59 protein-coding genes, 1 tRNA gene and 1 pseudogene (1 of these 61 only partly in view) are annotated in these 55221 nt (G+C 68.7%); 43 read left to right on the forward strand and 18 right to left on the reverse strand.

From position 1 onward, the window contains the following. Positions 1 to 1840: 1840 nt before the first annotated feature. On the forward strand, positions 1841 to 2704 hold the full coding sequence (locus ABD287_RS06690) for a nucleotidyl cyclase domain-containing protein (RefSeq protein WP_344169912.1): 864 nt from the start codon (positions 1841 to 1843) through the stop codon (positions 2702 to 2704). Here ABD287_RS06690 and ABD287_RS06695 read toward each other — a convergent pair. From ABD287_RS06695 to ABD287_RS06710, 4 genes are all read right to left on the reverse strand, one after another. Beyond that, positions 2685 to 2996, reverse strand: a complete 312-nt coding sequence (locus ABD287_RS06695; protein WP_344169916.1) for a hypothetical protein — start codon at positions 2994 to 2996, stop codon at positions 2685 to 2687. The genes ABD287_RS06690 and ABD287_RS06695 overlap by 20 nt on opposite strands. A 635-nt stretch (positions 2997 to 3631) precedes the next feature. Beyond that, on the reverse strand, positions 3632 to 4435 hold the full coding sequence (locus tag ABD287_RS06700) for a hypothetical protein (protein WP_344169919.1): 804 nt from the start codon (positions 4433 to 4435) through the stop codon (positions 3632 to 3634). Between the two features lie 23 nt (positions 4436 to 4458). Next, positions 4459 to 5622, reverse strand: a complete 1164-nt coding sequence (locus ABD287_RS06705) for an NsdA family TPR-like regulatory protein (protein WP_344169921.1) — start codon at positions 5620 to 5622, stop codon at positions 4459 to 4461. Between the two features lie 266 nt (positions 5623 to 5888). Then, a complete protein-coding gene (locus tag ABD287_RS06710; protein WP_344169923.1) occupies positions 5889 to 6200 on the reverse strand; it encodes a winged helix-turn-helix domain-containing protein in 312 nt (103 codons plus the stop codon). A gap of 125 nt (positions 6201 to 6325) precedes the next feature. Here ABD287_RS06710 and ABD287_RS06715 point away from each other — a divergent pair, with 125 nt between their 5' ends. The 14 genes from ABD287_RS06715 to ABD287_RS06780 all read left to right on the forward strand — a co-directional run bounded on the left by ABD287_RS06715 (position 6326) and on the right by ABD287_RS06780 (position 15743). After that, entirely contained in the window at positions 6326 to 6610 is a 285-nt protein-coding gene (locus ABD287_RS06715; RefSeq protein ID WP_344169926.1) for a helix-turn-helix domain-containing protein, read from the forward strand. A gap of 359 nt (positions 6611 to 6969) precedes the next feature. Beyond that, entirely contained in the window at positions 6970 to 7275 is a 306-nt protein-coding gene (locus ABD287_RS06720) for a DUF6284 family protein (RefSeq protein ID WP_344169929.1), read from the forward strand. Further along, the gene (locus ABD287_RS06725; RefSeq protein ID WP_344169932.1) at positions 7275 to 7526 is read left to right on the forward strand and encodes a hypothetical protein; all 252 of its coding nucleotides are present in this window, start codon (positions 7275 to 7277) and stop codon (positions 7524 to 7526) included. The genes ABD287_RS06720 and ABD287_RS06725 overlap by 1 nt, the downstream gene beginning before the upstream one ends. Beyond that, on the forward strand, positions 7526 to 7891 hold the full coding sequence (locus tag ABD287_RS06730; RefSeq protein ID WP_344169935.1) for an RRQRL motif-containing zinc-binding protein: 366 nt from the start codon (positions 7526 to 7528) through the stop codon (positions 7889 to 7891). The genes ABD287_RS06725 and ABD287_RS06730 overlap by 1 nt, the downstream gene beginning before the upstream one ends. Beyond that, positions 7891 to 8607 (forward strand): DUF4097 family beta strand repeat-containing protein, encoded by a 717-nt coding sequence (locus ABD287_RS06735; RefSeq protein ID WP_344169937.1) that lies wholly within the window; start codon positions 7891 to 7893, stop codon positions 8605 to 8607. Before ABD287_RS06730 ends, ABD287_RS06735 begins: the two co-directional genes overlap by 1 nt. 32 nt (positions 8608 to 8639) lie before the next feature. Continuing rightward, a complete protein-coding gene (locus ABD287_RS06740; RefSeq protein ID WP_344169940.1) occupies positions 8640 to 9053 on the forward strand; it encodes a hypothetical protein in 414 nt (137 codons plus the stop codon). A 58-nt stretch (positions 9054 to 9111) separates the two neighbouring features. Continuing rightward, a complete protein-coding gene (locus ABD287_RS06745; protein WP_344169943.1) occupies positions 9112 to 9825 on the forward strand; it encodes an NUDIX domain-containing protein in 714 nt (237 codons plus the stop codon). After that, the gene (locus ABD287_RS06750) at positions 9825 to 11042 is read left to right on the forward strand and encodes a hypothetical protein (RefSeq protein WP_344169946.1); all 1218 of its coding nucleotides are present in this window, start codon (positions 9825 to 9827) and stop codon (positions 11040 to 11042) included. Before ABD287_RS06745 ends, ABD287_RS06750 begins: the two co-directional genes overlap by 1 nt. A gap of 98 nt (positions 11043 to 11140) precedes the next feature. After that, positions 11141 to 11452 (forward strand): hypothetical protein, encoded by a 312-nt coding sequence (locus tag ABD287_RS06755; protein WP_344170941.1) that lies wholly within the window; start codon positions 11141 to 11143, stop codon positions 11450 to 11452. A 140-nt stretch (positions 11453 to 11592) separates the two neighbouring features. Continuing rightward, positions 11593 to 11730: a hypothetical protein gene (locus ABD287_RS06760; RefSeq protein WP_344169949.1), complete on the forward strand. Its 138-nt coding sequence runs from the start codon at positions 11593 to 11595 to the stop codon at positions 11728 to 11730. 32 nt (positions 11731 to 11762) lie between these two features. Continuing rightward, the gene (locus ABD287_RS06765) at positions 11763 to 12230 is read left to right on the forward strand and encodes a hypothetical protein (RefSeq protein ID WP_344169952.1); all 468 of its coding nucleotides are present in this window, start codon (positions 11763 to 11765) and stop codon (positions 12228 to 12230) included. Between the two features lie 121 nt (positions 12231 to 12351). Then, positions 12352 to 12816: a DUF3307 domain-containing protein gene (locus tag ABD287_RS06770; RefSeq protein ID WP_344169955.1), complete on the forward strand. Its 465-nt coding sequence runs from the start codon at positions 12352 to 12354 to the stop codon at positions 12814 to 12816. A gap of 18 nt (positions 12817 to 12834) precedes the next feature. Then, entirely contained in the window at positions 12835 to 15111 is a 2277-nt protein-coding gene (locus tag ABD287_RS06775; protein ID WP_344169958.1) for a hypothetical protein, read from the forward strand. Between the two features lie 200 nt (positions 15112 to 15311). Then, positions 15312 to 15743, forward strand: coding sequence for a hypothetical protein (locus ABD287_RS06780; protein ID WP_344169961.1), 432 nt, complete (start codon positions 15312 to 15314; stop codon positions 15741 to 15743). Here the strand turns inward: ABD287_RS06780 and ABD287_RS06785 are convergent. Continuing rightward, the gene (locus ABD287_RS06785) at positions 15717 to 15887 is read right to left on the reverse strand and encodes a hypothetical protein (RefSeq protein WP_344169964.1); all 171 of its coding nucleotides are present in this window, start codon (positions 15885 to 15887) and stop codon (positions 15717 to 15719) included. The two genes, ABD287_RS06780 and ABD287_RS06785, sit on opposite strands and share 27 nt — an antisense overlap. Before the next feature lie 28 nt (positions 15888 to 15915). On the opposite strand from ABD287_RS06785, the gene ABD287_RS06790 reads away from it, so the two are divergent. The 4 genes from ABD287_RS06790 to ABD287_RS06805 all read left to right on the forward strand — a co-directional run bounded on the left by ABD287_RS06790 (position 15916) and on the right by ABD287_RS06805 (position 20494). After that, positions 15916 to 16812, forward strand: coding sequence for a bifunctional DNA primase/polymerase (locus ABD287_RS06790; protein ID WP_344169967.1), 897 nt, complete (start codon positions 15916 to 15918; stop codon positions 16810 to 16812). Further along, positions 16809 to 18401: a hypothetical protein gene (locus tag ABD287_RS06795; RefSeq protein ID WP_344169970.1), complete on the forward strand. Its 1593-nt coding sequence runs from the start codon at positions 16809 to 16811 to the stop codon at positions 18399 to 18401. The genes ABD287_RS06790 and ABD287_RS06795 overlap by 4 nt, the downstream gene beginning before the upstream one ends. 486 nt (positions 18402 to 18887) lie before the next feature. Then, positions 18888 to 19103, forward strand: coding sequence for a helix-turn-helix transcriptional regulator (locus ABD287_RS06800; RefSeq protein WP_344169973.1), 216 nt, complete (start codon positions 18888 to 18890; stop codon positions 19101 to 19103). After that, positions 19100 to 20494, forward strand: coding sequence for a tyrosine-type recombinase/integrase (locus ABD287_RS06805; RefSeq protein ID WP_344169976.1), 1395 nt, complete (start codon positions 19100 to 19102; stop codon positions 20492 to 20494). Before ABD287_RS06800 ends, ABD287_RS06805 begins: the two co-directional genes overlap by 4 nt. A 144-nt stretch (positions 20495 to 20638) precedes the next feature. On the opposite strand, the gene ABD287_RS06810 is transcribed toward ABD287_RS06805, so the two are convergent. Further along, positions 20639 to 20728, reverse strand: a tRNA-Ser gene (locus ABD287_RS06810). A gap of 85 nt (positions 20729 to 20813) precedes the next feature. Between ABD287_RS06810 and ABD287_RS06815 the strand changes: the two genes are divergently transcribed. Then, positions 20814 to 21785 (forward strand): NAD(P)H-quinone oxidoreductase, encoded by a 972-nt coding sequence (locus ABD287_RS06815; RefSeq protein ID WP_344169979.1) that lies wholly within the window; start codon positions 20814 to 20816, stop codon positions 21783 to 21785. A 66-nt stretch (positions 21786 to 21851) separates the two neighbouring features. On the opposite strand, the gene ABD287_RS06820 is transcribed toward ABD287_RS06815, so the two are convergent. The 4 genes from ABD287_RS06820 to ABD287_RS06835 form a co-directional block, all read right to left on the reverse strand. Next, on the reverse strand, positions 21852 to 22550 hold the full coding sequence (locus ABD287_RS06820; RefSeq protein ID WP_344169982.1) for a glycosyltransferase family 2 protein: 699 nt from the start codon (positions 22548 to 22550) through the stop codon (positions 21852 to 21854). Between the two features lie 79 nt (positions 22551 to 22629). Continuing rightward, positions 22630 to 23178 carry a hypothetical protein gene (locus ABD287_RS06825; protein ID WP_344169985.1) on the reverse strand — a complete coding sequence of 183 codons (549 nt, stop codon included), beginning with the start codon at positions 23176 to 23178 and terminating at the stop codon, positions 22630 to 22632. A 100-nt stretch (positions 23179 to 23278) separates the two neighbouring features. Next, complete coding sequence (locus ABD287_RS06830) at positions 23279 to 24205, reverse strand: rhomboid family intramembrane serine protease (protein ID WP_344169988.1); 927 nt, start codon at positions 24203 to 24205, stop codon at positions 23279 to 23281. Between the two features lie 116 nt (positions 24206 to 24321). Next, entirely contained in the window at positions 24322 to 24846 is a 525-nt protein-coding gene (locus ABD287_RS06835) for a peptidylprolyl isomerase (protein WP_344169991.1), read from the reverse strand. 117 nt (positions 24847 to 24963) lie between these two features. Here ABD287_RS06835 and ABD287_RS06840 point away from each other — a divergent pair, with 117 nt between their 5' ends. Next, on the forward strand, positions 24964 to 25716 hold the full coding sequence (locus ABD287_RS06840) for a hypothetical protein (RefSeq protein ID WP_344169994.1): 753 nt from the start codon (positions 24964 to 24966) through the stop codon (positions 25714 to 25716). 94 nt (positions 25717 to 25810) lie between these two features. Here the strand turns inward: ABD287_RS06840 and ABD287_RS06845 are convergent, their stop codons facing one another. The 4 genes from ABD287_RS06845 to ABD287_RS06860 all read right to left on the reverse strand — a co-directional run bounded on the left by ABD287_RS06845 (position 25811) and on the right by ABD287_RS06860 (position 29922). Next, a complete protein-coding gene (locus tag ABD287_RS06845; protein ID WP_344169997.1) occupies positions 25811 to 26794 on the reverse strand; it encodes a magnesium and cobalt transport protein CorA in 984 nt (327 codons plus the stop codon). A gap of 4 nt (positions 26795 to 26798) precedes the next feature. Further along, a complete protein-coding gene (locus tag ABD287_RS06850) occupies positions 26799 to 27899 on the reverse strand; it encodes an aminotransferase-like domain-containing protein (RefSeq protein WP_344170000.1) in 1101 nt (366 codons plus the stop codon). Between the two features lie 84 nt (positions 27900 to 27983). Further along, a complete protein-coding gene (locus ABD287_RS06855) occupies positions 27984 to 29453 on the reverse strand; it encodes a catalase (protein ID WP_344170003.1) in 1470 nt (489 codons plus the stop codon). 16 nt (positions 29454 to 29469) lie between these two features. Beyond that, positions 29470 to 29922, reverse strand: a complete 453-nt coding sequence (locus ABD287_RS06860; protein ID WP_344170006.1) for a Fur family transcriptional regulator — start codon at positions 29920 to 29922, stop codon at positions 29470 to 29472. A 167-nt stretch (positions 29923 to 30089) separates the two neighbouring features. Here ABD287_RS06860 and ABD287_RS06865 point away from each other — a divergent pair, with 167 nt between their 5' ends. From ABD287_RS06865 to ABD287_RS06875, 3 genes are read left to right on the forward strand one after another with little or no spacing between them, the layout of a single operon-like run. Next, positions 30090 to 30944, forward strand: a complete 855-nt coding sequence (locus ABD287_RS06865) for a 3'(2'),5'-bisphosphate nucleotidase CysQ (protein ID WP_344170009.1) — start codon at positions 30090 to 30092, stop codon at positions 30942 to 30944. Next, positions 30941 to 31858 carry a sulfate adenylyltransferase subunit CysD gene (gene cysD, locus ABD287_RS06870; RefSeq protein WP_344170011.1) on the forward strand — a complete coding sequence of 306 codons (918 nt, stop codon included), beginning with the start codon at positions 30941 to 30943 and terminating at the stop codon, positions 31856 to 31858. Before ABD287_RS06865 ends, cysD begins: the two co-directional genes overlap by 4 nt. A gap of 2 nt (positions 31859 to 31860) precedes the next feature. Next, positions 31861 to 33111 carry a sulfate adenylyltransferase subunit 1 gene (locus ABD287_RS06875; RefSeq protein ID WP_344170944.1) on the forward strand — a complete coding sequence of 417 codons (1251 nt, stop codon included), beginning with the start codon at positions 31861 to 31863 and terminating at the stop codon, positions 33109 to 33111. Here ABD287_RS06875 and ABD287_RS06880 read toward each other — a convergent pair. After that, positions 33010 to 34158 (reverse strand): hypothetical protein, encoded by a 1149-nt coding sequence (locus tag ABD287_RS06880; RefSeq protein WP_344170013.1) that lies wholly within the window; start codon positions 34156 to 34158, stop codon positions 33010 to 33012. The two genes, ABD287_RS06875 and ABD287_RS06880, sit on opposite strands and share 102 nt — an antisense overlap. Positions 34159 to 34336: 178 nt before the next feature. Next, positions 34337 to 34726, reverse strand: a complete 390-nt coding sequence (locus tag ABD287_RS06885) for a CBS domain-containing protein (protein WP_344170015.1) — start codon at positions 34724 to 34726, stop codon at positions 34337 to 34339. A 185-nt stretch (positions 34727 to 34911) separates the two neighbouring features. Between ABD287_RS06885 and ABD287_RS06890 the strand changes: the two genes are divergently transcribed. The 5 genes from ABD287_RS06890 (at position 34912) to ABD287_RS06910 (ending at position 39938) form a co-directional block, all read left to right on the forward strand. Further along, the gene (locus ABD287_RS06890; protein WP_344170018.1) at positions 34912 to 35643 is read left to right on the forward strand and encodes a phosphocholine cytidylyltransferase family protein; all 732 of its coding nucleotides are present in this window, start codon (positions 34912 to 34914) and stop codon (positions 35641 to 35643) included. A 46-nt stretch (positions 35644 to 35689) separates the two neighbouring features. Continuing rightward, entirely contained in the window at positions 35690 to 36751 is a 1062-nt protein-coding gene (locus tag ABD287_RS06895; protein WP_344170020.1) for an iron-containing alcohol dehydrogenase family protein, read from the forward strand. After that, positions 36732 to 37448 (forward strand): CDP-alcohol phosphatidyltransferase family protein, encoded by a 717-nt coding sequence (locus ABD287_RS06900; protein ID WP_344170023.1) that lies wholly within the window; start codon positions 36732 to 36734, stop codon positions 37446 to 37448. Before ABD287_RS06895 ends, ABD287_RS06900 begins: the two co-directional genes overlap by 20 nt. Positions 37449 to 37623: 175 nt before the next feature. After that, entirely contained in the window at positions 37624 to 38925 is a 1302-nt protein-coding gene (locus tag ABD287_RS06905) for a choice-of-anchor B family protein (RefSeq protein WP_344170026.1), read from the forward strand. Between the two features lie 74 nt (positions 38926 to 38999). Further along, positions 39000 to 39938 (forward strand): hypothetical protein, encoded by a 939-nt coding sequence (locus tag ABD287_RS06910; protein WP_344170029.1) that lies wholly within the window; start codon positions 39000 to 39002, stop codon positions 39936 to 39938. 8 nt (positions 39939 to 39946) lie between these two features. Here the strand turns inward: ABD287_RS06910 and ABD287_RS06915 are convergent, their stop codons facing one another. Continuing rightward, positions 39947 to 41149 (reverse strand): glycosyltransferase family 4 protein, encoded by a 1203-nt coding sequence (locus tag ABD287_RS06915; protein ID WP_344170032.1) that lies wholly within the window; start codon positions 41147 to 41149, stop codon positions 39947 to 39949. A 102-nt stretch (positions 41150 to 41251) separates the two neighbouring features. On the opposite strand from ABD287_RS06915, the gene ABD287_RS06920 reads away from it, so the two are divergent. The 11 genes and pseudogenes from ABD287_RS06920 (at position 41252) to ABD287_RS06970 (ending at position 51640) form a co-directional block, all read left to right on the forward strand. Next, complete coding sequence (locus ABD287_RS06920; protein WP_344170035.1) at positions 41252 to 42106, forward strand: Fpg/Nei family DNA glycosylase; 855 nt, start codon at positions 41252 to 41254, stop codon at positions 42104 to 42106. Between the two features lie 193 nt (positions 42107 to 42299). Then, complete coding sequence (locus ABD287_RS06925) at positions 42300 to 43790, forward strand: sugar transferase (RefSeq protein ID WP_344170038.1); 1491 nt, start codon at positions 42300 to 42302, stop codon at positions 43788 to 43790. A gap of 54 nt (positions 43791 to 43844) precedes the next feature. Continuing rightward, a complete protein-coding gene (locus ABD287_RS06930) occupies positions 43845 to 44378 on the forward strand; it encodes a flavin reductase family protein (protein ID WP_344170041.1) in 534 nt (177 codons plus the stop codon). Positions 44379 to 44428: 50 nt separating this feature from the next. Then, positions 44429 to 45403, forward strand: coding sequence for a UDP-glucuronic acid decarboxylase family protein (locus tag ABD287_RS06935; RefSeq protein WP_344170044.1), 975 nt, complete (start codon positions 44429 to 44431; stop codon positions 45401 to 45403). Between the two features lie 104 nt (positions 45404 to 45507). Next, positions 45508 to 46731, forward strand: a complete 1224-nt coding sequence (locus ABD287_RS06940; protein ID WP_344170047.1) for an LCP family protein — start codon at positions 45508 to 45510, stop codon at positions 46729 to 46731. Positions 46732 to 46956: 225 nt separating this feature from the next. Then, positions 46957 to 48060, forward strand: coding sequence for an LCP family protein (locus ABD287_RS06945; RefSeq protein WP_344170050.1), 1104 nt, complete (start codon positions 46957 to 46959; stop codon positions 48058 to 48060). Positions 48061 to 48150: 90 nt separating this feature from the next. Next, positions 48151 to 48486 carry a rhodanese-like domain-containing protein gene (locus tag ABD287_RS06950; protein WP_344170053.1) on the forward strand — a complete coding sequence of 112 codons (336 nt, stop codon included), beginning with the start codon at positions 48151 to 48153 and terminating at the stop codon, positions 48484 to 48486. Between the two features lie 9 nt (positions 48487 to 48495). Then, positions 48496 to 49299, forward strand: a complete 804-nt coding sequence (locus ABD287_RS06955) for a glycerophosphodiester phosphodiesterase (RefSeq protein ID WP_344170056.1) — start codon at positions 48496 to 48498, stop codon at positions 49297 to 49299. Between the two features lie 136 nt (positions 49300 to 49435). Next, positions 49436 to 50152 (forward strand): annotated as a pseudogene (locus ABD287_RS06960) (sensor histidine kinase); the annotation flags it as partial. Between the two features lie 97 nt (positions 50153 to 50249). Continuing rightward, positions 50250 to 50669 (forward strand): ATP-binding protein, encoded by a 420-nt coding sequence (locus ABD287_RS06965; protein WP_344170947.1) that lies wholly within the window; start codon positions 50250 to 50252, stop codon positions 50667 to 50669. 68 nt (positions 50670 to 50737) lie between these two features. Then, positions 50738 to 51640: a DUF5926 family protein gene (locus tag ABD287_RS06970; protein ID WP_425565516.1), complete on the forward strand. Its 903-nt coding sequence runs from the start codon at positions 50738 to 50740 to the stop codon at positions 51638 to 51640. Here ABD287_RS06970 and ABD287_RS06975 read toward each other — a convergent pair. Next, the gene (locus ABD287_RS06975; RefSeq protein WP_344170059.1) at positions 51632 to 52849 is read right to left on the reverse strand and encodes an arginine deiminase; all 1218 of its coding nucleotides are present in this window, start codon (positions 52847 to 52849) and stop codon (positions 51632 to 51634) included. The genes ABD287_RS06970 and ABD287_RS06975 overlap by 9 nt on opposite strands. Positions 52850 to 53098: 249 nt before the next feature. Here ABD287_RS06975 and ABD287_RS06980 point away from each other — a divergent pair, with 249 nt between their 5' ends. The 3 genes from ABD287_RS06980 to pheA all read left to right on the forward strand — a co-directional run. Next, complete coding sequence (locus tag ABD287_RS06980; protein ID WP_425565517.1) at positions 53099 to 53803, forward strand: hypothetical protein; 705 nt, start codon at positions 53099 to 53101, stop codon at positions 53801 to 53803. A 66-nt stretch (positions 53804 to 53869) separates the two neighbouring features. Next, positions 53870 to 54514, forward strand: coding sequence for a transcriptional regulator (locus ABD287_RS06985; protein WP_344170062.1), 645 nt, complete (start codon positions 53870 to 53872; stop codon positions 54512 to 54514). 25 nt (positions 54515 to 54539) lie between these two features. After that, positions 54540 to 55221, forward strand: partial view of a prephenate dehydratase gene (gene pheA / locus ABD287_RS06990; RefSeq protein ID WP_344170065.1) — the 5' portion only. 272 nt of this gene lie beyond the right edge of the window; the window shows 682 of its 954 coding nt (coding positions 1–682); its start codon is at positions 54540 to 54542; its stop codon lies off the right edge, out of view.

The raw sequence follows: 55221 nt of genomic DNA on the forward strand, positions 1-55221 counted from the left end.
CGGCCAGCCCCCGAAACCTCGGCGACATCGTCCGCGCAGCCGTCCACCTCACCCACTTCGAATACCGGTACCTACCGAACCCTCGTTGAGATCACCTCATTGTTCACGATGAAGAACGCTCATCGAAGGTCGGTACGCGTTCGCCAAGGGTCTCGCGCGGTGGGCGACCCCCTTGCCGATGGCAGGTAAGGCCGGAACCACAGATCAAGAAAGCCTGCCGCAGAGGCGGTAAACTTCAAGGTGATCGGCCGTTCCTTCACCGACTAGTCAGCGTCTTTTGCGACTGTGGCGGCGGATCCGGCCGGCGATTGTCGGGCCATAAATTGCCACTAATCCCAGAATCCCGAGACCTAATCCACCGGCGGTTCGCCAGGGGCTAGCTCCGTCGAAGCCCTGAACGAGGCTGGCTAGACCTGTCGTCACACCGAGGGCGGCAGCTGCGTCGTTTCGTATTGCGGTATCCGCGGACGCGGGGGCCGTTGCTGCCTCGCGGTCAGCTTCAGAGCTTTGAGTTGTAGTCGTTGTGCCGGACGAAGTGGGGTCGCCAAGAGCGGCCATCTGTGGCGATGTCGCGCGTGGAGGCCCATTGGTTCCTGGCGAACGGACAGCTCTATAAAGCCCTAAACAGGCTGCTTCGATAATCAAAAAACCTAGAGTCAAGAATAGATAGGTTGCCACTAGTGCTGCTGCGGCCTCATTCGTCAGAAGGCCGTCCTGGTACGGCCCTTCGACTTCTGGCGTGCCTCCATTGACTGCACCAACACACATCGCGAAAACGATGCCCGCAACATTCGCCGAGTGAACCAACCGGCGTCCCTGGCGTCTGGAAAGCCAAAGCTCAATAAGTGCAGACGGGCCGCGTAGTAAAATTGTCACACAAAGTGCACCAGCCACCCCCGCAATTAATGAATCGCCTTCCTGTCTGGCGATACTTGGGGCAATCACCGCAGCCGAGCAAAGTCCGACTACAGCGTTTGTGACGACTAATGACCGAAGCTCGTCGTGCCCGATGGCAACCAAAGTTTCTCCCTGGAGTCGGGGCTAACCAGCGAGGTAATGCGGAACTGTGGCGTCGTCGTGTCGCTCGGTAGCGGGGTGGGAGCCGCGGGTCGTGGTTCCCGATGCACGAACGGGAGCGACTAAGTCGGCAGCGCCGAGCTTCCCCCCGCAGGGACCCCGGGCCGCGTTCGACTGGCAGCGGACAAGGAGACAGGAGTGATCTTCAGCGGCGACACGACGGCCCCTCGATCCCAATGACGAAGTCAGGGCGAAAGGGACGCGGCCTAGGGATTAGCTGAACCGACCGGGAAAACGGCTTCGAAACGGATCTTTGAGGGGTCGTCTTTCCTGTTGGGTGGGAACCGGTCCTCAACCTGCGACGCCTGGGTCACGAGCAAAGGGCACCCAGCCCTATGCGACAACCATTGCCACCTGGGTCCTCTCCGGTTCGTCGATCCTGCCCGCCTCGTAGCCGCTCGGCCATGATCGCCCAATCGGTTTCACCCGATCACGGCTGCGACCTGGCTGCATTTCGGCAGCCAGCCAGCGCGCATCCTGCTGGCAGCGCGGGCTACCCCAAGTCTCCTAGCTTGGTGAGGTTGGTGCGCACCGGCTCGGCTCGGGTCGAGTCTACAGTGGCCGGTAACGTCTACGGTGTAGGCGTGCAGTAGTTCTGCGTGTTCGTGCAGGTCACCCAGGAGGGCCCGTGGCTGGTCTCGGAATGCTTGACCCCGCTTCACAAGTTAGCCAGCCATTCTCCCCGTATCGAATAGCTGTCATAACTAGTGATGGCGTAGACGATTCCCGGATTCTCTGTGCCCTCGGAAATTCGCGAGTTAGGGTGCATTATAAGGTCGGCCCAGAGCAAGTAAGTCATTGGCTTGCCGATTGTCAAGCTGAAGCAATCATCATTGTCGTCCGCTCACTTACGCTTGGGACAACTCAGATGTTTGCCGACATTCGCAACACTGGCTCTCCTTTTCCTCCACCTATCTTGATGCTTTCCGAGGGACCAGTAAATCGCCTGGAGTGCATTACTGCCGGGATTGACCTCATCTACCCGTTAGATGACTTCAGACTTGCCCTAACGCATTTAAGCCATTTTATTCAACGCCGCGACAGCCTATTGGACTTATCTCCGTCGACCGAACTGCCCGGGACGCTAGTTTTCCCCGGCAGAGCAAGGGGCTACGTCAATCGAGGAAAAGCATTTGCAATCGCTTACGCCGATATTGATCGAATGAAGCCGTTCTCCGATACTTACGGACCAATCCGAGCAGGCGAATTGATCCGAACTCTATCCAGCACTTTCGTTGAGGCAATCCAGGCTTCCCCGGGGAAAGCAGACGCTTTTCATATCGGCGGCGATGACTTCTTGATGCTTTGCGACGCGGACGACGTTGTCACTTTATGTAGGCACGTTGTATTGGAATTTGAAATCCGTGCAGATAAGCTCTATGACCCTGTCGATGCGCGCAGGGGCTACGTCGAGTTAACAGATCAAAGGGGACGCCTACACAAAGCCGCGCTCGTAACCTTGTCGATCGGCGTGTCGCCTCATTTCCCGCAGGACCCCTGGATCTTGGATCGGGCCATTGCAGTTGCTTGCGAAATGAAAGGCGTAGCGAAAGGTCAGCCGGGTTCATATATAGCAATCGACAATCGCCATAAGCGAAGAAACTGGTTCACAAATGACTATCACTGAGACCGTGCTCTTGATTGCCGGATCTAGTGCGTTCGGCGCGCTCGTCAGCGGTGGGGTGGCCAAGTTTCAGGCAGCCTCCGACATGCGGCGTCAACGCTATGCCGATATGGTGGAACTGCTCGCAGAGTGGGTCGAATACCCATACCGGATTCGCCGACGTGTCGACGATGCGCCCGAAGTAATTTCCGCCCTGGCGGAACGAGGACATCGCATACAAGAAAAGCTCGCGCAGCATCGAGCCTGGGTCGCCACAGACAGTCGCGTGGTCGCCGAGGCTTTCGATCGTTGTCATAGAAAACTGTCCGTAGAAGTCGGCACGTCCTGTCGGGAAGCCTGGTCTTCACCGCCGATCCGATCCGCGGGAGAGATGAACCTTGGAACTTTTGGTCCTCGATCCGCCGCAGCAGCACTTACGGAAATGAACGCGGTCGTGGCACGTCGGTTTGGTCGCCGTAAGGCGAGACGGGCACGTATCGAGCTGGGTGAATAGCAATTACATCGGCGGACGACGGATTCTGTCAATGATAGTGTGCCGAAAGGGCTACAGGCCCTGCCTTCAGGCATGCGCACATCCCACTTACCACGGTATGTGAACCGACTACGCCCTCCCGACCACGGTCGTGTCGCCAGGGAGCATTGGCGAGCCGTCGGATAAGGACGGCGAACCGATGATGTCTGGCCGCGGCTACCACTGGATCGTGCTGGAGGCCCGCGGCGGGGGTTCAGCGCTTTCACCGAAGGGGCGCATATCCGCGTTGACGCGTTGAAGGACGTGCCCGCAGGTCAGGGGGCAACTGAACAGCGTTCTTCACCTACATCTCGCCCGTCTAGCCGTCGGCGCTGTAGGCGGGGCGGGGTCTGCTTTGGCCTGCGCTCCGCTCGATGGCAACCGGCCCCGACAGTTGGCGTGGCGGAGCGGCCAGAGAATCAGCCGATGAACTGTGCAATTGTTGCGTCGTCGTGGCGCTTGGTACGTGAGTAGCGGACGCCGATCGGATCGTCATTCTCAATTGCTCGAACGTGGGCGAGCAGATCAACCGGACCGACCTTGTCCAAGAGGTCGAGATACTCTGGCCAGGCATAGATCCCCATCTGATCGACCGGTCTGGTCGCACCGTCCGAGATTGCCAGCATTCGGCGCACGTCAGTCCGCGCAAAGGTCCGGGTATGCGCGTAGTCCGCAGCCGCGGGGTTCTCCGCGGCCACCCACCATCCGTCGGGTCGGTTACGGGTAGCGGTCTGACGCGCTACGAGCTGGGCAAGTGCGTCCGCATGCTCCGCAGACCCGAAGTGCATTCCACGGAGCGAGTCAGGCTCGGTGCCGTTCAGCTCTTCGATCGCGAGGTCACAGGTAATCTGTGGGCCGTCGCCTGTCTCAACCACGATGGTTACATCTGAGAGGGCGAGGGTGTCCACCGTCTCTGCGCCTATACGGAGCACGCCTACGGCGGCGCAGGGTGTCCCGGGGTTGGTGAGGTCACAGGTGTCGGCGTGCATCGCTGCCGTGTCGGCGAGTCCTTGGCGGAGTCCCTCGGTAAGCGGCATTTCCGGGGAGGTCACCAGAGCCGCGAGTGTGCGGGTGCCCAGCTGACGCGCGTACCAGGCGACGCCGTGCGAGCACCCGCCGAATGGGATTCCGGCACCGTCGACCACCACTACCAGGTCGGTGGTCGCGATCACGAAGTCTTCGTTGGGTCGTCCCGGTGCGCCATCGGTGGCGATTGCGAACACGTTCGCACCTTCCGTCGGGGGGGTTAGACCGCTGCGGTCTCTAGCCTCTCACGCAACTGCGAGACGGTCGGATATGTGGCCCATCGATCCAGGTAGCCGGCGATGCCGCGCAGATCGACTAGCGTGCGAGACGAGCCCGTGGCCAGCGCGATCGCGAGCGATTCTTCCGCATTGCCGCACGCCTCATCCGGCTGCCCGGCAAGGGCGTAGGCGTGGGCCAACCTGGCGAGGTACTGCCCTCGGTCCCGGTGGTAGTCGGCAGGCAGCGCGTTCAGAACAGCCGTGAATCCGTCGATGGCAGCGCCGGCCCTGCCTAGCTCAAGCTGGCACTTGGCCGTCGAGATGGCCAGGTAGAGAGGCATCTCACAGTAGCGGCCTGCCGACGGATCCCCTTCGTACGCTTCGCCCTCGGAGTCGACCAAGGCCGCTGCGCGCTCCAAGGCATCGTCGACGCCGTTAGGGTTGCCGGCGATGGCGTGGCCCAGGGCCTCGGTCTGCACGGCGATGGCGCGAACGCGGGTCGTTAGCGGGGAATCGCCACGTTGGGCGGCACGAGCGAGTCTTGCGGCGTAGTCACCGTCCCGCGCGCTAACGGCCTGAGCAGCCCGCCGGGTGAGCACGAACGATGCCATCCTGTCGTCGCGGCCGCACTCAGCCCATTCGAGGGCTCGGCGGTACCAGTGTGTAGCCGCGTCGAGTTCGCCAGCGTCCTGGGACAACCACCCCGCAAACTCGGCGTAACCAGCTCCGATGCCCAGGAGGTCGTCTAGCAGCTTCCCGGATGCATTCCGACGGACCTGCTCCACGGTTTCCGCGTATGCCGTGATGACTGGCAAGAGAGCGCGTGGGCCTAGCAGGTTGTCGGCCGTGTAGTGATCGCGGAGTGAGCGCCGCAGGCTCTCCACCAGCTCGGGCGTCGGTGTACGTACGCCGCCGGCGGAGACTCGCTGTCGCGGGATCAGCATCGCCTGTGGCTCGGGGACGATGAGGGTTGGGCGATTGGGCTGCGGTTCTGTCTCATCGAGGAGCTGAACAAAACGAGCGCAAGCGTTGGCATCGGTGCGTTCCAGCGCAGTGTCTAACAGCTCCTGGCTTCTCAACGCCAGCTCGGCGTCCGGTGCGGCTTCCCACTTGACTACACCGCGGCCTGACGCACCCAACATGGCCGCGAAGTCGTCGCCGCTCATCCGTAGCGCGAGCCGGAGCGCGCGGGCGCTCCGGCCACGCCATGTTGCGACGACTGGCAACTCGCACCCCCGGCAGTGATGACAGTAGATCGCAGTGTATCCGCGTGTCCCGGGTGGCCTCGGCGGTCAGAGTGCGCCGCCAGTTCGGTGCGAGTGCTTGACCGGTTCGTGGTTGAAGGGGAGCCGAGGGAGTTGACTGGTCACATCAGCGAAGAACGCCGAACGGAGGGTGCGACATGACATACGTGAGCACGTTACGGTCGGGCCTAGGCGCTGGCGCGGCCCTCCAGGACCGCGACGCGGCTTTCGAGTCGCTGGACAGTAGCCGCGAGGCGGTCCAGTCGGTCCGCGATTCCCGGTGCCGCATCACCTCGGTCGTTCGGGAGCTGCTCGACGTAGACAGCCTTGCCTGGCTGGCCGACTGCCACCCCTTCTGCCTGAAGCTCCTTGACGGCCCCGCGCGCGACGGTGATGGACACGCCGAACTCAGCCATGAGCGCGGTGGTTGACGGGAGCGTCCCTCCGATGGGGTAGGTGCCGTTTTGGATGCGTTCCCGCAGCTCATCTGCGATTCGCATGTACGCCGCCTGCCTGCTCAAGCTGACCCCCAGAGATCCGTAAGCACTATCTGCACCTAGTCCAAGTTCATCACGGAAGTTTTTCGAGGTACAGCTCTTGACAATCCATATGCACCATGAACACCATGTACATATGGAACGCCGGGACATGGAGGACCGCAGTGATTATCGGGAGAAACACCACAGACAGTGCCAGCAGAAAGCGGTTCTACGCCGTGGCTGAAGCCGCCCGACTGCTCGGGCTGTCAGAGCCGACGCTCTACCGCGCCATACGAGGCGGCCAGTTTCCTGCGATCCGGGTGCGTGGCCGTTACGTCGTCCCCGCCGCGGCCATCGATCAGATGGAAGCGGAAGCGCTTGCCCTGGGCGGCGTTGACAGCATCGGCTCGGTGAGCGGCCGCACGGCCTAGCTGCTCGGTGATCAGCCCAAACCGCCCACCGGAAGCCGGGGAAGGCGCTGCAAGACGCGGCGCGCGCCTCGCAGGTCAGGCACTTGTTTATTGAGAACTCAACAGCGTGGGGGCAGTGATCTCCCCGAGTAGCAAAAGGTCACCTTGCGGGGCTCAGGTTCCCGTTGCTCGACTTGTTGTTTGCCCTGCTCATGGGGCTGATCTGGCCCGGTGTTGGTTGCCGGGTGGCGGGCCCTGGCCGGTGTTGACGCACCGGCCGGGGTTCCCGCTGGCCACCCCCAAGTCTGGGGTGGTGGTGCGTGGGTTGGCGTTCGAGCGCCGCCCACGCCTTCTGTTTGATCATTCGAGAGGAACGATCGATGAAGCGCGTTAATCGTACGTCCCACACCCCGCCGATCCCGGTAGTGGTGCTGGTAGATGAGACACAGCAGTACCTCAACGACCCGACCCCGGCCGACCTACAGGCCATCGAGGATGAGTGGCCGCTGATCGTCGCTGAGCTGGCCGTGGTCGACGCTGAGTGCGTCATGGCCCACCGCGAACACCCGACCGAGCTGGACCGCCGCCGGCTGCGGCGCGCTACCGATCAGGTGTTGCGCGTCGCCGTGGACCAGGCGTCGCGGACCAACGTGGTGGTGTCGCTGAGCCAGACCCGGGCCGCCTGATGGCCGCCCGGACCGCCCGACCGCTGCCGCGGTCGACCTGCCTGCCCGCTGACCTGCGGATCGGCGACGAGGTACTCACGCCGTCGCGGCAGTGGGAGCGGGTTACCGACTTGCTGGCTGGTGACCGGTTCACCCGCTCCACACAGGTCATCACCGCTGAGTCCGGCCCGGGCTTTCCGTGGCTACTGACCGCTGGGCATCTGGTCATCGTCCGCCGACCGGTGAGTGTCCCGGCCCAGCGGGCGGCGTGATGGGTCGCATACGAACCCAGTTCCACGACCCGGAAGGCGTCCGGTACGGCATCCCAACCTTCTGGTGGGGAGGCGCTCCGGCTGGCTACGCCACGGTCCGGCAGTTACGCCGCGATGGTCTACGGCCGGCTGGTCAAGACGTTGCCGCTCAGATCCGCTGGCGTGGTGTCGGCGGTGAGCGGGTCGCCTACCTCTACCGGGTGGCGCTAGCCGCGCCGAAGCGAACCGCGACCCCTGCTCAGCGCCGCGCGATCGACGCCGCGCTGGCGGCCCGCCGCACCTGCCGAACCTGCGGCGTGGTGCGCGACTACTACATCCCCCGCTCACTTGGTGAGTGCCTCGACTGTGCTGAAGGAGCCCGCTAATGGCAACGAAGAAACTTCACACCAGCGTCCACGTCGGTGCGTTGACCTACGATGTTGACCTGCCCGCAGGAACGATCGCGGTGAAGGTCGACCCGGACGCCGACCGGACCACGGTGCGGGTGTCGACCATCGACGACATCGGGCAGGCCGCCGACATGGTGACCGGCGCGACGTTCACCGAGACCGCCGGTCGGCTGACGGTGCGGCTGCCGAAGCCCCCCGCCGTCACACACGTCAACGGCGGCTCAATCTCGGTAATCCAGAACCTGGGCATCGTCACAGGGTCGGTGACCGGGGTGGTGATCGACCGGTTCGGCAACGTGCAAGCCGGTGGCGGAACGGCGATCGTGGGAGCGGTAGCGCCGATCGTGGTTGAGGTCACTGTCCCGCCCGGTAGCGGGCTGGTCGCCGCCGGGCAGTCCTGCGACGTCATCGCCGTCGGCCAGCTCCACACAGCGTGGGTGAACACGATGTCCGGGAACGTTCACCTGGACGCGGTGTTCGCACCGGAGGTCAAGTCAATGTCCGGCGATATTCGGGTAGGGCACCTGACCGGGGATGGGCGGTTCTCGACCATGTCCGGCGACATCCACGTCAACGCCGCCGCCCCGGTGAATGTGCGGGCTAGTTCGATGTCGGGGGACGTGACCGTGACCGGCCCGGCCGCCACCGTCCACGCCCGGTCGATGTCCGGCCGAGTCCGCACCCGGGACTGACGGCGGTGCGGCCCCACACGGTGGACCGGCACGTGACCGGAACAACAACCGAGGTAGCCGCCCTACTACGCCGCCACGCCCAAACCGGTGACCTGGTGGCCATGACCGCCCCGAAACCCACGGCTGATGGTCGGGTGTCGTTGACCCTGCGCGCCCGCACCGCCCTGCCAGATGCCGACCCGCCCCGGTTGGCGAGGGCTGTCCCGGCACCGGTCACGAAACCGGCTGGCGGTTCGGCTGGTTGGGTGCGGCCGGCTCTGATCGCGTTCGGTGCCACCGCTGGCCTGGCCATGGTCGGGGCGTTGGTGTGGCTGCTGCACCTGGCCTACCTGTGGATCGCCACCCACCTGGCGCTGCTGATCGGGGCGCTGGTCACCGCCGTGGTGCTGATCGTGGTGGTGCTGCGGCTACTCGGCGGCGGTGGCCGGCACTGCCCCGGCTGCTAACCCACCCCCTTCTGCTTCCCTTTCCCAATTTCTTCTTCCCCTTTGTGGAGGGTGTTTCGTGCTGCCCAACAACAAGATCCCTGAGCATTTGCGGTCGTGGTCGGTGCCGTGGCCGCTGTACATGCCGACGTTCGCTACCCCGCCGGAGCTACAGCCTGGTCCGGGGTTGGATGCCTCGGTCGCGGCTGGCTGGGCTGAACCGGCGTTCTTCCCGGCAGTCAACGACTGGCCGCAACGTCAAGCCGCCGCGCTGATTCCGTTTCAGGTGGTCGGGGGCCGTCCGCGTAACCCGTCCGGCCGCACCGGATACACCGGCCGCCGGTTGGGCCGGTGGGGTGAAAACCAGGCCGCTGACCCGATCGTCACCACCGGCGCCGGAGCCGACCGGCGGGTGCTGCTGATCCGCCGCGACGACTGCGGCCAGTGGGCCATCCCCGGCGGGATGGTCGACCCGGGCGAGACCGTCCCGGCCGCGTTGGTGCGGGAGCTGCGGGAGGAAACCGGCGTTGACCTGGCCGGCTACCGCGCGCAGATCCTGACCACCACCTACGTCGATGACCCGCGCAACACCGACGAGTCGTGGGTGGTGTCGACCGTCGCCCACTACCGCCTACCCGAAACGTCGCCGGCTACCGCTGGCAGTGACGCGTTGGAGGCCCGGTGGTGGCCGTTCGCCGATCTGGACACCCTGCTGGTGGCGGTCGCTGACGGCGGGGGTCGGCTGTATGCGGCGCACCGCCGGCTGCTGGGCCTGTGTGGGGGTGGCCGGTGATGGGCACCCTGACGGGTTGGGCCGGCTGGCTGTCGGCTCACCGTGAGGGCGTTGTGTTGGCCGCCGGGGCCGCAACCGTCCTGCTGCTGGTGGTGGCAGGGGTGGTGCGGCACGCCCGTAGAGGACGCCCGGACCGGTGGGTTGATGGTGTGGCCCTGGTGCTGACGTTGGCGTGGTCGGCCGAAGGCATGTGGGAGGTGTCCACCGGCACCCTGGATTTGGGTGCCGCGTTCGCGGTGCCGGCCCTGTTCGTGTTCACGTCGCTGATGGCATCGGCGATGCTGCGCGCCCAACGCCACCAGCGTGTTCACGGGAACCCGGGCAAGCACGGCCGGTTCGCGTGGGCGGTCGCGGTAGCTGAGGCGTGCGTGGTTTCCCTAGCCGGGGACACCGCCACCGAAGGGGCGCTACGGATCGCGATCCCGCTGCTAGCGGTAGGTCAGTGGTGGCTGGGCATGACCGCCGACGGCACCACCGAGGAACTCGGTCGTACGTCGTGGCGGTGGACACCGCGACGGCTGCTGTTGGCGGTGGGCGCGATCGAGCCGGGCGAGCGGGACGCGGTGACGCTGGATCGGGACCGGTTGATCGCCCGGATGACCCGCATCGAGCACCAACGCCGACACGCCACCAAGAAAACCGCCCGCCGGCACGAACGGCGTCTGGCCCGGCTGTCGCTGACCGCCGACGACGACGTCATCGCCGAAGTCAGGCAACGCGTCGACCGGGCCACCTGGTGGCAGCACCCGGCAGAGCTGGACACCGCCACGCAGGACACCGCCGAACAGGCCGTGACCGCTCTACGCGCCGGGCTGGCCCGCGCCCGAACGTGGGTCGACACCCGTCAACACGCCACTACCGCACAGCCCACCGGACCGGGCACGGGGCAAGACACCGGTTCGGGCACGTCGGCGGGCCTGCCGGCAGATGCCGGCACCAACCCTGCCGTGCCTGCCGGCGTGGTGGCGGCGTCTTCGGTGCGGGTGCCGCCGGCACGGCGGGTCCAAACCCGGTCGGAATCGGCGCAGAAAGTGGCCCGTGCCGCCGCCAAGTTGCCGGCAGGCACCCCGGCGCAGATCGCCGCCAAAGCCGGTGTCTCCGAACGCACCGCCCGCCGCTACCTGCCTACCCCGCCGCCGGCACCAACCGACACGGCACCAGCAGAAACACCCAACAAAACGACCGCCATCGGGGAGTCGATGGAGGTCGCCGCATGACCGACACCCTGACCGCTGGTGCCGGCATTACGGTTCCGGACCGCCCATTTCGACATGAGGAGTCTGTGTTGAACGCCCACAAGAACCGGCGCGCGGTTATGGCCGAACTGTTGTTGCTGGCCAACCCGAGCGCCGTATATGTCCATACCCCTGGGGTGTCGCTGTCGGTGACCTTCGACAGCATCGGTGAGCTGAAGTCGTGGCTGGATCTGGCCGGACTCAACGACCCGGAGATGCTGACCGGGGAGCACGACGGTACGACCGACGACGGCCGCGCCTACCGGTCGATGAACGCCTACCCGACGTGGCATGGCTGGGAGTTCTACGCCAACGCCACCGACTACACCGACAACACCGCGCAGCTCGACACGGCCACCATCGAGCAACTCACCGCCCTGACGGCTGCCTGATCGCCGGCGGACCTTGGCCCCACTGCGGGTGCGACCGTTGCGGCGCGCCCGCAGTGGGCTGCCGCCGCGCCGCCTACGGCTGCCGTGGGTGGGGCGTTGAGCGACGAACCGCCGTTCTGATCTGACTGGTTGGAGAGCTGATGAAATCCAAGTTGTTCGGCCTGATCGCTGTTGTGGTGGGCGGGTTTTACCTGTTTAACAACCCCACCGGGGCCGCCGGAACCGTGAAGTCGATTGTCGAGGCGGTCGGAACGTTCCTAGGGGCGCTCACCCACTGAAACACCCCATTCTTTGACTGAGAGGACTTGTTATGTGTCGCAGTAAAGCCAATGGCGGACGTCGCTGCTCCGGGGCCGGTGGCCACAGCGCAGGCGTCACCAGCAACGACACCACCCCCGAGCCGGTGATCACCCCGGACCCGGTAACCACCCCGGACCCGGTGGCCGCACCGGACGCGGTGGCTGTGCCGGAGGGGGTGCGGGGGCCGGTGGTGGTGGACCGCAATCACGGCACGGTGATCGAACGCCTTGAGGGGACCATCCACATCGACCGCATTGGCACCCCCGCCCCCGCCAACCCGGCCGGGCAGGTTCCGTCCCAGCGTCCGGCTGGGGCCGGCAACGGGGAGAGCGTGACTGTCCGCGACGCCGACGGCAACGTGCGGATCACGGTCGGTCAAAACTTCGGTGAGGTCATCACCCACCTCGACGGCAACACGCACATGGCCACGCTCGGGAACCTGCACGGTATGACGTTCACCCCGTCGCCCGAGAACTGATTACGCCCGGCGGCGCAGCCCACCGGCTACCAACCTGTGCTGCGCCGCCGGCTCAACCCCTTATGACGGGACCTCAACCATGCGGTTGGGGTCCCGCCCCCTTTTGAGGTGAGGACTTCCCATGCTGTCAGATCCACACACTGAGCTTGCTGCCATCGGCGGGGTGTTCGCGGCGTTGTTCGCCGCCCACCAGGTCGGTGACTACTGGGTCCAGACCGACCACCAGGCCGTCACTAAGGCCCGACCGGGGTGGGTGGGCCGGTTGGCCTGCGCCACCCACGTGACCACCTACACGCTCACGGCGTGTGTGGCGTTGGTGTTCCTGGCCGCCGCGACCGGGTGGCGACCCGACGTCGATTCCGCGGTGACCGGCCTGCTGATTTCAGCGGTCAGTCACTACGTCGCCGACCGGCGCGCGGTGGTCGCGTGGTTGGTCGAGCACGCCAACCTTGCCCGTTTCTACGTGTTGGGCGCGCCGCGTCCAGACCGTGATGACAACCCCACGTTGGGGACGGGGGCGCATGCCCTGGACCAGTCCTGGCACATCGGGTGGTTGTTCCTGTCCGCCTTGTTCATCGCCGCCTGACGTTGGAGGGCAGACACTGTGAGCACCCCTGATCCGAACGCTGAGGACTTTGACTGGATCGCCGCTGAGTCTGACTTGGGCGAGGTGGTCGATCTGGAGGCCGCGCGGCAGCGCCGCGACAACGCGACTGTTGTCCCGTCTGAGGTGCCGAACGATGCGGTGCCGGGGCCTACCGGGCCGGCGGGAGATGCCGGGCAGGAGGTGTTGGAAGGCGAGGTCGTGGCTGCGAAGGTCACGGACGCGCCGCCGGAGTTGAAGCAGTGGGTATGGGCGGTCGGGTGGAAGCACAAGACCCGCCGCTTGTGGACCTACAAGTACCGGCATGCGTGGAACACGATCGTGGTGCTCGGCGCGTGGGGTGTGCGCGCGTCGGGCTGGTGGTTTCGGGGGATCGCCCGATCGGTCAACGACTTCTTCAACTACGTCGACGACCGTCAGGCCCTCACCATCGCCGACCAGACGGCCGGCGCTGTCGACGGTAAAGCGGATGTGGACGCGTGGCTCAAGGCCCGCGCTGAGCGGCATCGGGAGGTCAAGGACCGCCGCAGGGTGGTCCGTACCCGGACTATCTTGCCGCTGGCCTGTTTGGTCGGGCTGGTTGGTTTGCTGATCTGGCTCGGCCGGGGCGACATGATCCGCAGCAATCTCGGGCACGCCGCCCTGGCCGGGTGGGTGGGGTTGGGGTGCTGGCTGGTCTGGTACGGCCGGGCACGCACCGCGCCGTTCTTCCCGCAGTTCCGGGAGCCGTCCCCGTATCCGCCGGTCACCAACGACACCATCACCGGCGCGTTGCTGGCCACCGGCATCACCCAGTTCCGGGAGGTCGTGAAGGCCGGACACTCCCCGGTCGATGTCATCTTCCGCGACGACGCCGCGGGCGGGAAGATCGCCGAAACGCACCCGATCCCCGGTGTGACCACGCAGATGGTGATGGCTAAGTCCATCGTCATCGCCGGTGGTCTCAAACGCCCACCCGCGATGGTGCACCTGTCGCAGGCCCCCACCGGGGTCCCCGGACACGTCGAGATCCTGGTGTTGGACATCGACCCCGGGCAGACCAAACCCAAACGGTTCGCCTACCTCGGCAAACCGGTCAACGTCGGCGCGCCGTGCACCATCGGCTACGACCCACGCAACCGCCCCGTGCGGTGGCCGCTGCCCGGGGCGAACGGCATCACCACCGGCACCCCCGGCTCAGGCAAAACCGCCTACCTGATCGGATTGGCGTGCCTGGGCTGCGCCGACGTCGACGGCGCTCAAATAGCGATCTTCGACTTCAAGGGCATGGGCGACTACGCCGAACTAGAACCGGTCTGCTTCGCCTACGGCGCGGACGCCGACCCCACCGAAACCGCACGCATGCTGGTCGGGTTCCTCACCACCCTCAAACGGGAGATCATCCGCCGCCGTCAAGTCCTCACCGACCTGAAGAAAATCGGCTCCGAGCTGCTGGACAACAACGCCGCCGCCCTCACCGACCGGCTCGCCCGCTCCAAGAAACACAACATGCCATGGATCCTGGTCATCATCGACGAAATCCACGAAGGTCTCGGCGACCCGATCCACGGCAAAGACATCGCCGCCCTGCTCACAGACCTGATGAAGATCGGCCGGGCGTGCGGCATCCACGTCGAGATCGCCTCGCAGCGCACCGACACCGACTCCATCCCAACCTCGATCAGCTCCCTGCCGATCGTGCGAGTCGCGTTCCACCAAAACGGGCAACCCGGCAACGACATGATCCTGGGCACCGGAGCCTACAAACGCGGCGTCGACGCGACCGCGTTCCGCCGCGGCGCGGCCGGCACCGCCGCCGACGACCGAGGCTCCTGCTGGTACATCGGCTCCGAAGGCGGCGAACCCGTCCGAGTACGCACCACATTCGTGCTCCCCGACGTCAAACGGATCGTCGCGTCCGCGCTGACCGAACGCACCAAAGCGGGGACATTGATCGGGGCGGCGGCAGGCATCGTCGAGCAAACCCAAACCACACCCGCCTACAGCGCCCTCGACGACGTACGCGCGGTGTTCATCGGCGACGACATCGCCCTGCACGGCGACGTCATCTACGCCCGGGTCAACACCCGCCACCCCGGCCGGTGGAAATCACAAGCCGCCCTGATGGCCGCGGTGAAAGCCGAAGCGCCAGGCTGGAAAACACCCACCGTCGACGTTGGGCAGATCCGCCCAGCCGACGCCCCCGTCGACGCCGGGATCGAAAAGACCCGCAAAGGCATCCGCCTCAACCACCTCGAAGCCGCCATCACCGAGCGTGACAACAAACGGGGCAACTAGCACCCCACGGCCGGGCTGAGACAGGCCCGGCCGGACCCCCGCCACGACTAGATCGGACCGCGAGGCCTAGCGGGTGCCCCCGCGAGGCCTCGCGGGTCCGCTAGCCCCCACCCTCGCCCCCCAACCACACCACCACCAGCCGACTCGCTCCTAGCGCCCGGCACGACCCCGCACACCCAAAAACCGGCCCGGAGGCCCTCATGAGCACCCCCACCCACAACCCGCTATGGGCAATGTTCACCCTGCTCACCGCCCTGCTCTGGCTACCCGCCCGGACCACCCCCGGACTCACACTGATCACTGTCGGTAGCCTCGCCGGTCTCCTCGGACACCCCTGGTGGGGCCTGACCGCCGCCATCCTCGGCGCGATGGTCTACGCCCAACAGTGCTCCCGCACCCCCTACGCCCGCTGCCCGCGATGCAAAGGAACCGGCCACCACCACACCCGCCGCAACAAAGCCTGCCGCCCATGCCGAGGCAAAGGCGTGCGAATGCGATGGGGACGCGCAGTGATGAACACCTACCGCCGCGCCACCTACACCGCCCCCACCGCCCCCCGCCCCGCCCCGGCCCGGCCGTTCACCCCGAACAGCTACGCCGACGCCCTACGCGACAACGCCGATGGCAAGTGACCCAGTGATCACCACCCAGACGATGACCCGCATCACCCGGAGCGCGCCCGAGTCCGCGCCCTGGGCAACGCCGTCGTCCCCCAGGTCGCCGAAGCGATCGGCCGCCTGATCGATGACGACCACAACGCCGAACGGCACCGCCATCTACAACCTGCGCGAAAGGAGATCGATCATGGGTGACCTACTCGACGCCGCGCTGACCGCCGCCGGCCGTGGTTGGTACGTCTTCCCGCTTCGGCCTGGGGATAAGCGGCCCGCCTTTCCCGGGCACTCCGCGGCCGGGTGTGACCTGTCGGATCGGTGGTGTCGACTCCACGATGGGCACGTCGGTTGGCAGGACCGGGCCACTATCGACCCGGACCGGATTCGGCGGGCGTGGTCGGCCCGCCCGTACAACGTGGGGATTGCGTGCGGGCCGTCCGGGCTGCTGGTGGTGGACCTCGACCAGCCCAAACCAGGCGACGACGCGGCACCGGGAACCGTAGCGTTCGCGGCCGTGGCCGCGGGTCGGCCGGGGCCGGCCACGTTCACGGTGACGACCGGGCGTGGCGGCACCCACCTGTATTACCGGCAACCTGCCGGGCCGGGGCTGCGTAACAGTGCTGGGGTGCTGGCTCGGCTGGTCGACACCCGCGGCCACGGCGGGTACGTCGTCGCGGCCGGCTCGGTGGTCAACGGCAACCCCTACACCGCCACCGGGGCGGGCGACGTTGCCGAGCTGCCCGGGTGGCTGGTCGACCGGCTCCGGCCTGCGTCAACGCCGGCTTCTGGTCCGGTGCGAGTCGCTCTGGCCGCGCACGACCGGCAGAGCAGGTATGTTGCCGCCGCGGTGCGGCGGCAGCTCACCCACCTTTCTGGCGCTGCCCAAGGGCAGCGCAATCACGCCCTGTTCGTCTCGGCGGTCGCGTTGGGTCAGTTGGTCGCCGGTGGCGCACTACCGGAACACGACGCGCGGGTGCTGCTGGAAGGCGCGGCACGCGCGGTCGGGCTGGGTGAGTCGGAGACGGTTCGGACGGTCGCCTCTGGTCTGCGGGTCGGTGCCATGCGTCCCCGGGCGGTGGCCGCGTGAGCGCCCCGCGTCGGTTGGAGATCGGGTCCGGTCCCGAATCGATCCGTGTGGTGAAGAAAGCCCTGGTCGATGGCATCCTCCCGGATACCTACGTGTCGGCTGGGTCGCTGGTCCACATGGAAGAGGTGTCCGGTGGTCTGGCCAGCGTGGCGGCGGATGAGGATTCGCCGCTGCCTGTTTCAGCATCGACGGTCACCCCGCCGGTGCTGGCGGGGCTGCTGGCCGGGCACGCCTACGTGTACCGGATGCGGGCGCGTAAGAACGAGGGCGGCAGCGTCGAAACGTATGAGGAGGAGATGACCCCGCCGCGGGAAACCCTGTCGGCTGTGCTGGCCGGTAAGACGTGGCCGGGCGTGCCGCCGCTGCGGGGGGTGATCGGTGCGCCGGTGCTGCGTCGTGACGGGACGCTGTTGCAAAAGCCCGGTTACGACCCGGCCACCGGCCTGTATCTGGCCGCGAAGGTGGCGCTGCCGCCCGTGCCGGACCGGCCGACGCCTGAGCAGGTGGGCGAGGCGCGTCAGTTTCTGCTGCGCCGGTTCCTGCGCGACTTCCCTTGGTCGACACCGGCGGACCGGGCCAACTACGTGGCGTTGTTGGCTACGCCGATTCTGCGGCACTACACCCGCAGCCTGACGCCGTTCGGGGTCATCGACGCGACCATGCCCGCCTCCGGCAAAACGATCCTGACCGCAGGCCCCGGGATGCTCTACGGGCAGCGAGTGCTGCCCTGGACGTACAGCGAGGAAGAGCTACGCAAGTCCATCACCGCCGTGTTGGCCGAGCAGGTCGGGGTGGTCATCTTCGACAACCTCGCCGAAGGCACCGTCATCGACTCCGCGATCCTCGCCCAGCTCGTCACCGGCGGAGTGTGGTCCGACCGGCAACTGGGCTCATCACGCACCCTCGCCGTGGTCAACGACCGGCTGTGGATGGCCACCGGCAACAACCTGCAAGTCGGCGGGGACATGGCCTCCCGAACCGTCCGCGTCCACCTCGACCCCAACATGCCCCGACCCGAGGAACGCGACCAGTCCGGATTCGGCATCCCGCACCTCGACCAGTGGATCACCGTCCCGGCCAACCAACTCACCGTGCTGTGGCACCTGCTGGTCCTGGTCCTGGACTGGACCGGGGCGGGCGCGCCCAAGGAGATGAACCTGTCCATGCGCCAGTTCACCCCCTGGGCGCAAGCCCTCGGCGGGTTCCTCGCCCACCACAACATCAGCGGGTTCCTCACCAACACCGATGAGGTCCGCGGGGTTGACGAAGACGAAGTGCGGTGGCGGGCGTTCCTCGGCTGCTGGCACGACCGCCACGGCGACCGCCGCATGACCGCATCCGAACTACGCGTCGACGCCGAACCCGACTTCGGCGGCGGCCGGGAGATCGACCGATGGGAAGGGCAGTTCATCACCACACCCAGCGGACGACTCCCCAACGCCCTCGGACTCGGCCGGCTGCTGACCGGGCAGATCGGCCGGTGGCGAGGCCCCTACGTGCTGCGGCAGGCAAAGAACGAACGCGGCGACCGCAACGTGTTCTGGGTCGACAAACCCGCCACCGGACCAACCGCTGAAGAAAACCGCTGAACCATCTCCGCAACTCCGCAACTCCGCAAACCGCCCCTTGAGCTGCGGAAACTCTTGCGGAGATAGAAACAGTGACGATCTTCCATCTCCGCAACTCCGCACGATCTTGAACCCGAAACTGCGGAGATGCGGAGATGGAACATCATCGATCCCACCATCTCCGCACACAAAACCGCAGGTCACAGCCATGTTTGCGGAGATGCGGAGATGCGGAGATGTTTCAGCCCGTTCCCACAACGCCACGCAACACCTCCCGCAACCATCAAACGGCCCGCCCAGAAGCCCTGAGCCAGTTCCGCCTATCCAATCCCACCAACCCGCCATAGATCTTGGCTCTACGAGCCAATCAGCGGGCCATTCAGCGTTCGGCCACGCGGCTCTCCGTCGTGCCCACCAATCGAAATCCATCCGGTCCCGAAAGGCCACCACCGTGCAAATCAGGCTTGCTGGCAACGCTGCTATGTGGATCCCAGAGGAGGACGTCCGATGACTGTGAGCCCGATCCGTCGGCCCAACGATCCCAACACGCTCCTGACGGTTGCCGAGATTCTCGCGGAGCTGGACGTGCCGAAGTCGACATTTTTTCGCTGGAAGGCGATCGGCAAGGCACCCCGAACGATCAAGTACCCGAACGGGAGTCTCCGTGTTCGTCGCCGCGACCTGGATGCCTGGCTTGAGTCCCATACGGAGGCAGCCGCTTGAGCACCTATGACGTTCGTATCTGGGCAATCCGCGAGTTCAAGGGGAAGGACCCGAGGACCGGCAAGGCGCGCAGCACCTTCCGAGTGCGCTGGGAGGTCGCCGGCCGGGAGTTTGGGCGGACCTTCAAGACCAGGGCGATGGCGGAGAGCTTCCGCAGTCAGCTGATAGTGGCGCAGCGCGAAGGCACTGCGTATGACGAGGCCAGCGGCCTGCCCGGGCCGATGGCGCGAAGACTCAACGCACGCAGCTGGTACCAACTAGCAGTCGAGTTTGTGGACATGAAGTGGCCGCGGGCGGCGGCGAAGCAACGCATGAGCATCGCCGACGCTTTGACTACCGTGACGCCAGCGCTGATCGCCACGCACCGAGGAATGCCAGCGCCCGACGTCCTGCGTAAGGCGCTTTACACCTGGTCCTTCAACAAGGCACGCCGTGATGAGGGCACCCCACCATTGGACATCGCGTCTGCCGTCCGGTGGTTGGAGGCGAACACCATGTCGATGTCGGAGCTTGCCGAGCCGCCGGCGTTGCGGAAAGCGCTCGACCGGCTGACGGTGCTCATCAACGGCAGTGCAGCCGCTGCCAACACGGTCGGACGAAAGCGCGCCGTCTTCTACAGCGTGCTCAAGTACGCGGTAGAGCTGCGCTACCTGGACGCGCATCCGATGGACTTCGTCCAGTGGACTGCGCCGAAGAGCGAGGAGGAAGTAGATCCGAAGGTGGTGGTGAATCCGACCCAGGCGCGAGGGCTGCTCGCGGCTGTTAGGGAACGAGACCCGGACCTGGAGGGATTTTTTGCCTGCATGTACTTCGCAGCCCTGCGCCCGTCAGAGGTAATTCATCTACGAGACGATGAGTGTGAGCTACCGAAGGACGGTTGGGGCTGGCTGCGGCTGAGCGGCTCTACCCAGCAGGTGGGCGAGGATTGGAGCGATAGCGGGGACGGCCGCGAGGACCGGGAGCTGAAACACCGTTCAAAGTCAGCAACGCGCCAGGTGCCTGCCTGCCCCGACCTTGTGGCCATCCTTCGCCGCCACCGGGAGGAGCGGCGACGGAGCGGAAGCCCACGCATGTTCTACGCCCGCAGGGCAACCGCTGGATCCGTGACGAAGAGCAGCTACCTCCGTGCCTGGCGGCAGGCACGTGAGAGCGCGCTCACCGAGGCCCAACGAGCGACGCCACTCGCTCGCAGACCATACGACCTGCGGCACGCTGCGGTGTCGCTGTGGCTGAATGCAGGAGTTCCGGCCACTCAGGTGGCCCAGTGGGCTGGACACAGCGTCCACGTCCTTCTCAAGGTGTACGCGTCGTGCATCGACGGGCAGGACGCGGTGGCGCGCAAGCGGATCGAGAACGCTCTGAAGCCGGACGAGCCGGAGGAGCCGAAGTAGGCGGCCGGCAAACTTTGCCGCGTATTTGCCGCAACCCGTGAGATCGAGCGGGTTTCCATGGGAACAAGTGAGAACGGCTCGCGATCAGCGGAAACGCCCCCAACTGCTGTTTCAGCAGGTCAGGGGGCGTTTCCGCTGCTTGGGTGGCGGAGGGTGTGGGATTCGAACCCACGAAGAGGTTGCCCCCTTACCGGTTTTCAAGACCAGCGCCATCGGCCACTAGGCGAACCCTCCACGGCGTGAGCCGGCACCCAGTCTGCCAGACGGCCAGCGGTGGGGTCGTTTGGGTGAGTCGCCCGGCGTCCGGTAAGAGTGAGCAATGCGCGCGATCACAGTGACCAGCCCCGGTGGGGCGGAGAATCTTCGTTGGACCGAGGTTCCTGACCCCGGGACTGGCCCCGGGGAGGCGCTGGTGAGGGTGGCGGCGACTGCCGTCAACCGTGCTGACCTGCTGCAACGCCAGGGACTGTACCCGCCGCCTCCGGATGCGTCGCCGTATCTGGGCTTGGAGTGTTCGGGCACTCGCGTCGACACCGGAGAGCCGGTGTGCGCGTTGCTCGCCGGCGGCGGGTACGCCGAGCTGGTGGCCGTACCTGCGGGACAACTGCTGCCAGTTCCGCGTGGCCTCGACCTCGTTCAGGCGGCCACGCTTCCTGAAGTCGCCTGCACAGTGTGGTCCAATATGGTCGATGTGGGTCGACTTCGCGCGGGGGAGACCCTACTGGTGCATGGTGGTGGAGGCGGGATCGGGGCGTTCGCTGTCCAATTTGGTCGGGCGCTGGGAGCACGGGTGATCACGACGGCACGTACAGCCAAGCACAAGCGGCTCCGGGAGCTTGGCGCCGACGTCACGATCGACTATCGGACGGAGGACTTCGCGGGGACGGTGCGGGACCTGGGCGGCGCGGACGTCATCCTCGATGTCGTGGGCGCGTCGTACCTGCCCCGCAACATCGCCGCGCTGGCCGTTGGCGGGCGGATCGTGACGATCGGCCTACAGGGTGGGCGGCGGGCGGAGTTGGATTTCGCGGCGCTGATGGCCAAGCGCGGCTCGGTGTCGGCAACGACGCTGCGGTCCCGTCCGGTCGCGGAGAAGGCCACGATCGTCCGATCAGTTCGGGACCAGGTGTGGCCGCTGATCGAATCGGGTCAGATCACCCCGACAGTGGATAGCGTTTTCTCACTGCCCGACGCCTCGGACGCCCACCGCCGAATGCAGTCCAGCGACCATCTCGGCAAGATCGCGCTCACCGTGCCCGCCTTCCGCGTTGATCACGGTCCTCCTGCGTGAACACGTGCGGATTCACCCTGACAGGTCACAGCCGGCAGGGTGTAGGGGCCCGGTCAGAGGGGCGGGTCAGGGGCGTGGGGAGGAGCGGCGGGTGCGCTCGCGGCTGAGGATCCAGAGCGCTTCGACGCCGTCCCGCCAAGTGATCTTCTTGCCTTCGTCGCGGGTACGGGCGCGGTAGCTGATCGGCACCTCGTAGGGCCGGATCCGTTGGCGGAGCAGTTTCGCCGTCACCTCGGCCTCCATGCCGAACCCGCGCGAGCGCACGTCCAGCGAGCGGTACAGGGCCAACGGCATCAGCTTGAAGCAGGTCTCCAGGTCGCCGATGTACGAGTTGAACAGCACGTTCGCGGCGAGAGTCACCGCGCGGTTGCCCATGACGTACCAGAACGAGTACGCGCTGTGGCTGCCGAAGGTCCGGTTGCCGTAGACGACCTCGGCCCGCCCGTCGAGCACCGGCGCGAGCAGTCTGGGGATGTCCTGCGGGTCGTATTCGAGGTCCGCGTCCAGGATCACCATGTAGTCGCCGGTGGCGCTGTCGACGGCGGTGCGGATCGCCGCGCCCTTGCCGGCGTTGCGCGGGTGTGTGATCACCCGCAACCGCGCGTCGTCGAGCGCGGCGAGCGTGGCGGCGGTGCCGTCCCGGCTGCCGTCATCGACGACCACCAGTTCGATCTCGCACGGGTAGTCGACGGCCAACGCCTGCTTGAGGGCATCACCGATGCGCTCGGCCTCGTTGTACACCGGCATAAGGATCGAGAGCTTCACCGCGGGTCTCCACTGGTGGGGGGAGGCGAATTCGGCCCAGCCTACCCGGCCGGAGTCCCGGAGGTTCGGCGGCGACCGGTCAGAACCCCGCGTAGACCGGTGCGGGGGCCAGCGGCTGGCGGGCGGAGCGGGCCGGGTCCGGTCGCTGCTCAGCGTTCGGAGGCTGGTTTGCGGGGCCGTGGGATGCCTGGGTGGCGTCCGTGGCGCTGCGCGGTCGGAAGGCTTCGGTGAACAGGGTGTCGAGCCGCCAGACGTGCTTGGCGCGCGTTCCCCGGATGCAGAAGCGTTCCCGCACCCCGTCAATGGCGGTGGCGGCCAGCTCCACCTGGGAGTAGTGCGGGTCGGTGGTCCAGCTCACGTGGCGCAGATGCCGCAGGTCGCTGTTGAGGTGCAGGCGCAGCCGTCGCAGCGGCCAGGTCTCCCGGACGACCACCAGTCGGCGGTGGGTGAGCAGGAGCAGGAACTCGCCGCCGAGCCGCCGGTCGGGGCGGACGCAGCGGGCGAGGAGCGTCACCGCGTCGTCGCCGGCGACACACTGGCGCAGGATCGGCAGATGCCGGCTGACAGTGGAGCGGGCGAGCCCGCTCTCGACGGCGGCAGGGAGGAACGTGCGGGAGAAGACGTTCATGTCGGGTAAACGACAGAAAACTTGACAGTGAAACGGCCGGTGACGCAACTTCCACGCCCTGATCCGGTGAAATCAGGTTGACGACCACCGGGCCGCACGGTTAACCGGTGAGCAACGTCGCGCCGACAGCGGTCAGCGCGGTCAGCGCGATGAGCACTGCCCCGCAGCCGGCCAACTGGAATCCGTTGCGGTGGCGATGCGGCGCGTATACCAACACCGCCGCGACGACAGCGCCGGTCACCAGCCCGCCGAGATGGCCGGCGATGGCGATGCCGGGCACCGTCAGGGTGAGGACCAGATTGATCACAATGATGGGGACGACCCCGGAGGTGTCCCGCCCAAGCCGCCGCAGCGCGATGAAGAGCGCCGCGAACATGCCGAACACCGCGCCAGAGGCGCCTGCCGCCGGCGGCGCGTTGGGCGCGTGGGTGAGAAAGACCGCGACCGCGCCGCCGAGCCCCGACAGCAGGTAGAGCGCCGCGAACCGGAGCCGCCCCAGCCCGGCTTCCAACATTCCGCCGAGCACCCACAACGCCCACATGTTGAGCGCCAGGTGCAGCAGGCCGTAGTGCAGGAACATGTTCGTGAGCAGCCGGTAGAACTCTCCCTGGACGATGCCCCCGTAGACGGCGCCGTCCGGGAACAGGATCGGCACGTCTGACCGCCCGACGAGGACACCGCCCCACTCGATCACCGGGGTGATGCCGCCGAGCAGACCGCCCCAGCCGCCGCCTACCAGACCGCCGCCGCCGGCCGAGATCGCTGAGATCACCATGGCCAGGACGTTCAGGCCGATGAGCGCTTTGGTGACATGCCCGTGCTGGCCGGCGGTCGTGCCCCCGAACGCTGTGCGGGTCTGGCGCTGGGTCCGTCGACCTTCCGCTACGCAGTCCGGGCACTGGTGACCCACCGCGGCCTGACGCATACAGTCCGGGCAGATCGGCCGATCGCACCGGGTGCAACGTACCCACGTCTCCCGCGACGGATGGCGGTAGCAGGTGGGCACGGCCGGGGGCTGCTCGGTCATTCCCCCAACTTACCGGTGCGCGGCGCACGCCCCCAACGACGCCGGGCCGGCGCCGAGGCGTCCACGGACGCTCTCGGCGCCGGCCCGCGACCAGCTGCGCCGGCGGCCCTGTCGGATCAGGCGCGCTCGATCTCCACCCGCTCGATGACGACGTCCTCGCGCGGCCGGTCCATCGCCGCGGTCGACGTGGTGGCGATGGCGTCCACCACCTTCGCCGAGTCGTCGTCCGCGACCTTGCCGAAGATGGTGTGTCGGTTGTTCAGGTGCGGGGTCGGGCCCACGGTGACGAAGAACTGGGAGCCGTTCGTGCCCGGTCCGGCGTTCGCCATCGCCAGCAGGTACGGCTGGTCGAAGCGAAGATCGGGGTGGAACTCGTCGGCGAAGGTGAAGCCCGGACCGCCGCGCCCGGTGCCGGTCGGGTCACCGGCCTGGATCATGAATCCGGCGATCACCCGATGAAAGATGGTCCCGTCGTAGTAGGGGCCGCTGCCCGGAGCGCTGGTGCGCGGATCGGTGTACTCCTTGGCGCCTTCGGCGAGCTCGACAAAGTTCCGCACCGTCTTCGGAGCGTGGTTGCCGAACAGCTCGATCCGGATCGGGCCGAAGTTCGTGTGCAGGGTGGCGTAAAGAGCCTCAGCCACGGGTACTCCTCAGTCGTTGGTGAAATCCCGACGATCATCCCATGTGTCAGTTACCGCACGTCGTGGGTATCCGGCGGGGCAGGATGGAAAACAAGACGTATGCAGGAGGTGGCACTGGTGGGAATTCTTCGGCGACGTTCGCCCAAGTCGAACGCTGCGCTAGTCAAGTCTGAGCTGGGTGAGACCCTGGAGCATCTGTCCCGGGCGGCGAGTTTCGCCGCGAACGGGGTGGGCGCGTCGGTCGGGCCGGCGGTCGACGCGGCCCGGGGACGGGTGTCGCCGGCGGCGGATCGGGTCCGTGGGGCGGCGACGGCGGGCCTCGGGTCCACCGCGGCCATGTTCGCCCCGATCGCCGCGGCGGCGGCCGACGGCGCCCGCAAGGCACGTAAGTCCAACGCGAAGCTGGCGAGGCGCAAGTCCCGACGGGGCGTGCGGATCGCGGCGTTCGCGTCCGCGGGCGTGTTGCTGGGCGTCGCCGCGGCGGCGGCGGTCCGGCGGCGGCAGCAGCAGCGAGACTGGGACGAGTACGACCCGGATCGCGTAGGCGTGGGCGGCGTGGCTGACCCGCTGAACGAGCCGGTGAGGGCTGGCGGCCGGTCCGGCTCGACGGCGTCGACGGTGAGCGGCACGTCGACCTCGGCTGGCCGGGCGGGAGCGGGCGGTGGTGTTTCGGCGCCGCCGTCGAGCGGTGTCTCTTCGGGCTCGCGTCCGGGTGAGCCGCAGCCGGGCGTCACCCGGGTTGGGGGCGGGTCGACAGTGAGCGGTTCGAGTGGCGCTTCGTCGACGGTCCGGACCGCCGGCGCGCACAGCGCTCAGAGCAATGGCGCTGTCAAGCCGGGCGATCTGCGGGCCAGCACCCCAGGAAGCTGAATCTGAGACTCTGGAAACCGAACGACGCTGATGGCGCGGTCCCGTGAGGCGGCCGTGCCATCAGCGTGTCGCCGTCGCTCAGTGCCAGCGTCGCTCAGAGCCAGCCGGAGCGGCGGAGCCGCCAGTAGAGCAACAGTCCGGCGCCGATCATGACGCTCAGCGCGAACAGGTAGCCGTAGTGCCAGCCCAGCTCGGGCATGTGGCGGAAGTTCATCCCGTAGACGCCGGCGATGACGGTCTGCGTGGCGGCGATCGCCGCCCACGACGCGATCTTCCGCATGTCATTGTTCTGGTCCACTGACACCTGCGCCAGCCGGGCCTGCAGGATCGAGTTGAGCAGATCGTCGTACGAGTTGATCTGGTCGAGGGCGCGGGTGAGGTGCTCCAGGACGCCGTGCAGGTACCGGCGCACCTTGCTCGGCACATCCGCGGTAACCCCGTCGACCAGCAACGACAGTGGACGCTGCGCCGGCACGACGGCCCGCCGGAACTCGACCAGCTCCCGCTGCAGCTCATAGATGTGCGGCACGGACCCGTCGGTGACCCCTGGCGCGAACACCTGTTCCTCCAGCGTGTTGATCTCCTGCGCGAGCTGTTCGAGGACATCCAGGTAGCCGGCGACGACGTGGTCGGCGATGGCGTAGGCCAGCCCCCACCGGCCGAACGCCATCAACCGTCGGCGTTCGGTCAGCTCGACACGGACCGGGTCCAGCGCCACGGCGACGTCGCGGCCGACCGTGATCACGAAGGCCGGCCCGACGATGAGCGTCAGCGTGCCGGTGGCGACGATGTCGCCCTCGTCGTCACGTAGGGCAGGGGCCACGACCGCCACTGTGCCCAGCGTCAGCACTGACACCTCGTCCGCTACCTGGTCCAGCCGGGTGCGGCTCGACAGGTCGTGGAGGCTGTAGGCGGCACTCACGTCGGCGATGAGCGCGTCGTCCGGCTCGTGCAGGTTGAGCCAGACGAACGACCCGGGACGGCGGTGGGCCTCGGCGAGCGCCTCGACGGGCCCGACGTCCGCCGCCACCGGCCGCCCGTCGGCGTAGAGCGTGCACTGGACGGCGCCGCCGGTCATGACCTCAACCGCGGACGGCCTTGACGGACTCGGCAAGCCGGCGGACGCCCTCGGGGATCCGCTCCGTGGTGACCGCCGAGTACGCGAGCCGCAGCGCGTGCCGGCCGCCGCCGCGGATGAAGTCGCTGCCCTTGACGACGGCCACGCCGTGCTCGGCGGCCACCGCGGCGACCCGGTCGGCGTCGACGTCCTCCCCGAACTCGATCCACAGGAAGTAGCCGCCGTCGGGGGCGGTGAACCGGACGCCGGGGATCTGGGCGGTCAGCTCCTCGCCGAGGATGCGGGCCCGTTCGGCGAGCGCGGCGCTGACGGTCGCGACGGATTTGTCGAAGTCGCCGCTGACGCAGAACTGGTGCACTGTCGCCTGGGCGAACATGCCCGGGGAGATGTACAGGTTGGTGGCGGTGGTGGCGATGCTGGCCAGGAGCTGTGCGGGCCCGACGAGGTACCCCACCCGCACGCCCGGGCAGACGGTCTTGGTGAAGGAGCTGGCCCGGACGACGGTCGCGCCGGCGTCGCCGGCCATCGACAGCAGGGTGGGCAGTTCCTGGCCGCGGAACCGGATGTCGACGTACGGGTCGTCCTCAAAGATCGTGAAGCCGTACTCGGCGGCGAGGCTGAGCAGCGACCGGCGTTTGTCGACCGACAGCGTCACGCCGGCCGGGTTCTGGTAGTTCGGGATGATGTGGGCGAGCTTAGGGCGGATGCCGGACTCCAGCAGCGCCCGTAGCGCGTCCACGTCGATGCCGTCCGGGGCCAGCGGCACCGCGTGCACCTGGCAGCCGCGGTCGATGAGGCCGGCGAGCGTCCGGTCGTAGGTCGGTTCCTCGACCACGACGGCGTCGCCGCTGCTCAGCAGGGCGTCGAAGAGGAACGCGTCGGCCTGAAGCGAACCGTTGGTGACGAGCACGTGCTCGGCCGGCACGCCGTGCCGGTCGGCGATCCATCTGCGTAACGGGAGGTAGCCGACGGAGGTTCCGTAGGCGGTGGCCCCCACCGGGTCGGTTTCCAGGGCCCGGACGGCGGCGGCCTGGAGGCCGGCCACGTCGACGATGTCGAGGCTCGGGGCGCCTCGGGCGAACGAGATCAACTGCTCCGCGGTCATGCGGCTGAGCCTAGTGCCCCGGGTAGGCCACGCCGGGCGGGTGGGGTGACTCACACCCGCTCGGCGCGAAGCGGCCCAAGGCGTTCAGCCGAGGCGGGCTCGGACACCTTCCTCGACCCGCTTGCCAAGTTCGGGGTCGACGTTGTGCCAGTAGGCGAAGACCCGGCCCAACACCGGCTCGCGCACCCCGGCGCTGACGTGCCCGATGATGTTGTCGGCCAGACGCCGCCGGGCGTCGTCGTCGAGGACCTCCCGGCACAGGGTTCCGGCCTGGACGAAGTCCCCGTCGTCACGGCGCTTGAGGTACGGCGCCCGCAGTTGCCCCCCGGCCGAGTCCCAGCCTGCCGGGTTGCCGTGGGTGGCCTCGTCGGCGTGCGGCCCGCCCGACGAGTTCGGCGCGTACACCGGGACGTCGGGGGCGTTGAACTCGAAACGCATCGCACCCTCCTTGGAGTACGAGCGCACCGGGCACTTCGGCGCGTTGACCGGCAGTTGTGCGTGGTTGGCGCCGACCCGGTACCGGTGCGCGTCCGCGTAGGCGAAGATCCGGCCGAGCAGCATCTTGTCCGGCGACGGCTCGACCCCGGGCACGAAGTTGGACGGCGCGAAGGCGGCCTGCTCGATCTGGGCGAAGAAGTTGTCCGGGTTCCGGTTCAGCGTCATCGTGCCGATCTTGATCCGTGGGTATTCCTTCTGGGACCAGACCTTGGTGAGGTCGAACGGGTTGAACCGGTACGCGTCCGCCTCGGCGTATGGCATGATCTGCGCCTCCAGCGACCAGGACGGGTGCTCGCCGCGGGCGATGGCGGCGAACAGGTCCTGCCGGTGCGCGTCGGGGGCCGACCCGGCCAGCTCGTCCGCCTCGGCCTGGGTGAGGAACCGGATGCCCTGGTTGGTCTTGAAGTGGTACTTGACGAAGAAGCGTTCGCCGACGGCGTTGACCCACAGGTAGGTGTGCGAGCCGAAGCCGTCCATGTGCCGGTAGCTGGCCGGGATGCCCCGGTCGCCCATGAGCCAGGTGACCTGGTGCGCCGACTCCGGTCGCAGGGTCCAGAAGTCCCACTGCATGTGGTGGTCGCGTAGGCCCGAGTCGGGCATCCGCTTCTGGGAGCGGATGAAGTCGGGAAACTTGATCGGGTCCTGGAGGAAGAAGACCGGGGTGTTGTTGCCGACGAGGTCGTAGTTACCTTCGGCGGTGTAGAACTTCAGCGCGAAGCCGCGCGGGTCCCGCCAGGTGTCGGGACTGCCCTGCTCGCCGGCGACAGTGGAGAACCGGGCGAGCATATCGGTGCGGCGTCCCGGCTGGAGGAAGTCGGCCCTGGTGTAGGCGCTGACGTCCCCGGTGATGACCAGCTCGCCGAAGGCCCCGGCGCCCTTGGCGTGCACCACCCGCTCGGGGACCCGTTCCCGGTTGAACTGCGCGAGCTTCTCGATGAGGTAGTGGTCGTGGAGCAGGATCGGCCCCTGGGCGCCCTGGGTGAGCGAATGGTCGTCGCTGGGCGCGGGGGCGCCGGAGTCGGTGGTCGTGATCGAGGGCGCGGACTGGTCGGTCATGCGACATGCCTCCTGGTCACTCGGGGGGTGTGCTCGTGGCGCTGGGCGGCTGGGGGGGTTGGCAGTCCGGGCAGTGGCCCCAGAAGACGACCTCGGCCTCGTCGACGGCGAAGCCGGCCAGGTCGGAGGGGTCGAGGCAGGGGGCGGCGCCGATGGCGCAGGCGACGTCGACGATGCGTCCGCAGTCACGGCAGACGAGGTGGTGGTGGTTGTCCTTGACCCGGGTCTCGTAGACGGCCGCTGATCCGGCGGGTTCGATCCGGCGGACCAGACTGGCGTGCTCCAGGGCGGACAGCACGTCGTAGACGGCCTGTCGGGAGATTGTGCCCAGTTCGGCGCGGACCCGGGTGGCGACCGCGTCCGCGGTGGAGTGCGGGCGTTGGCGCAGCGCTTCCAGGACCGCGGTGCGTTGCTGGGTCACCCGCAGCCCGGCGCCGCGTAGCAGGGTTCGGTCGTCGGAGCTGGCCACGCGCCCAGCATGCGCTGTTTTCTGGACTTAGTCAAGTAATGATTCGGGCTCGGATTTGACTTGATCCGTTCCGGGCCGACACGCGCGAACCGTCGCCACGTTGTACCTCTAGAAGCACTGATCAGGTAGGCATGAATCGTGTTTGAGCTGGTGGGAGGGGGATTCGGGTGCCGAGAGACGACGCTGGACGGTCAGACCAGGAACTCGCCGAGTGGTTGGCCGGACGGGCCGGGGCGCTGCTGCTGGCCCTGCGCGCCAGCGACGAACGCGACGACCCGCCCGCGCTACGGGCGACCGGCGACCGGGCCGCGCACGAACTGCTCGTGGCCGAACTGGGCCGACGGCGGCCCGGCGACGCCGTCCTCTCCGAGGAGGACGCTGGATCGCGCGTCGCCGACGGCGCCGCCGCCCGGCTGGGCGCCGAGCGGGTCTGGATCGTCGATCCGCTCGACGGCACCCGCGAGTACGGCGAGCCCGGACGCGTCGACTGGGCGGTCCACGTCGCCCTGTGGCGCCGCGGCGAGCCGCCGCACGCCAGGCCCGGCGTGGCGGCCAGCGCGCCAGCCGGCGGAGAGCTGATCGCCGGAGCGGTCGCGCTACCGGCGCAGGAGCGGCTGCTGGGCGTCGCCGAGGTCGTCCCCGCGCCGACCAGCGGGCCGCTGCGCCTGGCCGTCAGCCGGACCCGGCCGCCGGCGTTCGTCCCCGGCCTGCTCGCCGCGGTCGGCGGCGTTCCCGTGCCGATGGGATCCGCCGGCGCGAAGGTCTGCGCCGTGGTCACCGGCGAGGTCGACGCGTACGTGCACACCGGCGGCCAGTACGAATGGGACTCCGCCGCGCCGGTCGCCGTCGCCCGCGCCGCAGGGCTGCACACCTCCCGCGTTGACGGCAGCCCGCTCCGTTACAACCAGGCTGACCCACGGCTGCCCGACCTGCTCGTGTGCCGCCGGGAGCACTCCGCCACGCTCCTGGCGGCGCTCGCCACGTTCATCGCCGCCGAAACGTCCGGAAAGGCCATGGCATGACCGACAGCGCAGTCGCCTCCTATCGGGTGTCGCATCTGGACGTTCTGGAGTCTGAGGCGGTCTTCATCTTCCGGGAGGTGGTGGCGGAGTTCGAGCGGCCGGTGCTGTTGTTCTCCGGCGGCAAGGACTCGATCGTGATGCTGCGCTTGGCGCAGAAGGCGTTCTCGCCGGGGCGGGTGCCGTTCCCGGTGTTGCATGTTGACACCGGCCACAACTTCCCGGAGGTGTTGGCGTTTCGGGATCGTCGGGTGGGCGAGCTGGGGTTGCAGTTGATCGTGGCTTCGGTTCCGGAGGCGTTGGCTGTCGGGTCGGTAGTCGAGCCGCCGGACGGGACGCGCAACCGGATCCAGACCCCGGTCCTGCTGGACGCGGTGGACAAGCACCGGTTCGACGCGTTGTTCGGGGGCGCGCGCCGGGACGAGGAGAAGGCGCGGGCCAAGGAACGGGTGTTCTCGTTCCGGGATGAGTTCGGGCAGTGGGATCCCCGGAACCAACGTCCTGAGTTGTGGTCGTTGTACAACGCCAGGATCGGGGTCGGGGAATCGATCCGGGTGTTCCCGCTGTCGAACTGGACCGAGCTGGACGTCTGGCACTACATCGCCCGCGAGCGCCTGGAGCTGCCCTCGATCTACTACGCCCATGACCGAGAGGTCGTGGAGCGTGAGGGCATGTGGTACGCGGTCAACGAGTTCTGGACCGCGCGGGCCAACGAGCGGCCCGTCGAACGCAGGGTGCGGTACCGCACCGTCGGGGACGCCTCGATGACCGCGGCGGTGCTCTCAGACGCCGACACGGTCGACAAGGTGATCGCCGAGATCGCCGCTACCCGGATCACCGAACGTGGCGCCACCCGAGGCGACGACCGGGTGTCGGAGGCCGCCATGGAGGATCGCAAGAAAGAAGGCTACTTCTGATGATGGACCTGCTCAGGTTCGCCACGGCCGGGTCAGTCGATGACGGCAAGTCAACGTTGATCGGCCGGCTGCTGTACGACACGAAGTCGCTGTTCGCCGACCAGCTGGCGGCCGTGGAGGCGGTGTCGGCGGCCCGCGGCGACGACTACACCGACCTGGCCCTGGTCACCGACGGGCTCCGCGCCGAGCGGGAGCAGGGCATCACCATCGATGTCGCCTACCGGTACTTCGCCACCCCCAGGCGCAAGTTCATCATCGCCGACACCCCCGGACACCTCCAGTACACCCGCAACATGGTCACCGGCGCCTCCACCGCCGATCTCGCGCTGATCCTCGTCGACGCCCGTAAGGGCCTGGTGGAACAGTCCCGCCGGCACGCGTTCCTGTGCTCGTTGCTTCGCGTGCCGCACCTGGTGCTGTGCGTCAACAAGATGGACCTGGTCAACTACGACCAGGCCGTCTACGAGAACATCGCCAACGAGTTCGCCGCCTTCGCCGCCAAGCTCGACGTGCCCGACCTGACCAGCATCCCTATCTCAGCGCTACGGGGCGACAATGTGGCGACCCGGTCAGCGGCGATGCCATGGCACCAGGGCCCTTCGCTGCTGCACCACCTGGAACATGTCCACATCGCCTCAGATCGGAACCTGGTCGACGCCCGCTTCCCAGTCCAGCACGTCATCCGGCCCCAATCCACCACCGTGGCCGACTACCGCGGATACGCCGGACAAGTCGCCTCCGGGATCTTCAAACCCGGCGACGAAGTCATGATCCTTCCAGCGGGGTTGAGCACCCGGATCACCGGCATCGACACCTACGACGGTCCGGTCGCGGAGGCATACCCGCCGATGTCAGTGACCATCCGACTGGCCGACGACATCGACATCGCCCGCGGCGACCTCATCAGCCGGCCTCACAACACCCCACACACCACCCAGAACATCGACGCCATGATCTGTTGGATGGACGAACGCCACCCCCTCGCGCCCGGCGGGCGATACGCCATCAAACACACCACCCGCACGACCCGAGCCGTCATCAAAAACATCAACTACCGACTCGACATCAACACCCTCCACCGCCACGAAACCGCGACCCAACTCGAACTCAACGACATCGGTCGCATCCAGCTCCGCGCTACCCAACCGCTGCTAGCCGACGAGTACCGGCGCAACCGCACGACCGGTGGATTCATTCTCATCAATGAGGCCAGCAATCGCACCGTCGCCGCCGGCATGATCATGAACACGTAGCTGTTCCGGCGTCATCTCCAATGCCACCCCGTGGGAGCCGACGATGCCTTCGAAGAAGGTTCGGTGCAGCACGAACGGGTTGCCAGAGACGTGCTGGAGGCTCAGCGACAGGCGCACCCCGGCGCAGCCGGCGAGCTTCGACTCGGCGAACCGGATCAGACTGGTGCTGTGCGCATGATGTTTGGCGCTGCTGAACGTCTGTTGGCGTTGCTCCCCCCGCCACGACCTGCCGCAGTCGGAGCCGTCGGCGTGTTTGGGCTGGGCCTCGATCCAGCTGCGGACCGTGGTTCCCGGGTTACGGGAGACGCCGCCGGCGCACCCCTTGATCGACGAGTTGGCTTTGCAGGTGGTCAGCGCCGCGTCCTGGACGACGACGATCTGGTCGGCAGCCGCCACGGTCGGCAGGAAGGTGGATCTCAACGTCACCTTCGTCTGCCCTGCCTTGACCAGCTCATTGGCGCCGCCATAGAGGCCCCAGCGTGCGGCGTTGGCGTAGACCGCCCGCGTCAGCCGCGCCCCCGCGGCCAACCTCATCGATACCTCACGGCCGTCCTTGATGATGGTCGAGTAGCTGGCCATCGAGATGCGGCACGTGTAGTCGCCGTCCTGGGGGGCGATGAACAGCCACCGCAGGACGGGCGTCAGCGCGGTCTCCGTCGGCGGCACCATGTTCGTTGCCCAGTACGAGCCCCGCACCCCGGTGTCGATCAGGCCAGGGCCGTCGCAGCGGATCCGGGCCGTGTTGCCGATGTTGTCGCCGAGACCGAGTTGGTCGACCGCGGAGATCTCCAGGCCCTCGGTCCACAGATACGATGCCGCGTCCTCGGCAGCCGTGAAGGTGATCTCGCTGCCCGGCACGTCGTGGGCCATCGCGGTGGGCCTGACGGCGTAGAGATAGTCGGGCGCGCCGCTGCTGCGTTGCGGCGTTCTGGCCGCCCGGTCCGACAGGTCGCCGAGAGCGGTGCGGGTGGTTTCGTCGCCCGGCGCGGCACCGGCCGAGGGGACCCTTGTCAGGTTGACCGTCCCGGCTACGGTCAGGAGCGCCACAGTCGCCGAAACCCACCGTGGGAAGATGCGCGTCACAAGAAACCCCGCCCGCAAATCGCCGAAAGCGTCGCAGGGCGGTCGCCCGGACGCGCGGGGACATTAACGACCCGTTCGCGCTCCGGGCAACGCAAAAGTCGGCTTTCCGACAGCCTCGGGAGGGATCTCCTGGTCGGCGTGGTTAGGCGGCGCCGACCTTCTTGGCCGTCCAGACCCGGAGAATGTCCCGGACCGAGATGACGCCGAGCACGTCGTCGTCCTGCATGACGACCAGGTGGCGGAACCCGCCCCGCACCATCGCCGCGGCCGCTTCGTGCAGGGTCCAGTCAGGGCCCGCGTAGACGACCTCCCACGTCAGGTGGTCGCCGGTGCGTGCGGTGTCGGGGTCCAGGCCGTTGCCGATCGCCTTGAGGACGTCACGTTCGGTGATGATGCCGACGCCGGCGGAGTCCGGATCGACGACGATCGCCGAGCCGACCTTGCGGGCCGCCATGGCCTTGGCCGTCTGTCGGATCGTGTGCTCCGGTCCGACGACCAGCACCTGGGAATCCATTGCATCACGTACCTGCATCAGCACCACTCCTTGTCACGCACGGTACGGATATCGTGACTGAGAAGTGGGCAACTCTTCAAGACTTGCCAATTTCGGGCGAGCCTGAACGGGCGTTTCCTCCGCACCCCGACACAGGTCGTCACGGCTGGCGCCGCGGCCCCGCGTTACGATCGCCAGGCTCTGTCCCCCTCGGAAGGAAGCACATGATCGGGCTCGTGCTCGCCGCTGGCGCCGGACGCCGCCTGCGTCCGTACACCGACACTCTGCCGAAGGCGCTCGTCCCGGTCGACGGGGACACCACGATCCTCGACATCGCGCTGCGCAACCTGGCGGCTGTCGGCCTCACCGAGGTCGTCGTGGTGGTCGGCTACCGCGCCGACGCGGTCGCGTCGCGACTTGCCGAGCTTGAGTCCGCGTACGGCGTCACGCTCACGCTCGTGCACAACGACAAAGCCGAGGAGTGGAACAACGCCTACTCGCTCTGGCTCGCCCGCGAGCACTTCGCGCGTGGCGCCCTGCTGGTCAACGGGGACACCGTCCACCCGGTGAGCGTGGAACGCACCCTGCTCGACAACCGCGGTCCGGGCATTCTGCTCGCCGTGGACACGGTCAAGAAGCTGGCCGACGAGGAGATGAAGACGGTCTTCGACGACGACGGGCAGCTTACGCGGATCACCAAGCTGATGGACCCGGCCGACGCGTACGGCGAGTACATCGGCGCCACTCTCATCGAGCCGCGCGTCGCCGGGGAACTGGCCGACGCGCTGCGGTCCACCTGGGAGCGCGACCCGAACCTGTACTATGAGGACGGCTACCAGGAGTTCGCCAACCGCGGCGGCGAGGTCCGCGCTGCGCCGATCGGCGACGTGAGCTGGGTCGAGGTCGACAACCACGACGATCTCGCTCGCGCCCGGGAGATCGCGTGCCACTACTAGCCGCGCCACAGCCGGCCGTCGGCAGGCCAGGAGCCCTGGGAACGCCGTGCCTCTCCTAGCCCGCACCGTCAACACGCCGCTGGCGATCGAGGTGCGACGGGGCGCGATCGCCGAGCTGGGCGCGCTGCTGGCCGACCGCCGCATCTCCGCCGGCGGCGATGTCGCGATCGTCGTCGGACCTGGCCAGGGCGAGAAGATCGCCGAGCTGTGCCGTCCTGGCCTGGGCGCGGCCGACGTCTTCCACATCGCCGGCGGCAGCCTGGAGTCGGCAAACGAGTTGGGCGACCTGCTCCGCCAGCGCAACTACGACGCCGTCGTCGGCATCGGCGGCGGCCGGACCATCGACACCGCCAAGTACGCCGCGGCCCGGTACGGCATCCCGATGGTCTCGGTGGCCACCAGCCTGGCCAATGACGGCATCGCCTCGCCGGTGGCGTCGTTGGAGCATCATGGGCGCAAGGGCTCCTACGGGGTGCACATCCCGATCGCCGTCGTGGTTGATCTCGACTTCGTCGAGGACGGGCCCGACCGGCAGACCCTGGCAGGCATCGGCGACGCGGTGAGCAACATCAACGCCGTCTCCGACTGGGAGCTGGCGCACCGGGTACGCGGCGAACCGATCGACGGCCTGGCGGTGACGCTGGCCCGCACCGGCGCCGAGGCGCTCATCAACCACCCGGGCACGATCAACGACGACGACTTCCTCACCACCCTCGCCGAAGCGTTGATCATGGGTGGGCTGTCGATGGCGGTCTGCGGGTCGTCCCGGCCGGCGTCCGGGGGGTGCCACGAGATCTCCCACGCCGTCGACGAGTTGTTCCCAGGCAGCGCCTCGCACGGAGCGCAGGTCGGGCTGGGGGCGCTGTTCTGCACGTTCCTACGCGAGGAGCACGGGCGCTTCGCCCAGCTCGCCGGCTGTCTGGAGCGGCACGGCCTGCCCCGGCTGCCCGCTGACATCGGCCTGACCGGGGAACAGTTCCTGGACGTGCTGATGCTGGCCCCGAGCACCCGGCCGGACCGCTATACCATCCTCGAACACCTGGCGCTGGACCGCGAGCAGGCGCGCGAGCGCCTGGCAGACTACGTCGGTGCCCTCGCCAAGCTCTGACCCCCGGTTCGCCGACTTCTACGCCGTCAACCGGGGCGGTGGTCTGTTCAGCGAGGCGCTCAGCCAACGGCTGGGCGCCGCCATCGCGCTGGTCGGCGCCCGGCTGAGGCTGACGCCACGAGCGTTGACGCTCCTCAACCTCGTCCTCGGGCTCGCGACGTCGGCCCTGGTCGTGACCAGCGCCGACGCGGTGGCCGACGGCTCCGCCGCCGCCTGGCCGGTGGGCCTGGCGGCGTTGACGGGTTGGCAGCTGGCGTACGCGTTCGACTGCGCCGACGGTCAGCTCGCCCGGGTAACTGGCAAGGCCAGCCCTGACGGCGCCCGGCTGGACATCCTCTGCGACGTCGCCGCCCAGATCGGTCTGGTCACCGCGCTGGCGGCGGTGGCGGCAGCCCATCGGCCGCAGACGCCGGCCTGGTTGGTGGCCGCGTTCGCCGGTTGCTGGATGGTCAACCTGGTCACCTCGGTGCTGGCATCCGGGCCGAACGCGGTCAGCATGCTCACCTCGGCGTCGCTGCCGGTGCGGGTCGTCAAGCTGGTTCGCGACTACGGGGCGGTGATCTTCGTGGCCGGCCTGACGTTAGTGGTGGCGCCCGCGCTCACCGTCTGGCTCGTTGTCGCGTTCACCGCCGTGAATGGTGGCTTCCTCCTGGCGAGCATCGGCCACCTGGCCCGGCCCCGACCTGCGAAAAGTTGACGTGACGAGGGTCACCCATTAGCTTCTGTCTATGCGTTTGGCGAGGGGGCCCAGTGTTGCCCCTCCCAGCGTCAGAGCCGGCGCCACCCCGCCATCCCCGGTTTATGCCGCTCCGGCTCCGCCCGCCAGGACCAGCGCCCCCACGCCCCGGCGGACGACTGGAAAGGAGACCCTCATGCGTCACACGTTTCGCGCGATCGGACTTGTCGCCAGCGCGTTCGCCCTCGTCGCCCTCACCGGCCCGCCGGCGGTGGCACACGACCCCAACAGCCCCGAGGGCCAGGCCGAACAGGCCGAGCTCCTGCGCGAGTACATCCCCACCTGGAAGACCGGCGAGAGAATCAGCGGCCAGCCGAAGCAGTGCGTCAACGGCAAGGTGGACAAGTACCCCTGCCAGAACGTCGACCTGCTCAGCTTCCTGCCGCAGGCTGAGCTTGGCGGCGGCGGCTCCAGCAGCATGTGGTACTGGAACGACGCCGAGACGAACAACGAGTACATCCTGTACTGCCGCTCCAACGGCATGTCCTTCATCAACGTCACCGACCCGGTGAACCCCAGGTACCTGGGCAACCTGCCCGCCGCCAACGGCACCAACGCCACCTGGTGTGACGTCCGGACGTACAAGAACTTCGCCTACATCGGCAAGGACGCGGTCAACCACGGCATCCAGGTCTTCGACCTGCACAAGCTCCGTGGACTCAGCGCCCCCCAGACCTTCACCGCCGACGCCCACTTCAGCGGGCTCACCAACAGCCACACGTTGTGGATCAACGAGAAGACCGGCTTCCTCTACGTCTCGGGCGCCAACACCTGCAAGAAGGGCTTGACGATCTACGACATCAAGTCCCCGTTGCAGCTCAAGCACGCCGCCTGCTACGACAAGGAGGTGTACTCGCACGAGGCCGTCGTCGTGAACTACGACGGCCCCGACACCCGCTTCACCGGTCGCGAGATCGCCTTCAACTACACCGGTCAGGGCAAGAAGTTCCAGATCCTGGACGTCACCGACAAGGCCAACATCAAGGTGCTGTCGACCGCGACGTACAACGGCGCCAGTTACGTGCACCAGGGTTACCACACCAAGGACTTCAAGTATCTGATCCAGAACGACGAGACCATCCCGACGGCCGGTGGCAGCCCCAACTTCGTCTGGAACATCGAGAAGCTCGACAACGCCAAGCTGGTCGGCCGTGACAACGCCACCCGCGGCGAGTTCATCTCGCACAACGGCTACACCGTCGGCGACAAGCACTACCAGGCGGCGTACAAGGGCGGGCTGCGGATCATCGACACCGCGAAGGTCGGCCAGGCCAAGCTCGACGAGGTCGGCTACTTCGACACCGATCCCGCCAGCAACGCGAGCGGCTTCAGCGCCACCTGGATGGCCATCCCCTATCTGAAGAACGGCGTGGTCGCGGTTCAGAGCATGGGCGTTGGCCTTTACCTGGTCAAGCCCACCGGCGCGGCCGCCCGGTGAGCTGATCTCGCCTCGACCCGATGCGCGGCCCGGTCCGGTTCGGATCCGGGCCGCTCGTCACTGAGGCGCCGCGGGTGAACCGTCACGTTGTCCCGTCCGTGGAGCGGGTGGCCGAGGAAGTTTGGGGTGCCGCTGTGTCGTCGTCGCCGGTGCGGATGATCTCGCGTAGCTCGCGCCTGGCCCGGATCGCGGTCGCCGTCACGATGGTCGCGGGCGCCGCCGGCGCCGTGTACCTGGTGGCTGACAGCCGTCCTTCCGTAGCGCCGGCCAGCCCGGCCCGCGTGTACAGCGACGGGCTCGCCGACTCGTACGACGGCTACACGCTCATCCCGATCACCCTGCCCAGCCGCCGCGGTGCGACGGTGTTGGAGTTCCGCATCGTCGGCACGGACGGCGCTGACAACGCCTACTTCCAGTGGGTGCACACCAAGCAGCTGCACCTCTACGTGCTCCGCGACGACATGTCCGGATACCAACATCTACATCCCGACTACAGCGACGGCCGGTGGCGTGCGCCGATCGCCATCGGCGACGGTGGCGCCTATCGGATGTACACCGAGTTCACCCCGGTAGGGCGAGCCGCCACCGACGACCCCACGGTGCTGGGCGTGCCGTTCGTCGTGCCCGGCGACACCACCATGGTCCCGGTCCCTGCGCCGGTCGCGCAGGTGCGCAGCGGACCGTTCACGGTCACCCGGCTCGACGGCCCGGCGAACCTCGTCTCCGGCCAGCAGACCGTCCTCAGTTTTCGGATCACCAACGCCGACGGGACTCCCGCGCCGCTCGAGCCCTACCTGGGCGCCTTCGCCCACCTGTCCAACTTCGAGGTGCGTACCCAGAAGCTCATGCACCTGCACCCGTTGCCCACCAGTCTCAACGGCGACCTCCCGCCCGCCGACGGCGTGCTCCAGTTCCACGCGGTCTTCGCCGAGCGCGGCGACCAGCGGATGTTCCTCCAGTTCCAGGCCGCCGGCAAGGTCCACCAGGTCGCCTTCACCGTCTTCGCCACCTGACCTCGCCGCTAGCTCGCGGCGGCGAGGTCGCGGTAGGTGGCCAGGAGCCGGGTGAGGACGACGTCAGGGTGGAAGGTGTGGTCGTAGCGGGCGCGGGCGGCGGCAGCGAGGGCCGGCGCCTCCGCGCGGACGGTGGCCAGGGCGTCGGCGAGTGACTGCGGATCGGGCGCCGTCACCCAGCCCGCTACACCGCGTCGGAGCCCGCTCGCTCTGCCGTCTGAAGCCTGGTCGGCGCCGACCAGGTACGGGACGCCGCCGAGGTCTGTGCCCAGCACCGGACGCCCGTAGGCGAGCGCCTCGATGACGACGGTCGGCAGCACGTCGTGCCAGGTCGGCACCGCGAGCACGACCGCCGACGCCGTCAGGGCGGCGCGGACGCCGTCGCGGTCCAGCGGCCCGAGGTAGGTGACGTCGTCCCGTTCGGCGGCGATCGCCTCGACCAGCGGTCGTTGTTCGCCGTCCCCGGCGATCCGCAGCGGCCCCAGCGCCCCGTCCGGGCGCCGCCGCCAGGCGTCGAGCAGCAGGCTGAGCCCTTTCTCCGGGGCGAACCGCCCGTAGAACAGGAAGCCGTCCCCGAGGGCGGGCGGCGGCCCTGGGTCAGGGATGCTGTTCGGCTTCACAACGATCCGGTCGGCGGGGATGCCGTATGAACGCAGGTGCTCGGCGATCGCGCTGGTCAGCGCGATGTACCGGTCGACCGAGCGCCAGGTCGGGCGGTGCGCCGCGAGCGCCGTCGCCATCACCGCGCTCTGTGCCCGCGACCCCCGATAGCAGCCGTGGATGACGCCCGGCCAGCCGATGGTCCTGCCGCGACAGTCGACGCAGACGTGCCCGTCGCGGAAGTAGAGGCCGGGGCTGCACACCTGGCGGTAGTTGTGGACGGTCTGAACCACCGGCACGCCGTGCGCGTGGGCGGTGCGCACCACCCAGGGCGAGAGCAGCGGGTACGGGTTGTGCAGGTGCAGCACGTCGGGGCGTTCGGCGCGCAGCAGCGCGGCCAGCTCGCGTTGGGCGGGGCCGTTGTAGATCGGCGACAGCGGCAGCAACGCCTTGGCGCCGGCGGACATGGTGGCGATGTTGTCGGAGTCGCGCAGGAACGGCAGGATGTTCACCCCGGCGGCCCGCAGCTGGGCGATGTCCAGGTCGACCATGACGTTCTCCCCGGACGGCAGTTCGCTGCGGTACCGGTTGTGCGCGATAACGATCTTCATGCCTGCATCGCCATGCCGGCAACGGTAGCGTCAACCCGGGGCCCGAGGGCGGCCGGCGTTGGCGCGAGGCGCGGGCGCCTGGCCGCGGGAACGGAGGGACGGGTGCCGGAGCTGCCGGAGGTGGAGGCGCTCGCCGCGTTCCTACGCGAGCGGGCGGTGGGTCGGGTGATCGGGCGGGTCGACGTGGCGGCGTTCAGCGTCCTGAAGACCGTGGAACCCGCGCCGTCTGATCTGGTCGGGGCCACGGTCGTGGCGGCCGCCAGGCACGGCAAGTTCCTCGACCTGAGCGTCGACACCGGCGCCCACCTCCTCACCCATCTGGCCCGGGCTGGTTGGCTGCGTTTCCGGGACGCCGTCGGCCCGCCGCCGAAGCCGGGCAAGGGTCCGATCGCGTTGCGGGTGGCCCTCGACGACGGCGCCGGGTTCGATCTCACCGAGGCGGGGACGCAGAAGCGGCTCGCCGTCTACGTCGTGCGGGACCCGTCCGACGTACCGGGGGTGGCCGCGCTGGGGCCGGACGCGTTGGCTGTCGACCGGCAGCAGTTCGCGGGCCGGTTGCGGGCGCGGCGGGGGCAGGTCAAGGGCGCCCTGACTGACCAGACCGTCGTGGCGGGGATCGGCAACGCCTATTCGGACGAGATTCTGCACGTGGCGCGCCTGTCGCCGTTCGCGCTGACGGGTCGGATGAGCGAGGAGCAGCACGACCGGCTGTTCGGCGCGACGCAGCAGGTGCTGGCCGAGGCGGTGACCCGCCTGACCGGCCAGCGGGCGGCGACGTTGAAGGCCGAGAAGCGCTCGGGGCTGCGGGTGCACGCCCGCGCCGGCCTGCCCTGTCCGGTCTGCGGCGACCTCATCCGGGAGGTGTCGTTCGCCGACTCCAGCCTCCAGTACTGCCCGGGTTGCCAGACCGGCGGCAGGCCGTTGGCTGACCGGCGCCTGTCGAAGCTGGTGCGGTGACGTCGCCGGAGGGCGCATTCCGGCAACAAAGCGAAGCGGGAAGCGCTAGGTGATAAACCGGTCGTCGGTATAGTTGCTCCGGCTCCGACTGCGCGTCGGAGTTACCTACGCGAGGCTGGTCTCACGAGAGGACGCGGGTGAGGTGACGGCGAGCCTCCAGAGCCCGGTCTCGGCTGCGAACCGGAGCGAGCCCGTGCCCCGAAGCTACGACGACAGCCAGTCGCCCCATACCAGCGGTGTGGTGCGCACGGCGTGGTCGCGCGCGCGCCGGGCCGCCCGCTGGCACCGTCCGTACACGGCGGCGCTGTTGCTTCTGGACGCCTTCGCGGCGTTCTGCGCCAGCCTGGTGGCGACGGCGACGTTCGACCAGGCCAGCTCAGGTCTGATCCGCGGCGAGAACCAGTTCTGGTTCCTGACGGTGGCCTTCGTGCTGTTGCCGTTGGGCTGGGCGGCCTGCCTGTGGGCGAACGGCGCGTACGACCGCCGTCACCTCGGTCTGGGCGCCGAGGAGTTCAAACGGGTTATCCGGGCGGCGGTGGGCGTCGCGGCGACGGTGTCGTTCCTGGCGTTCTCGACGAAGACGGACCTGTCCCGGTTGTCGGTGGCGGTGGCTCTCGGGGCGGCCCTGCTGCTCATCCTCCTGCTGCGCCGACTGGCCCGGATGGTCCTGCACGCCCGGCGCCGGTCCGGCGTCGCCACGCACCGGATGATCCTGCTGGGGACGCTGCCGGAGGCGTTGGAGGTCTACACCGCGGTGACGCGTAACCGCGACGCCGGTCTGGTGCCGGTGGGGATCAGCGTCACCGAGGGTCTCGCGGCGACCCGGGGCCTGAAGACCCCGGTTCCGGTCTACGACGCTCGGGACGTGCCGGCGCTGGTGCAGCGACTGGAGGCCGACACGATCGCGGTGTGTGGATCGGTGGGGGCCGAAGCGGGGGAGCTGCGTCGGCTGGCCTGGCAGTTGGAGGGCACCGGCGTCGACCTGTTGGTGGCGCCGCAGTTGACTGACATCGCCGGGCCGCGGGTCCACATTCGGCCGATCGAGGGCCTGCCGCTGCTGCATGTCGAGGAGCCGACCCTGTCGGGGGTGGCGTGGCTGGCAAAGAACCTGCTGGACCGGGTGGCCGCCGCGATGGGCCTGCTGGCGTTGGCGCCGGTGTTCCTGGCGGTCGCGTTCGGGGTCCGGGTGTCGGATCCGGGTCCGGTCTTCTTCCGGCAGCCGCGGGTGGGGGTGGCCGGCCGGACGTTCCGGGTGTGGAAGTTCCGCACCATGTACGTCGACGCCGAGGACCGGCTCGCGGCGTTGCAGGAGCACAATGAGGGCGACGGCCTCCTGTTCAAGATCCGCAAGGATCCGCGGGTGTTCCCGTTCGGGGAGTTCCTGCGCAAGACCTCGCTGGACGAGCTGCCCCAGCTGGTGAACGTCCTCTGGGGCGAGATGTCGCTGGTGGGCCCCAGGCCGCTGCCGGCCGACAACGGCGACTTCCTCGGCGACGTGCGCCGCCGGCTCCTGGTGCGTCCGGGGATAACCGGTCTGTGGCAGGTGTCCGGGCGTTCGGACCTGTCGTGGGAGGAGGCGGTACGGCTCGACCTCTACTACGTCGACAACTGGTCGCTGACCTACGACCTGGCGATCCTGTGGCGCACCGTCGGGGTCGTGCTGGCCCGCAAGGGCGCCTACTGACCGCTGCGCCGTCTCCTGACCCGGGCACGCCGGCCGAACAGGGACAATGGCCGGATGACGAGTTGGCAGCCCGGCGCGGCGATCCACGGCGACGACCCGTTCGCCACCCCGGCGGACGACCGGTCGCCGGCCAGACGGATGCGGGGCCGGCTGCCGCTGCCGGTGACCCTGTGGACGGCTGGCGACGGCCGGGGCCGGGCTGGCCTGACGGTCTCGTCGACGATGATCGCCGACGGGGCGCCGGGCCGGGTCGCCGGCCTCGTCGACCCGGAGTCGGAGCTGTGGGCGGCGGTGGAGGCCGGCGGCGTGTTCGCGCTGACGCCGCTCGCGGAGCGGGACCAGCAGTTGGCCGACCGGTTCGCCGGGCTCATGCCCGCCCCGGGCGGCCTGTTCGCCGGGGACCGCTGGGAGCAGACGGCGTACGGCCCGATCGGCGAGGGCAGGACCACCTGGGTGGGTTGCCGCCTCGACGAGGCCCGGCCGTTCGGCTGGAACCTGCTCGTCTGCGCCACGATCGAGCGGACTGCGTTCGGTGATGGCGCCGCGCCGCTGCTGCACTACCGCGGCCGCTACCGGCGCCTGGCCTGACCGGCTCACCATGCGATCAACGCCCGGCCCGGGCGGTCTAGGCTGCCGGTATGGCGGTGACACAGCGGTACGGGCAGGGCCATCGGATTCTGGTCAGCGGTGGGGCGGGGTTCGTCCCCTCACATCTGGTTGACGCGTTGCTGGCGCGTGGCGCCAGCGTGGTGGCGGTGGACAATTTCATCACCGGATCCAAGGACAACATCGCCCACCTGGCGGGCAATCCGGCGTTCACGCTGGTCGAGGCGGATGTGACCGAGCCGTTGCCTGATCATCCGGCGTTGTCCGAGCGGTTCGACGCCGTGCTGCACCTGGCCTCGCCGGCGAGCCCGACGGATTTCGCCAAGCTGCCGCTGGAGATCCTGACGGTGGGGTCGGCGGGCACGTTGCGGCTGTTGGAGCGCGCCAGGGCCGACAGCGCCCGGTTCCTGCTGGCCTCGACCTCCGAGGCGTACGGGGACCCGCTGGTGCACCCGCAGCCGGAGTCGTACTGGGGCAATGTGAACCCCAACGGGGTCCGCAGCGTCTACGACGAGGCGAAGCGTTTCGGCGAGGCAGCGACGATGGCGTACCACCGGGCCTTCGGCACGGACGTGGCGATCGTGCGCATCTTCAACACGTACGGGCCGCGGATGCGTCCCGACGATGGCAGGGCCATCCCGACGTTCATCAGCCAGGCGTTGCGCGGCGAGCCGATCACCGTTCACGGCGACGGCGCCCAGACCCGGTCGATCTGTTACGTCGATGATCTGGTGCGCGGCATCCTGCTGTTGCTGGATTCCGACGAGACCGGCCCGGTCAACTGCGGCACCGAGCACGAGCTGAGCATGCGGGAGCTGGCCGAGCGGATCGTGGCGATCACCGGCAGCGCGTCGCAGGTGATTCTCGTGCCGCGGACGTCGGACGATCCGGAGCGCCGGCGGCCGGATCTGACCCTGGCGCGGACCCGGCTCGGTTATGAGCCGACCGTCGGACCCGAGGACGGTTTGTGGCGAACTGTCGCCTTCTTCGCCGAACGTCGGGGCTGACCGGTCAGCCGCGCGGCCCGGGGTTGGCCGGTCGTATGGCCGTAGTTGCCCGCCGCGCGGGGCGGATCATCGCTGATCTTGCATCGGCTACGTAACCTTGGCTCATGTCTTCGACGCACCCACGCCGCGCCGGCCGAAGCGCTCCGGTGGGTTCCGCTCGCCCGTCCGGCCGGGCGAGCGTGCCGATCAGTGTCGCGGCCGGATCCTCCCGGACGCCCGGGGCCAGCGCCCGGTCGAGCGCCAACGCTCGCGCTACCCGTCCGCTCACCGGCGGCGGCGGACGTGGTGGCGGCCTGCCGCCGAGCGTCCCCGGCGGTCGTCGCCCCGGGCCCAGGCCCCGCTGGGGCCGGATCATCCTGGTGGCCGCGGCGGCGCTGCTGGTCGTCAGCCTGCTCGCCGTGGGCGCCCTGGCCCTGTACGGCAAGAGCCTGGACAAGAACCTCGCGCGCACGGACCCGTTCTCGGCGCTCACCGGCGGACGCCCGCCAGCGACGGTCGACGGCGTGATCAACATGCTGTTGGTCGGCTCCGACTCCCGCGACCCGGACGCCTCGCTCAACGTGTCCAGCGAGTGGCGTGCCGACACCATCATCGTCATGCACATTCCGGCGAACCAGAAAGAGGCGTACCTCATCTCGGTGCCGCGTGACCTGTATGTGCCGATCCCCGAGAGCCCTTCGGCCGACTGCGGAGAACGGCGCGGCAAGGTCAACGCGGCGTTCGCGTTCGGTGGCCTGCCGCTGGCGGTGCGGACCGTCGAGTGCTTCACCGATATCCGGATGGACCACGTCGTCGCGATCGACTTCGCCGGGTTCAAGGAGGTCACCGACGCCCTCGGCGGCGTCGACATGAAGATCGAGCAGACTGTCACGTCGATCCACAAGCCGTTCCGGACCTTCAAGAAGGGCAAGCGGCAGCTCAGCGGCGCCGAGGCCCTCGACTACGTCCGGCAGCGCAAACAGTTCGCCGACGGCGACTTCGCCCGGGTCCGGCACCAGCAGCAGTTCCTGCGGGCGCTCATGGACAAGGCGGTCAGCTCCGGCACGCTGGCCAACCCACCCAAGCTCAACGCCTTCCTCAAGGCCGCCACCGGCGCCCTCACCGTCGACAAGGAGTTGAGCCTGGTCGACATGGCGGTGCAGTTCCGCAACCTCAAGGGCGACAATCTGCGCTTCATGACCAGCCCCCACGCCGGCAGCGAGACGATCAACGGCGAGTCCGTGGTCGTCTCCGACCGGCCCAAGGCGCTCGCGCTCTACCAGGCCGTCGCCAAGGACAAGGTCGCCGAATGGGTGGCCGCGAACCCGCCAGCGAAGGCGACAGGCTGACCGCGCGGTCCGCGTGTCGGACTTCGACGTGGCCGGGAGCTTTCCGAGAGCCGGACCTGTCCGTACAGTGACTCGGGCAGCCTTCCACCTGTTGGGCGGCAGGTTGTCTGTGCCCGATCGTTCGACAGGAGAGCAGCCGCGATGGGGGTCGATACCCAACGACGGACAGCGTCCGCGGATTCCGTGGCCGACAGCTCTCCGCGTGGGGTGACCTACGGCGTTCCGGTGACAGACCCGGCGCCGGGGCGCGCCAAGGCGCCGCTGTGGGCCCGGATCTCGGTGATCTGCGGCGCGGTGCTCATGCTCGTCACGGGCGCCACGCTCGTGGCCAGCACCGTGCTGATCAACCGGTACACGAAGAATGTCAACCAGGCCAACCTTATCGACACCGACAGCAAGGTCGGCGACGGCAAGGCGCTGTCCGGCGCCGTCAACCTGCTGCTGCTCGGGGTCGACGAGCGAGCGCGGGACAAGGGCAACATCCGCTCGGACACGATCATCGTCCTGCACATCCCGGCCTCGCAGGACCAGGCGTATCTGGTGTCGGTGCCGCGGGACACGTTCGTCGACATCCCGGCCTTCCCGAAGACCGGATTCGGCGGCGGACGACACAAGGCGACCGAGGCGTTCTTCTACGGAGCCCAGAACGGCGGCGGCCGGGAGGGCGGCGCGCAGTTGGTCGCCAAGACGCTCAACAAGATGACCGGAGTCAGGTTCGACGGCGCCGCGATCATCGACTTCAGCGGATTCATCCGTGTGATCAACGCCCTGGGCGGAGTCCGCATGTGCGTCGACCACCAGGTCCAGTCGATCCACATGCAACTGGTTGACGGCAAGCCGATGTGGAACAACGAGGCCCGGGCTGCCGGCGGCGGCAAGCCGGTGATCCACAAGAAGGGCTGCCGCGAGATGGCGGGCTGGGAGGCGCTGGACTTCTCCCGCCAGCGCTACGGGCTGCCCAACGGCGACTACGACCGTCAGCGACACCAGCAGCAGCTCGTCAAGGCCATCGCCAAGGAGGCCACCAGCAAGGGCGTCGCCACCGACCTCGGCAAGCTCGACCGCGTGATCAAGGCCGCCGGCAGCACACTCATGCTGGACACCGGCGGCGTCCCGATCGCCGACTTCGCGTTCACGCTCAAGGACGTCGCCGCCAACGATCTCATCCTGGTCAGGACCAACGCGGGCACCTTCCACTCGACGAACGTCAACGGTCAGTCGGCGGAGGCGTTGAGCCCGGAGAGCATGCAGATGTTCCACGCGGTGCGTGACGGCACGCTCGCGGAGTGGCTGATCAGCCACCCGCATTTCATCGCCACGTCGAAGTGACCCATGCTCCGGACCCGAGCCGCCCCGGCCGTCGGGGTAGTCGTCAGGGAGCGCTGGGCGGCGCCGTGGTCGGGACCGTAAGCTGGCGGGGTGTCGGCCATCGAGATCCCCACCGTGACAGCGACCACCCTGCCCGCGGGCGCCCGTCTCATCGACGTCCGTGAGCCGGACGAGTGGGCTGCCGGGCACGCGCCAGGCGCGGCGCACCTTCCCATGATGCAGATCCCGGACCGCGCGGCGGAGGTGCCCCGGGACGGCGATGTCGTCGTCGTGTGTCGGTCCGGCGCCAGGTCAGCGCAGGTGGTGAGTTACCTGCTGGCCAACGGTTGGGGCAACGTCCACAACCTGGACGGCGGGATGCGCGGTTGGGCCGCCGCTGGCCAGCCGATGGTCGCCGACGACGATCGTCAAGCCCAGGTCATCTGACCGACGCCGGTGTCCGTCCCCCTCGTCTTCGCCCACCGTGGGGCTTCCGCGGAGCTTCCTGAGCACACGCTGGCCGCGTACCTGCGCGCCCTGGAGGCCGGGGCGGACGGCCTGGAATGCGATGTCCGGATGACCAGGGACGGGCATCTGGTCTGCGTGCACGACCGTCGGCTCGACCGGACCAGCAACGGACGCGGACCGGTGAGCCGGCGCACCCTGGCCGAGCTGGCCGAGCTGGACTTCGGCTCCTGGCACGCGGCCACCCGAGGCTCCGATCTCGATGGCGCGGCTCGTCCGGGCACGGGGACGGTCGGCGTGCTGACCCTCAACCAGCTGTTGGACCATATCGACGGCGTGCGACAGCCGGTGCGGCTGCTGGTGGAGACCAAGCACCCAACCCGGCACGGGGGCGCCGTCGAGCGCAGCCTGCGGGAGTTGCTGGCCCGGCGCGGGCTGCACCGGGCCCGCCCGGACGCCCGGGTGCGGGTGTCGGTGATGTCGTTCTCGCCGTTGGCGGTGCGGCGGATGCGGGCGTTGGCGCCGGCGGTGCCGACGGTCCAGCTGCTGGATCTGCTGCCCTCGGGCCTCACCCCGCCCGGACTCGGGCGCCTGCCGGTCGCCGCGCCGGTGGTGGGGCCGAGCGTGGAGCTGCTGCGGGCGCGGCCCGGTCTGGCGCCGGCGCTGCGGGCCGCCGGCAAGCGGGTGTACGTCTGGACCGTCAACGAGCCGGACGACATCGACCTGGCGGTGTCGCTGGGAGTCGACGGTCTCATCACCGACCGGCCCGCCGAGGTTCGCGAGCGCCTGGGCTGACCTGGCGTCCCAGCGGCCCGCAGGGCACACTTTCGCCATGGTCGAGCACGGCAAGATCGTCGATGGCGTCGCCGCGGGAACGGTCGAGCCGCGGGACCGCGACGGTGGTCGGGCCCGCCGGCAGCAGGTGGACCGGGACCGTGACCTGTTCATCGCCGCGACGAGCCATGAGCTGAGAACGCCGATCACGGTGATCAAGGGCTACGCCGACACCCTCGCCGACCACTGGGAAAGTCTCCCCGAAGCCGATCGCCGGGAGGCCGCCCGGGTCATCAGCGAGCGGGCCGGCGACCTGGCCCGACTGGTGGACCGGCTGCTGTCGACCGCCAGCGAGGCCGACCCGGCCAACGGCGCCCCGCCGGTCGCCTTCGACCTGGTCGAGGCGCTGCGCGTCGCGGTCGCCGCGCTGCCGGTGGATCTGGCGCACCGGCTGGTGGTGCAGCTGCCGATCGGGCTGCCGGGCGCGGTAGGTGATCCGGCGAGTCTGTCGACGGTGCTCACCGAGCTGGCCACCAACGCCGACAAATACTCGCCGGTGGGTTCGCCGATCTGGCTCACCGCCGGCACCGACGCCGGCACCGTCTTCTTCCGGGTTAGCGACCAGGGCATCGGGGTACGTCCGGAATACGTCGAGCGGGTGTTCGACCGGTTCTGGCAGGGGGAGGACCGGCCCTCAGCGGCGGCGCGCGGCCCACGGACGCTGGGACGAGCCGACGAGGAGGGGTACCGCCGACGTCGTGGCGGCGCCGGCCTCGGTCTGTACCTTGTCCGGCGGATCGTCGAGCGGCAGAACGGAAGCGTCTTTCTCCGGCCCCGGAACGGGGGCGGTACCGTCGCAGAGGTGCGCCTGCCGTGCGCGCGTGGCTCGGCGACTGCCGGCCCACCGGATTCGGGCCAGGGGGCGGCGGTGTTCGAGCAGTGATGGCGTCGGGGGAGGCGGGAGCGTGACGATGGTGGTCGCCGAGCGGGCCTGGTGTCTCGTGGTGCCACACCACGCCCGGGGCGCCCGTCTGGCCCGGCACCGGCTCGCCGCTGAGCTGGCCGGAGCGGTCAACTCCGCGTTGCTGACCGACGTCATCGTCGTCGCCGCCGAGCTGGTCGGCAACGCTGTCCGGCATGCCGACCCGTTGCCTGGCGGTGTCATCCGGGTGTCCTGGCGGTTGGCGCCGGGCGCCGTCGCGGACGTGGTCGAGGTGCGGGTCACCGACGGCGGCGCGGGCAGCAGCGTTCCCCGACCGCGCGAGGTCGGGATGGACGCCACCGGGGGGCGCGGACTGAGCATCGTCGCGGCGCTCGCCGACGGGTGGGGCGTCGACCGGGACGGGTTGGGGCAGAGCGTCTGGGCCAGACTGTCCACCGCCGCGGACTAGGCCACGACGAGCTGACCTTTGCCGAGGCGGGTGGTCATCACCACGGCCACCGCCTAGGCTGTGTGGCCGTGAGCAAGCGTCGGAAGAACCCCGCCAGCAAGAGCAACGCCCGTGCCGCTGCGGCCGTCCCTAAGCGGGTGAAGTTGCGTGACATCTTCGTCGCCCGTCCGTTCGAGGGCCTGGCCGACGAGGCCGAGTGGATCGCGCTGCGTGAGCTGGTGCCGGCCGCGACGGCGCCGCTGACCCTCGTGCCGGAGCTTGCCGCGAAGCACAGCGACCGCACGGTCGTGCTGGCGTCGGTGCTCCCGGGCGCGGCGCCGGCGATGTCCCGCGCCGATGGGACCATCCTCATCGGTTTGCAGCGCCACCAGCAGTCCGGCGACATCTCCCGTGATCTGGCGGCGGCGCTGATCAGCGCGTTGGAGACCGAGCCCGGAACGCAGGTCGTGGCGCCGTCGCTGCCGGGCGAGGGACCCAGGTTGCCGGACGTCATTGTCGACGGGGAGCTGGAGGTCACCGTCCACGACGGCTTCGGGTTCTGGCTGGCCGAGGGCGCCGGCGACGACCCGCAGACCGCGGCGGTGCTGGACCAGGCCAACGCGGCGATCTTCCCGACGGTCCGGTTGGCCGCGCGCCGGGGCGCCTACTGGTGTCTGGCCGGCGACAAGGCCCACGTGCGTCTGGTCCTGACCGACGACGAGGACCATGCGTTGGCGGCCCTGGCGCGGCTGGCGGCGGCGGGGGAGCTGGCGCTCGGCGAGGGCACGAGGTTCGCCGGCATGTTCCGGGCACACGGCCGGCTGGCCCCGGTGTGGGACCTGCCGGCCGATGTCGAGGCCGGGCAGTGGGAGGCGTCGGTCACGGCGTTCGCCGACCGGTACGCCAAAGCGCTGGCCGACGGCGCCCCGGTGACCGCGGACGAACGACGTGCCCGCCAGGGACTGCTGGGCCGTCAGCTCGCTCTACGCTGACCTGGCGGCTGGCAGTGGGTCGCGGGAGATCGGGCAGGACATGCAGCGGGGTCCGCCGCGGCCTGAGCCCAGCTCCGAGCCGGCGATCCGGATGACCTCGATGCCGGCCCGTTCCAGCTGCGCGTTGGTCTCGACGTTGCGTTCGTAGGCCACGCACAGCCGCGGGGCGAGGGCGAGGGTGTTGTTGCCGTCGTCCCACTGCTCTCGTTCGGCGGTGACCGGGTCCAGGCCGGTGTCGATGATGCGGAGCCGACCGATGCCCATGGCCTCGGCGGCGGCGTTCACGAACGGCTGTGGCTTGCCCACCTCAGGCTCGCCGTCGGCGCCCTGCCGCACCGGAAAGGCGATCATCGTGTCGGCCAGCGGTGGGTACATGACGACGGCGTCGATGTCCACCATGGTGCAGACGGTGTCCAGGTGCATGGTCGCCCGCTCCTGGGCGATGGGGACGACCAGGACGGTGTGGGCGAGTTCGCGGCTGAACGCCCGTCGGGCGAGTCGTTCGGCCCCCGCGGGGGTGGTGCGTTCGCCGACCCCGACGGCGATGACGCCGGGGGCCAGCAGCAGCACATCGCCGCCTTCGAGGGGCTCCAGGCGCGGCTCGTACAGCAGTTTCGCGCCGACGAAGCGCGGGTGGTGCTGGTATATCGCCCGGGTGATGCTGGTTTCACGGCGCCGGGCCGGCATCGCCAGGGAGGTCACGGCGACGTGGCCTCTGATCCACGCTGAGGAGTCCCGGGTGAACAGCAGGTTCGGCAGCGGGTCGATGACGAAGTCGTGTCGGTCCATGAGCCGGTAGACCAGGCCGCGCCCGCTGCCGGCCGCGCGGAGCTCCTCCCAGGCGAGGCCGGCCATGAGCACGTCGCGTAGGGCCCCGGCGTCGAGGTTCTCGAGGTGCTCGGCGACCTCGTCGCGCAGCGTGTCGCCCAGTCGCGGGTCGGCCAGCGTGGCGCCGGTCAGCTCGGCCCGGGCGCGCGGTTGGGCGATGGTCTCGACAAGCAGCTGTCCAAGGTGGAGCACTTCGACGCCGTGGTTACGGAGCGCCTCGGCGAACGCGTCGTGTTCCTCCTGGGCCCGCCCGACCCAGGGGATGCCGTCGAAGAGCAGGGAGTCGTTGTTGCGGGGGGTAAGCCTGGCGAGTTCGGGTCCGGGCCGGTGCAGCAGCACGGTGTTCAGTTTCCCGACCTCGCTGTCGACATACTGGTTCACAGCCGCAGCGTAGATCAGTTTTCGACATATCGTGGGGCGACGAATACCTTGAAGCGTCGTCTGCGACTCAAGGCGGAAACCTGAATGAATACCGTGCTCACGTTGCTCATTCATCATTCGTTCGGCGCACTGCCTTGCCTTGCTACCGGGTTGACGACTTACGGTAGTGGAGTCGCGACGAAGAGCCATGACGATCTGTCCCACCCGATCGTTCATGGGGACAGCAGGGACAACTGCCGGAGGCGGAAGATGACAGGGATTCCCAGCCAGCGTTCGGGCGAACAGGCGATGGCGCCGCTGCCGCTCGTGCAGGGCGCGCGTCCGTCACCTATCGACTGGATCCGGCGCCGCCGGGCCGAACGTGAGGCCCGCCGAGCCGAGGCCGCCGGCAACCGGGCCGCCACCCTGCTCGACGACATCGGTCCCGGCTGGCACGTCGTCGACTGGCCGCTGCCCGACGACCCGGACGGCGCCCCACGCGTCGCCTCCCGTGACCAGGCTGGGTTCCTTGTGGTCGGCCCCGGCGGGGTGTACGCCGTCACCGTCGTCGACCACGGTCGCTCAACCGTCCTCGTCGCCGGGGACGTCGTGCAGGTCAACGGCCGGCGACCCCCGTACGTGACCCAGGCCCGTCGGGACGCCCGCCACGCCAGCCGCGCCCTCTCCGCCGTCGTCCGGCACGAAGTTCCCGTCATCCCGATCCTCGCGTTCGTCGGGACTGGACGGATCAGCACCCACGGGCTGCCCCGGGGCTGCCTGCTCACCAGCTACCGGGAGCTGGAGCGGCTGCTGCTGGCCGGCGGCGACCGGATCAGCCCCAATACCGCCGCCAAGCTCGCCCACGTCGCCAAGGACCCCGGGACCTGGATCAATCCCCCGTACCGGTCCCCGGACCACGACCGCAGCGACCGTCAGGACCGCGCCGACCCCGCGACCCACCCGACGCCCCGCTGACCCATGCTGTGAAAAACGCCTGAGCTGGCTACTCGTCGGCGCGCCACCGGACCGGCTAGCGTTGCGGTGACGCTGGAGTGCCCGTGGGAGGTGCAGGTGGCGCATGTCGAGCTGTCACTGACCGAGTCATTCGGCCCGCCGCACCGGGCCAGGACAGGCAACGCCAGTGACCCCCCAACCGACGCCTTCGGCGCCGACACCGCAGGCGACGCCGAGAACGACGACGACCGACCGCGCCCGGACGCCGCCCGGTGCGCCATCGCCCACTGTCCAAAGCCGGCCGCCCATCCGCAGCTGGCTAATTCCCCCGAGGTCCTCGATCCGAGCGTTCGTGGTTGCCTACGTCGGTGGAGCGACGCCGTCACCGCAGCTGAGGAACCGTGCCTGGTCCTCGACGCGCAAGGTCGGATCGTCGCCGCCTCGACCAGCTGCTGTCAGCTGCTCGGTCTCGGGCACGCCGAGGCCACCGCCGGCCGGCCCCTGCTCGACGGGGTGCTGCGGTTGGTCGACTTCACCGCCGCCCGCAACGGCCTCCCGGACGCCGACATCGACGCTATCCCGCCGCTGCTGGCGCTGACCTCTGGCCGCCAGGCCCGCGGCCTCATGCGGGTCCACGATGGCGAGTACGACGTCACCGTCGACGGCATCGCGGTGCCGCTGCGGGAAGCCGGCGGCGTGGTCGGCTCGCTGACCTTCTTCTCAGCCATCTGAGACGATTCGGCGTACCCTGACCGCCATGCCTGGCGTGCCACCGACCCGATTCGTCTACCTCGGTCCCGAGGGCACGTTCGCCGAACAGGCGCTGCGCGCTTTCCCCGCCGCCGACCGGGGCGTCCGGACGCCGGCCCCGTCGGTGCCGGACGCGCTCGACGCGGTCCGGAACGGCGACGCCGACGCGGCCCTCGTCCCGCTGGAGAACTCCGTCGGCGGCGGTGTCGACGTCACCCTCGACGAGCTGGCCGCCGGCGACCCGCTGACGATCACCCGCGAACTCCGGCTCCCCGTCCGATTCGTCCTGGCCGCCCGCGTCCGGGTCGACCTCGCCACGATCGCCACCGTGGCCGCCCATCCTCAGGCCGCCGCCCAGTGCCGGCGGTGGCTACGTGAACGGCTCCCCGGCGCGACCGTCGTCGACGCCTTGTCCAACGCCGCCGCAGCGATCGCGGTCGCCGGCGGTGAATGCGACGCCGCGCTGTGCGCGCCGGCCGGAGTGGGCCGCAACCGGCTCCAGGCGCTCGCCGACGACATCGCCGACCGGGAGGACGCCGTCACCCGCTTCGTCCTGGTCACCCGACCGGCGGCCCCCCCGCCCCCGACCGGCGACGACGTGACCTCGCTGGCCGTCTACCTGGCGCCCGACCGGGTCGGCGCGCTCAGCGGCGTCCTCACCGAGCTGGCCGTGCGCGGGGTGAACCTCT

The sequence above is a fragment of the Pilimelia columellifera subsp. columellifera genome (assembly GCF_039532605.1).
GTDB lineage: Bacteria > Actinomycetota > Actinomycetes > Mycobacteriales > Micromonosporaceae > Pilimelia > Pilimelia columellifera.

Excerpts from the sequence above, each read along its gene's own strand:
- ABD287_RS06965 (WP_344170947.1), top strand. The coding sequence starts at position 50,250 with ATGGTGGTCGCCGAGCGGGCCTGGTGTCTCGTGGTGCCACACCACGCC.
- ABD287_RS06940 (WP_344170047.1), top strand. The coding sequence starts at position 45,508 with ATGTCTTCGACGCACCCACGCCGCGCCGGCCGAAGCGCTCCGGTGGGT.
- ABD287_RS06725 (WP_344169932.1), top strand. The coding sequence starts at position 7,275 with ATGGCCGCCCGGACCGCCCGACCGCTGCCGCGGTCGACCTGCCTGCCC.
- ABD287_RS06935 (WP_344170044.1), top strand. The coding sequence starts at position 44,429 with ATGGCGGTGACACAGCGGTACGGGCAGGGCCATCGGATTCTGGTCAGC.
- ABD287_RS06710 (WP_344169923.1), bottom strand. The coding sequence starts at position 6,200 with ATGCGAATCGCAGATGAGCTGCGGGAACGCATCCAAAACGGCACCTAC.
- ABD287_RS06980 (WP_425565517.1), top strand. The coding sequence starts at position 53,099 with ATGACAGGGATTCCCAGCCAGCGTTCGGGCGAACAGGCGATGGCGCCG.
- cysD (WP_344170011.1), top strand. The coding sequence starts at position 30,941 with ATGACCGACAGCGCAGTCGCCTCCTATCGGGTGTCGCATCTGGACGTT.
- ABD287_RS06790 (WP_344169967.1), top strand. The coding sequence starts at position 15,916 with ATGGGTGACCTACTCGACGCCGCGCTGACCGCCGCCGGCCGTGGTTGG.
- ABD287_RS06885 (WP_344170015.1), bottom strand. The coding sequence starts at position 34,726 with ATGCAGGTACGTGATGCAATGGATTCCCAGGTGCTGGTCGTCGGACCG.
- ABD287_RS06760 (WP_344169949.1), top strand. The coding sequence starts at position 11,593 with ATGAAATCCAAGTTGTTCGGCCTGATCGCTGTTGTGGTGGGCGGGTTT.
- ABD287_RS06695 (WP_344169916.1), bottom strand. The coding sequence starts at position 2,996 with ATGACAACGATCGAAAGCCTCGGCGACCACGCGACTGTCTGTGGCGAC.
- ABD287_RS06715 (WP_344169926.1), top strand. The coding sequence starts at position 6,326 with ATGTACATATGGAACGCCGGGACATGGAGGACCGCAGTGATTATCGGG.
- ABD287_RS06800 (WP_344169973.1), top strand. The coding sequence starts at position 18,888 with ATGACTGTGAGCCCGATCCGTCGGCCCAACGATCCCAACACGCTCCTG.
- ABD287_RS06720 (WP_344169929.1), top strand. The coding sequence starts at position 6,970 with ATGAAGCGCGTTAATCGTACGTCCCACACCCCGCCGATCCCGGTAGTG.
- ABD287_RS06780 (WP_344169961.1), top strand. The coding sequence starts at position 15,312 with ATGAGCACCCCCACCCACAACCCGCTATGGGCAATGTTCACCCTGCTC.
- ABD287_RS06915 (WP_344170032.1), bottom strand. The coding sequence starts at position 41,149 with ATGAAGATCGTTATCGCGCACAACCGGTACCGCAGCGAACTGCCGTCC.
- ABD287_RS06815 (WP_344169979.1), top strand. The coding sequence starts at position 20,814 with ATGCGCGCGATCACAGTGACCAGCCCCGGTGGGGCGGAGAATCTTCGT.
- ABD287_RS06765 (WP_344169952.1), top strand. The coding sequence starts at position 11,763 with ATGTGTCGCAGTAAAGCCAATGGCGGACGTCGCTGCTCCGGGGCCGGT.
- ABD287_RS06770 (WP_344169955.1), top strand. The coding sequence starts at position 12,352 with ATGCTGTCAGATCCACACACTGAGCTTGCTGCCATCGGCGGGGTGTTC.
- ABD287_RS06845 (WP_344169997.1), bottom strand. The coding sequence starts at position 26,794 with ATGACCGGCGGCGCCGTCCAGTGCACGCTCTACGCCGACGGGCGGCCG.
- ABD287_RS06875 (WP_344170944.1), top strand. The coding sequence starts at position 31,861 with ATGGACCTGCTCAGGTTCGCCACGGCCGGGTCAGTCGATGACGGCAAG.
- ABD287_RS06930 (WP_344170041.1), top strand. The coding sequence starts at position 43,845 with ATGACGAGTTGGCAGCCCGGCGCGGCGATCCACGGCGACGACCCGTTC.
- ABD287_RS06830 (WP_344169988.1), bottom strand. The coding sequence starts at position 24,205 with ATGACCGAGCAGCCCCCGGCCGTGCCCACCTGCTACCGCCATCCGTCG.
- ABD287_RS06905 (WP_344170026.1), top strand. The coding sequence starts at position 37,624 with ATGCGTCACACGTTTCGCGCGATCGGACTTGTCGCCAGCGCGTTCGCC.
- ABD287_RS06825 (WP_344169985.1), bottom strand. The coding sequence starts at position 23,178 with ATGAACGTCTTCTCCCGCACGTTCCTCCCTGCCGCCGTCGAGAGCGGG.
- ABD287_RS06785 (WP_344169964.1), bottom strand. The coding sequence starts at position 15,887 with ATGGCGGTGCCGTTCGGCGTTGTGGTCGTCATCGATCAGGCGGCCGAT.
- ABD287_RS06855 (WP_344170003.1), bottom strand. The coding sequence starts at position 29,453 with ATGACCGACCAGTCCGCGCCCTCGATCACGACCACCGACTCCGGCGCC.
- ABD287_RS06750 (WP_344169946.1), top strand. The coding sequence starts at position 9,825 with ATGGGCACCCTGACGGGTTGGGCCGGCTGGCTGTCGGCTCACCGTGAG.
- ABD287_RS06705 (WP_344169921.1), bottom strand. The coding sequence starts at position 5,622 with ATGAGCGGCGACGACTTCGCGGCCATGTTGGGTGCGTCAGGCCGCGGT.
- ABD287_RS06850 (WP_344170000.1), bottom strand. The coding sequence starts at position 27,899 with ATGACCGCGGAGCAGTTGATCTCGTTCGCCCGAGGCGCCCCGAGCCTC.
- ABD287_RS06730 (WP_344169935.1), top strand. The coding sequence starts at position 7,526 with ATGGGTCGCATACGAACCCAGTTCCACGACCCGGAAGGCGTCCGGTAC.
- ABD287_RS06735 (WP_344169937.1), top strand. The coding sequence starts at position 7,891 with ATGGCAACGAAGAAACTTCACACCAGCGTCCACGTCGGTGCGTTGACC.
- ABD287_RS06755 (WP_344170941.1), top strand. The coding sequence starts at position 11,141 with ATGGCCGAACTGTTGTTGCTGGCCAACCCGAGCGCCGTATATGTCCAT.
- ABD287_RS06890 (WP_344170018.1), top strand. The coding sequence starts at position 34,912 with ATGATCGGGCTCGTGCTCGCCGCTGGCGCCGGACGCCGCCTGCGTCCG.